Origin of the sequence: Streptomyces calvus, assembly GCF_006782915.1 — a bacterium.
Taxonomy (GTDB): domain Bacteria; phylum Actinomycetota; class Actinomycetes; order Streptomycetales; family Streptomycetaceae; genus Streptomyces; species Streptomyces calvus.
Genome location: NZ_VCNP01000064.1, coordinates 57672 through 105390, shown reverse-complemented (window position 1 = coordinate 105390; position 47719 = coordinate 57672). Strand labels below are relative to the sequence as shown.

Below are 47719 nucleotides of genomic sequence, written 5' to 3'. Positions count from 1 at the left end.
TGCGGATGTGGGCCGTCGACGGCACCTGGGAGCGGGTGTTCACCGCCCTGGTCGCCCAGGCCGACGCGGACGAGGACCTGGACTGGGCCGTCTCGGTGGACTCCACGATCGTGCGGGCTCACCAGCATGCGGCGGGGGCCCGCAAAAAGGGGCCCCGGCCGGCGAGCCGGGTGACCATGCCATCGGCCGATCCCGCGGCGGACTGACCACGAACATCCACCTCGTGGCCGACGGCCGGTGCCGACCACTCGCGTTCGTTCTCACCGCCGGCCAAGCCGGCGACGCTCCCGCCTTCACGGACGTCATGGCCCGCTCGCGCGTTCCCCGACCTCGTGGACGGCCTCGCACCAGGCCGGACCTGGTCCTGGCCGACAAGGCGTACTCCTCCCGCGAGATCCGTGACCACCTGCGCAAACGCGGCATCCGCGTGGTGATCCCGGAACGGGCCGACCAGCAGGCCAAACGGAAACGGCGCGGACAGGCCGGCGGCAGACCACCGGCCTTCGACCGGGAGGCATACAAGCAACGCAACACCGTCGAACGGTGCATCAACCGCCTCAAGCAGTGGCGCGGCATCGCCACCCGCTACGAGAAGACCGCCACCATCTACTTGGCCGGACTCCACATCGCAGGCATCTTCCTCTGGTCCACCCGATGATCCAAACGAAACCGCCTACAGCGGGCCTCCTCCGCGCGAGCGGAGGTGAGCCGACGACCAGGGCGCTGGCGCTGCACCAAGTACGGCGTGGTGATCCCGCGTACGGCTCACACCTCGACCGCGATAACGACGGCATCGACTGCGACTGGGGCTGACAAAGAAGGGCCCGCCGCGACGGGGGATGCACGGCGGGCCCTCAGCCAGTGTGGCATGAGCTGGCCGTGGGCTGCGGCGGCACCGTGCATCCCGGCCCGCTCCTGTCCCTTCACTACCCTGTCGCCTTTCTACCAGGGCTGGTCTTTGGAGTGCGCAGTGCGTGGCCAAAGGCCCGTGCCGATGAGCAGGGACATCGTTTGGTCGTGGACTGAGCCGGTCGTCGGGTTTGTCGCCGTGCTCGTATGCGGCTGCTCGGCGCCCGGCACCTACGACTGCTGTCCTGGACCGCATCCGCCGCTGGCGCGCCGGGGAGGCGGCCGTTTCAGGGAGGAACGGGCAACTGGGGCGTCCGGTGGTTCTTCGCGTCCGGAGGCCCGTCATGTACGTGAGGTCAATGAGCACGGTCCAGGGACCGGTGCTCATTGACCTCACGTACATGAGTTCTAGCCTGGCAACGCTACTCAGGTCGCGCGACGCAGCGGAACGACGACGTCCTCGCCCGTGCTCTTCTCGCTCAGCCGGTAGTAGCTGATGTGCGCGAGCCGCTCACTCTCTTCGAGCCATCCAGCTTCGACAACCTGGCGCCGGGTACGGGAGAAGACGGTAGGCGACATCCCGACGAGCTTGGCGAGGTTGGCGCCGGTCTCAATGACGGCACCAGCACGGTCGGTAGGGTGCATCGCATAGAGCATGACGACCAAGCGCTGATTGGCGGTCATGCCGGCCGTGCGGTGCAGGACGTCCAGGAGCTTGCGCTTGTCGTCGTTGTTCACTGGACCTCCCACAGCGAAGGGGTCGTGTTGTCAAAACCAGGGATATCCGGCGGGTTGCATGTCTTGATCGCTTCCCGCTGCTCGATGCCGGTCCCGTGGAAAGCGATGTACGGGCTGATGCGATAGAGCCTGTAGTTGCCGATACGCCCACGCTCAATCAGGATGCGCCGTTTGAGCAGCTTCCGGTTGATCTTACCGACGGCATCAGCAGTCATCCCGACCTTCTTGGCAATGTCCGCGCCGGTCGCCCGCAGGGGCGCCATGCCCTGGGGAGAGACTCCGATCCACCACAACACCATGTACTTCTGGCTCGGGGTGAATTCCTTGCTCTCGGTGATCGCTTCGACTCTGGCCTTGTCCACCTGGATGTGCTCGCCCGAGAAGGCGTAGGGCGCATATGGGATGGCCTCGCCAGTGTCGGCATCGACCAGTCTGCGTACTGCTGCCAACAGGCCCTCCCTGACCGGACATTGCCTCAACGTCGATGAGCGGCGACCCTCAGGGCCGACTCGATGAACTTAACGTACATGAGCGCGGAGTCCATGAAGTCCGCTTCCAGGGCGTGTCTCTCCACCCGACATCGATCTGCACCCAAGGCCGTCCCGTCCAGAAGCAGCGCCTACTCATGTACGTAGCGTCAATCTGATCAGGTCCTACAGTCGTGGTCACGGTTCCTGAAGCATGGGCACAACGGCTCCCAGAACTGCTCGTCCCGCCCTCAGGAACCGGGTGCACGATGCTCAGGACCGGCTGCCAGATCGGCAGAACCGTGTGCGGAAGGGTGTTTCCGCAGGTCAGGTCGCCCTTTCTTTGCGCGCCCTCTCTTACAGCAACACAAGCTCTTACCTGCGGGGGCACCTCCCACACTCCGTGCTACATCAAGCGGTCGCGCGAGCTACCTCGCAGCACCGCCCCACGAAGCGTTCACAGCGGCACCCACCTACGACCTGGCGACGAAAAACCTGGCTCCCCTCCCCCATCCTCAGCCGACGAAAGCACGCCACGACGCGCCCGCGGTCGGTAAATCACCCGCCACGTATGCCTCCATCAGCCCACGCTGGCCCCAGCCACGCAATTCATTGACAACCCCCACGAGCCGCAGTCGCGCACGCCCTTGAGGCCCCCGTCGGTGCACCGGAGGCCCCCAGGGCCGAGGATGCACCGACACGTAGGCGCGGAGAGCGGTCCCAGGAGGTTCGTGGGCCGTTTCTGTCGGTGAGCACCTCGAAGAACTTTCGGGGGTGCGAGCTGAAGTTGCTGGTCACAGGGCTGGTGTGCGCGGGCATCGCCATGCTCGCGCTGGTCGCCAGCAGGTGGCGTTGTCGAGGATCGTCGGTCATCGGGCGAATGCGAGGTTCATGAGGACAAGCAAGGCTCCGGCCAAGGCGGTCGCCCAGGCAGGGTTGGTGTGAACCTTGTCGAGGACGCGCCAGTTCTAGGGGTGGCAAAGCCGTGCTCGACGGGCGTCCAAACGGGGGATCATGGCGCGGGGGCAGAGGCTCTGAGACATCTCAGGGGGCTACCAAGTCAAGCGTCGCCTCGGTAATCGGCTTGCGAACCATAAGGCGAACCCGTCGCACCCTTACGATCCCGGCTCGTCAAGAAGGCCCTGTTCTCGTATTGCTACGGCGATCGGACATGTAGCGCTGCGTGACCGTCGTGGAGTTCGTTTCCCGTCGCCGGTCGTCTCGTTGAGCTGAACGAGTGACGTCGGCGGGGGGCGGGGCGGGTGCGGCAAGACTGGGAGCCGGAGGACCTGATCGAGGTCTGGACGCTGCTCGAAGACGACATGAAGCGGGTGCGGAACAAATCGGGGGCGACTCGGCTCGGGTTCGCGCTGCTGCTGAAGTTCTTCGAGGTGGAGGCCCGGTTTCCGGAGGCGGCCCGGGAGGTCCCGGCCGCCGCGGTGGAGTACGTGGCCCAGCAGGTGAAGGTCCCCGCGGCCGCATGGGCCGACTACGGCTGGCAGGGCAAGGCGATCCAGCGACACCGGGCGGAGATCCGGGCGGCGTACGGGTTCCGGGCGAACACCGAGGAGGACCAGGACCGGTTGGCTGCATGGCTGGCGACCGAGCTGTGCCCGGTGGAGCTGTCCCGTGACCGGCTCGCCGCCGCGGTGGTGGCGCGGTGCCGAAACGACCACATCGAACCGCCGGCGCCGGGGCAGGTGCGGCGGTTGGTCGGCAAGGCGGTCAAGGACTTCGAGAAGCGGTTTTGCCGCAGCACGCTGGACCGGCTCAGCCACGCGACCCGCTCACGCCTGGAAGACCTGGTCGCAGGCGATGACGGCGGCCAGGACGCGGCGGCGAACGGCGGCGCCGTGGCGGGCGGTGGGCGCTCGCACTTCGCCGAGCTGAAGACGGATCCGGGCGCCCCGGGCCTGGAGAGCTTGCTGGCCGAGGTGAACAAGCTGGAGCGAGTGCGGCGCCTGGAGCTGCCCGCGGACCTGTTCGCGGACGTGTCGGAGAAGCTGGTCGATGCCTGGCGGGCGCGGGCATCGAAGGAGTACCCGGCGAACCTGGAGCGGATGAAGCCGCCGCGGCGCCTGACGCTGCTGTCCACGCTGTGCCATGTGCGGCAGACGGAGATCACTGACTCGCTGGTGGACCTGTTCATCCAGCTCGTGCTGAAGATCAACACACGGGCGGAGCGGCGGGTCGACAAGGAGCTGGGGGCGGAGCTGAAGAAGGTCCGCGGCAAGGAGGCGATGCTGTTGCGGGTCGCGGAGGCGGCGTTGTCGGAGCCGTCCGGCATCGTGCGGCGGGTGATCTTCCCGGTGGTCGGCGGGGAGAAGACGCTCAAGGCGCTGGCGGCGGAGGCCGCGGCGAACGAGGCCCGCTACAAGGCGCGGGTGCGTACGGTGCTGCGGTCGTCGTACTCGGCGCACTGGCGGCGGATGCTCGCGCCGCTGCTGAAGGCGTTGGAGCTGAAGTGCAACAACACCGCCTACCGGCCGGTGATGGACGCGATCGACCTGCTCAAGCGGTATCTGGAGCAGCCGCTCAAGGAGGGCGCGTTCTTCGACGCGGCGGAGACGGTGCCGCTCGACGACGTGGTGCCCGAGCAGTGGCGGGCGGCTGTCGTCGACGACAAGGGCCGTGTTGAGCGGATCCCGTACGAGCTGTGCGTGCTGGTGGCGCTGCGCGACGCGTTGCGGCGGCGGGAGATCTGGGTGGTCGGCGCGAACCGGTGGCGAAACCCGGAGGACGACCTGCCGGCTGACTTCGAGGACAACCGGGACGTGCACTACGCCGCGCTCGGTCAGCCGCAGGACGCCGGGGAGTTCATCGCCGCGCTGCAGGGCAGGCTGCGCACGTCGCTGGACCGCTTCGAGCAGGCTCTGGCGGAGGGCACGACGGGTGGGGTGGCGATCGTCAAGAAGCACGGCGAGCCGTGGATTCGGGTTTCCCCGCGCGGCAAGCAGGACGAGCCGGAGTCCCTGGTCGTCATCAAGGCGGAGATCGAGCGTCGGTGGGGCACCATCGACCTGCTGGACATCCTGAAGTACGCCGAGTTCGACACGGACTTCATCGCCGAGTTCACCTCGGTGGCCACCCGCGAGAACCTGTCCAGGGACGTGCTGCGGCGCCGCCTGCTGCTCGTGCTGTTCGGACTGGGCACCAACATGGGCATCAAGCGGGTCGCGGTGACCGGCAAGCACGGCGAGTCCGAGGCGACGCTGCGGCGGGTGCGGCACCTGTTCGTCAACCGTGCCAACATGCGCGCCGCGCTGGTGAAGCTGGTCAACGCCACCTTCGCCGCCCGGGACGAGATGTGGTGGGGCACCGGCACCGCGTGCGCGTCCGACAGCCGCAAGTTCGGCGCCTGGTCCTCGAACCTGATGACCGAGTGGCACCAGCGCTACCGCGGCCCCGGCGTGATGATCTACTGGCACGTCGAGCGGAAGTCGGTGTGCATCTACTCCCAGCTCAAGAGCTGTTCGGCCTCCGAGGTCGCCTCGATGATCGAGGGCGTGCTGCGGCACTGCACCGACATGGACGTCGACCGGCAGTACACCGACACCCACGGCGCATCGATCGTCGGGTTCGCCTTCGCGCACATGCTGGACTTCAAGCTGATGCCCCGGCTGAAGAACATCGGCTCCGCGCGGCTGTACCGGCCGGCGGCCGGAGAGGACGACGCCTGGCCGCACCTGGCGCCGGTGCTGTCCACCAAGACGATCAACTGGGATCTGATCCGCCAGCAGTACGACCAGATCGTGAAGTACACCACCGCCCTGCGCCTGGGCACCGCCGAGGCCGAGCAGGTCCTGCGCCGCTTCACCCGCGGCGGCCCCAAGCACCCCACCTACCAGGCGATCGAGGAACTCGGGCGGGCCGTACGGACGGCGTTCGTGTGCGACTACCTCGCCGACGTCGAGCTGCGCCAGGAGATTAACGAAGGGCTCCAGGTGGTGGAGAACTGGAACAGCGCGAACAAGGACCTCTTCTACGGCAAGGACGGCGACCTGGCCGGACAGGACAAAGAATCCCAGGAGGTGTCCATGCTCGCCCTCCACCTCCTCCAGTCCGCCCTCGTGCATGTCAACACGCTGCTGATGCAGCAGATCCTCGCCGACGAGAAGTGGGCCGACACCCTCACCGACGCCGACCGGCGGGCCCTGTCCCCGCTGTTTTGGACCCATGTCAATCCGTACGGCCGGTTCGAGTTGGACATGAACAGCCGCCTCGACCTGGACCTCACCCGGAACGCAACGGTCCCCGGACCACGCACGCCCGGCGAGACGGCCGTTACCCCGGCGTGAACGGGCTACCTCAGCCGACGTCGTGGATGGAGGCACATCGCACAGGCCCTGGTCTTCAATACAGTGGTGGACCAGGCTGTGCTGCCGGGACGAGATTGTGAGGTCAAGTGTCTGAGCGTCGTGTTCGTTTAAGGGTTCGCCAGGTGGGGCCGCGCCCGCCTCTGCCCCAGCTCTCTGGTGCAGATCCCACCCACGGAGACTCATCCCCGACTTCTGGTCCAGACACCGCCCGAGAACCCACCAGGCTCCAGCGGCTTGTCAGGGGGTATCGCAGGTCTGATGTGGCCAAGCACACCGCGGTTCTCGCCGCGGTCGTAGCTGCGGCAAGCCTTGCGATCACAGCGTGGGGAACGTACAAGGCTGCTCAGGTCGCAGACGATCAGCTTGCCCAGTCACGTGAGAACAACGAAAACGACGAGCGCGCACAAGCCTCCCGCATCTCGATGTGGACCGAAGGCAACCAGCCGACGCGTATCGTCCTTGCCAACCGCTCCCTGGATCCCGCATGGGCCTCCATATACTTCGATGACCCGACCTTGCCCATGGGCCTCTCCCAGCCGGCCGGGGTCCTCCCGCCTTGCAGTCGCCTAGACGTTCCCGTTGCGAAGCTCTACGTGGATCCAGAAAACATCCAGGGTTCCGGGCTGAGGCTCGCATTTGTGGACGCCAACGGAAGAGCTTGGACCCGCGCCGCAGGGGGAGGACTGCGAGGACCGGAATGGCCGAACAGCGTGAGCGTCACCACCAAAGACAAAACCACCATGTGGGCGACCGAAAAAGACGTAGAGGTCAAGACGCTCTCTGAATGCGGCCAAGCAGCTAACCCGAACCAGTAGTCCCAGCTCGGACACCCAAAAGCAAGTCACTCACCGGTAGGTTCCGGGGCTCAACTTTTGCGGCGGGCGGCGGGGTCGCGTTCGGCGACGTGTCGGGCGACTGCGTCGACGCCGGGGCGGGCGTACCGCTCCAGGGAGCGGACGGAGGCGTGGCGGGAGCGGGCCAGCAGCATCGGGGTGGAGGTGCCGTCCTCAGCGTCGTGGGTCAGGGCGCTGTGGCGGAGCCGGTGCAGGGTCCAGCCGTCCAGATCCTCGACGTCCTCGGGCGCGGCGAGGGGGTTGGCCAGCAGCCGGGTGGCTTCCTCGAAGATCTCCTCGGCCCGGCGGTAGGACAGGCGGGCCCGGCCTGTCTCGGGGCAGACGTCCGCCGCCGGTGTGCGGGCCGGGGCCTTGCGGTCGGTGAGGAACAGCGGGCCGCGGGTGCGGCGGGCGATGAGGCGGGGCAGGAGCTGGGCGGTGCCGGACTGCCAGTGAATCCACTCCGTCGCACCGCCCTTGGCAGTGATCTTCCCGCGCTTGTCCTGCGGGTAGAGGTCCTCGACGTTCAGGCGCAGCGTCTCGTCCGCGCGGGCGGCGGACTCGTAGAGCATCTTCCAGCAGGTCTTCTCCCGCAGGGAGACGTCCAGCCGCCACAGGGCGGCAATCTGGTTCTCCGCCAGGGCCCTGGTGCGGTCCGGCGGCGCCGGGCGGCGCTCGATGCCGATCGTGGGATCACCGTCGATCCAGCCCTGGCGCTGCCACCAACCAATCGCCTTACGCGCGATGGACAGCTCCCGGTTGACGGTGTCGGCGTCCATCGCGTCCGCCCGCGCCGCCGCCAGCTCGGCGAGCACCTCCGGCAGCGCCGGGTCGTCAATCGCGGTGACGGGGGAGACGGGCGGCTTCGCGCCGCGGCGGGCCGGGCCGACCGGCGCCGGTTCGCCCGCGAACATCCAGCCCCACGTCGTCAGCGAGATCCGGTAGATCCGCGCGGAGGACTTCGCGATGCCTGCGCCGGTGAGGTACCGCTCGACGGCCGCAGTGAACGTCGCCGGCGGGGCGGACAGAGGCACCACCCGGGAGCGCGGCAGCCGGAGTGCGCCCCCGCCCCCGAGTTCGGTAACCGGTTCGATCGTCATGCCCGCCCCCACCCTTCCAGTGCTGCCGCAGTAAATGCGTACACCTCGCAGCGGCGGCCGGAACCGTCCGCCGCAGGTCGCGGAGATCACCATAAGGGCTCTGCCGCAGTAAATCCGGCATTTACTGCGGCATCACCCGGCCAACCACCAGGGTGGCAGAAGCCCGATAGGCCGCCTCAAAGCGAAACAGCCGCTACCGCCGACCCCCGCGTCCGGCCCGCCCCCGAGCGTCACCCTGCGCTACATGTCCGTCTGCCGTAGCTATACGAGAACAGGGCCTTGGAACTGGACAACGACGGGAGTGACAGCATCTGGGCCCTCGCCTTCACTCCGGACGGACGCAGGCTCGTGGCCGGTGAATGGGACGGCGACGTCTCCCTCTGGGACATCAGCGGCGGGAAGAAGGAGGCGACCTTCGCAGGGCTGACGGACTCGGTGGTCGACGTAACGGTCTCCCCGGACGGGCTCCATGTCGCCGCCTCCGGCCACGAGGACGTCGTGGCTGTCTGGGACCTCACCTCACACCGGCTGCTCACCACCCTGGTGGGTCATCAGGGCTTTGTCTGGGGAGCCGAGTACTCGCCCGACGGCCGTACCCTCGCGACCGGCGGTGACGACCGGGTCGTCCGGCTGTGGACACCCACCGGCACGCTTGGGCTGCTTGAGCGCGGCGAGCCCTGGCTGGATGCGGAACTCTCCCCGGACGGCAGTCATCTGGGCCTCGCCGGACAGGACGGCTCCGCACGCATCCTCGACCTGCGCACGGGCACGGCACGCCGCCTGCGGGGAACGGGCGATGGAAACACATCCGTGCACGCGGTCGCTTTCAGTGACGACGGAAGCCGGTTCGCCGCCGCCGACGAGAGTGGCCGCGTCCTCGTCTGGCGCACCGACGACCCGCTGCGTCCGCCCGGGCTTCCCATCGCGCAGTGGCGGGCGCACAAACGTACCGTCAGGTCGCTCGACTTCCGCCCCGGGCACCGCCACATCCTGGCCACTGGCAGCGATGACCACACGGCCGGGCTCTGGAACCTGGCCGACAGCGGAGCGGACAGGCCGACCCGACTCCACGTCCTCAGCGGTCACTCCGACGGCGTGCAGGATGTCGCCTTCCTGGGCGAGGACACCGTCATCACGGCAGGTCTCGACAGCGCGGCCAACGTCTGGGACTTCACCGACGCCCGTCTGCAGCGCAGGCTCACCCACGGCGCGCCGGTTCTCGACGTGGCCGCGGGTCGCAAGGGCCTACTGGCCACAGCCAGCTGGGACGACACGGTGAGGCTCTGGGATCGCGGGCCGGAGAGCCGCCCGCGCGTCCTCGCCAGCCATACCGGCGGCGTCTTCACCGCAGCCTTCAACCGGTCCGGCACCCGGCTCGCCACCGCGGGCCAGGACAACACCGTCCGCGTCTGGGACACCTCCGACGGGCGGCTCCTCCACACCCTCGAGGGGCACCGCCGCACCGTCCGCTCCGTCGCCTTCATGGGGGAGGACGGGCCGATCGTGTCCGTTTCCGAGGACGGCACGATCCGCCGGTGGAGCCTTGACGCGCAGCAGGTTCTCCGCCAGGTCTGCCGGGTCGTCGGGCACCTCGGCGAGAACCGGTGGAGGCAGCAGCTCCCTCAGGTTCCCTACGAGCCGGGCTGCAGGTGACCTGGGCCGACGGCCCGTCACCCGCATGCGCATCGTGCGAGGTCAGCGGGGGTTTCCCGGCCGCCCTGGCGCAAGAGGAAACCGCGGAACCCTGGATCCCGCCCACCGCTGGTGCCGAGACTCAAGTTGCGCCGAAAGCCGCGGGAACCCCCGGCCACCCCGGCGTGACCACCTGTCCTTCAACGCCTTGCCGGTCGCCTTCGGCAGCGAGGGACGAACATCTCAGAAGGAGCGAACCTCATGACCAATTCCACCACCGTGCCCGTGTCCGGGAACACCCGTATCGTCGCGCTCGCTCTCAGCGCTCTGCTCGCCGGCGGCCTCGCCGTGTCCCAGGCCCAGGCCGCACCCGCCGAGCCCGCCATTGCGACGGCGGCGGCAACCGGGGAGAAGTCCGCCGCATCCGCGTCGTCCCTGGCCCTCACGCGCCAGCAGATCGTCGCCAGGGCCGAGCACGCACTCAAGACGCCCACCAAGTACAGGACGGCGAAGAACGGCCCCATCAAGCTGAGCACCCCGAAGGGCAACAACAACTACCTCGGCGGCCACAACCTCAACGTCTACAACAACTACAACGGCCAGTCCTGGTGCGGGCACTTCGCCGCCGCGATGTGGGGCAAGCAGGGCGTCCCGGCGAAGTACGAGGCCTCCCAGCGGTGGCGTACCCACATGGGCAACCGGTTCCACCCCTACCGGGTCAACAGGCTTCCGCAGCCCGGCGACGTCCTGGTGTGGACCAATACCTCCAACAACGCCTTCGGTCACGTGGGTGTGGTCGTCTCCGTGAAGGGCCGGTCCGTCACCACCATCGAGGGCAACGCCGGTGCGGGCACCGACAGTGTCACCCGCCAGACCTACTCCTGGGACGACAAGCGCGCCACCGGCGGCGGCCCCTACCTGCCCAGCAAGAAGTTCGCCGGATTCGCCTCCGCGCGGTAGCCGGCTCAACACCACCGGCCCAGGCCCCGCCTGCCCACGACCGGCCGCCCGACCGGACTGTTCGACCACCACAAGATCTTCAGGCGGGGCTGCTCGTCCGAAGCGCCCCCGCCTTCCCACCCACGTCGCCGGCACCCTGCGGCGTCCGGCGCCCGTTCCACCCAGGAGCAGCAACCATGCAGACGAAGTACCTCGCCCCGAACCGCGCCTTCCTCTCCGCTCTCGCCGCGGCCGCCGTCCTCGGCGGTCCGCTCGCGGCCACCGCGGACGCCGCTCCCGCGCCTGCCAAGTACCAGACCCACGCCCAGGCGGCGGCCGTGCTGAAGCAGGCCAACATCAGCTGGTCGTCCAGCGGTGGCTGCTCCAACCGGGGGAACAGCCGCTGCACCTCGTTCACGAAGATCAACAAGGCGACGATCGCCGGCCTCGTGGCGTTCAAGAAGGCCAGCAGGTGCGCCGTCCGTGTCACCGGCGGCACCGAGCGCGGTCACGCCTCGGGCACCTACAGCCACTACAACGGCTACAAGGCCGACATCGCGCTCAACAGCTGCGTCAACAACTACATCACCAGCCGCTTCAAGCACTCTGGCAAGCGGAGCGACGGCGCCACCCTGTACAAGTCCCCGGCCGGCAACGTCTACGCTCGCGAGGGCAACCACTGGGACATCACCTACTACAACAGCCGCTCCTGAGCGACAGGACCGCGCCCGGTGTAACTGGGTCCACCGCCTGCAGGCGGTGGACCCAGTTACACCGGCGTCCCAAAAGCTCGGCTGCACCAGAGCCTCGCAAGTCGCAGGGCGAAGGACTGGTGTGATCGGCTCTCGCGGTGCTCCTGCTGGTCGCGGGTGGGAGTCTCCGGGGAAAATCACCCTAGGGTCTCCCCCCGAGCGGTCCGCTCTGCGTACTGCCTCTGTGATCGCTCGCCATCTAACAATGACGCAGAATGCGCTAGCGTCCATGCTGCCCGCAAGAACCTGGGTGAGCCTTCCAACTCACGTTGATGTGTGGAGAGGTTCGAACACTGCGGAGTCGTAGGAGGGGGCCTTGAGGTTGCAGGACGAGGAGACGCCGTCGGTGGTAGGGGAGTACCGGATCGAACGCCGGATCGGTGCGGGCGGCATGGGAGTCGTCTATCTGGCGGTGTCGCCGTCCGGCCGGCAGGTCGCTCTTAAGGTCATCCGCTGGGAGTTTGCACACGACATCGATTACCTCGCCCGGTTCCGGCACGAGATCGAGGCCGCGAGACAGGTCAGCGGGGCCTTCACTGCTTCGGTGGTGGGCGCCGATGCTGATGCTGAGCCTCCCTGGATGGCGACGCAGTACTTCGATTCCCCGACGCTTTCAGAGCGTGTGCGCGAGAGCGGTGTGCTTGAGGAAGACGCCGTGTGGCGGCTGGGCAGGGGTCTCGCAGAGGCCCTGCGTGACATCCACCGGGCTGGTCTGGTGCACCGCGATCTGAAGCCGAGCAATGTGCTGCTGACCGAGGACGGCCCTCGGGTCATTGACTTTGGTATCGCCCGTGTGCTGAGGGCGGAACCGCTGACGCGGACCGGCAAGATCCTTGGCACTGTGTCCTTCATGGCGCCGGAACAGGTGAGCACGCCGCGCGAGGTAGGGACGGCGGCCGACGTGTTCGCACTGGGCGGAGTCCTGACGTACGCAGCGACGGGCCAGGGGCCGTTCGACGGTGACACGGGCGCCCCGCCCATCGCGGTTGCGATGAAGATCGTGCAGGACGATCCGGACCTTGCCGAAGTCCCGTCGGCCCTGCGTTCCGTCATCGAGAAGTGCTTACGCAAGGACCCCAGTAGCCGGCCCTCCCCCACTGAACTGCTTGCTCTGCTCAACGAGAAGGAGGTGGATTGCGCGGAGAGGCCCAAGGAGACGACGGCACCTGAAGGGATCGCGAACGGTCCCCGGCCCCGGCCCCGGGCACGCATCTATCTGGCCGCCGTGGCTGCGATCGGGGTCGCGGTGGCGGTGTCGATGGCGCAGGTGGGTACTGCGGGAGGGGATCGTGACGATGCCGAAGGTTCCGCATCGCCCTCGGCTAAGGCCTCGTCAACACGGGCTGCTTCCGTCGACGAACCGGTGGCAGCCCTGCGACCGAAGGGGTGGGCGCTGTGGGAAAAGAAGCCGACCACCAGCACAGAGCACCTCGCGCATGACATCCCCGCTTGCGCCGGTAGCGGGGATGTTCTCGTGTGCACCGAAGCCGGTGTGGTTGCCGAGCGGATCGACGTCGCCTCCGGACGGGTCAGATGGAGTAAGCGGCACACTGACGAGTCGTCGCAGCCGGGCTTGGTCGTGGGGTTCGTGGGAGACACGGTTCTTGTCCAGGACGTGGACGAGGAACAGCTCGTGGGCTTCGACGTGAATACCGGTGACCGCCTGTGGTCAGCCCAGGCGTCGGGGCCCCCGACTTTCACCCTACAGAAATCCACGGTCACGACGACTCACCATCATGTGGACGGGGTTCGGATCGACCGCAGGGACGCACGGACGGGAAAGCTGATTGGATCCAGGACCTTTCCCGCTGGCGAGTATTACGACCTCTTCGACGGCGGGGACAACGTGCTCCATCTGCTGCGGTATGGGGAGGAGGGCTTCATCACGTCCGTCGCTGTCCTCCACGCCGCCACGTTGCAGACGACGAAGGTACTCGCCACATTCGACGAGGACCCCGGCACCCCGGTCGCAGCCGATGGTGACACATTGTCATTGCTCCTCGACGGCAAGAGCGTCACCCGCATCACCAATGCAGACGGAAACGTGGAACGCCTACCTCTGCGGGACGCCTTCGTGGGCACCGCCCGTGTGCAGGGCGACATGTTGTACCTCAGCCGGACAGATGGCATGTTGGCCGCGTATGACCTACGGACGGGCCTGCGAAAGTGGACCATGGAGACGACGGGCGAGTCCCCCGCACGTCCCGTGTTCTCTGATGGTCGTCTGTACAGTCTGGTCGGGGACGGACGGATTATCTGTGTCGACGCAGCAACCGGAAAGACCGTGTGGCGGAGCGCGGCACGACGCGACCCGAACTTGAGCGTCGCGGATCTCACTCGCAGGCGGACGGAGCCCGTGGTGCTGGACGGCAGGGTGTACGCGGGTTCCACCACGGGATCCATCTTCGCGATTGCTCCGCCCACAGCGTGAACGTCGGTGCGGAGACAAGCGCTCCATCAGATTGATGCCGTTGTCAGCGGCGTGCACGGGACGTTCCGACATCGCCAAGCGCGGGTCGCCGAAATGGCCAACTGACGCACCCTGCCACATGGGGCTCGCGGGCTGTTCAGGATGCGGCTCTGCTACAGCTCGAACTCAAGGTGCTCGATGTCTGTGAACCGGACCGCTTCCAGGCTGCCGGCGCGGCGGCCGCCGTCCTGGAAGTACACCTCCTTGAGCCCTTCGGCCACGATCTGTTGCAGTTGCTGGTCGCTGGCACCGTGCTCCTGGGCCTCGAAGAGGCGAGCGGCGTAGCGGGGCGGCAGGGCGACGGTCAGGTGCCGGACGCGGTCCTCATCTGTCGACCCGATCGGTGCGGTGTACCCCATGCGGGCCTGGGTGTCGATGACGATGCCGCCGGTGGTGGCCGCGTTCCGCCGGGCCTTGGCTCTGACCTGCGGCTGCCACCGCTTCTTCACCTCGCGCTCCAGGCGCGCGGCGAGGTTGGGGCGGGGCTTCTTGATCTGGTCCTTGACGTACCGCTCGACGGTGCGCTGGGAGACCCGCAGCATCTGGGCGACCGCCTTCGTGCCCTTGAGCTGCTTGACCAGGTACCGCATCTGCGCTCCGGCCGACTTCGGCGCCGGGCGGGTGAACGCCCTCTGCACGGCGGCGTCCAGGCCGTCCTCGAACAGGCTCATCGTGGCCTACTCCTACTCTCCGTTGTCGACGTCGGTGACGGTGCCGTCTTTGATGTACCGGGCGAGGTTGAGTTCCGGGGCGTTGAACCGCTCGCGGACTTCCTCGCCCCACAGGACGCTCTGGGTGCCCTCGTGCTTGACCAGGCCGGGGTTGATGCCGAGCTTGAAGCCGCCGGGCAGCGGCTTGCCCTCCCGGTAGGGCAGGAAATCCAGCGGCGAGGGCCCGTTGGCCGCGTAGACGACGCAGTCGGACAGGATCGCCACCGGGTACTGGCCGGTGAACGCCGCATGCTTGACGATCTTGCGGTGCAGGTTGATCCGGGTGCGGGAGATGACAGCCGCGCGGATGTCCGGCCGCCACGTCGGCCGGGACAGTGCCCGCCACGGCTCGCCGGGCCGCCAGCCCTCCCCGCGCGGGCGCTCGCGCAGCTTACCCAGACCGCCCTTCACCGTCGCCTTGACCGCGGAGACGACGATCGCCAGCTCCGGGTCGCGTTCCGTGCAGCCGTCCATCGCCGCCAGGAACGCCTCCGGCGTCATGTCGGCGTGCACCCCTAGGTCGGCCATCGTGGCCAGGTAGGCGTCCCGGAGCCGGTTGTACCAGCCGTCCAGGTAGCGGCCGTGCTCGCGCCGCACCCACGCCTCGATCGGCCGCACCTCGTAGCCCAGCTCCACCGCGTACGCCACGGTCGGCGTCGCGTACCAGGCCGGGCCCTCGGGCCGCTCCCCCTTCGGCGTGAACGGAGACGGCAGCAGGCTGCCGTCCAGCTCCACCCACTCCTTGCCGACCTTCACGCGGGACAGGTCCACGTGGGACAGGTCGACCAGCCACGAGCCGGGCAGCTTCGGGTCGAACGCGGGAGCCTTGACGTGCGTCGCCTTACCAAGGCCGACGTTCAGACCGTTAGCGCCGGCGGCGAAGGCCATGTTGACGTCGATGCCGACCAGGTGCCGCAGGGTGCACTCCGCGTCGGTCATCGGCCGTGCCCAGTCGAAGGCCTCCTCGAACAGCTTCTCCGCAGGGCCGCGCCCGTGGAAGCGGGGCAGGTCCTTGAGGACGGGGTGGTCGTCGGGGACCTCGCACGGGGGCCAGTTCATCGGGTCGATGGCGTCCTTGCCCAGGCTGCCGGGGTTGTGCTCGGAGTGCCGCTTGCCGTCGGCGTCGGGCTCGGAGGCCCGGGTCGGCGGGTGCAGGGCAGTCATTAGCTCCAGGCCGGTCACGGCGGTGGAGCCGCGCGGCGTCATCACCCGGGAGGCGTACACGCCCAGGACGCGGGCGAGCTCCGCCGGCGGGAGCTGCCCGGCCTCGCCCCAGTGCCGGGTGTCCAGCGCGTTCCAAGAGGGGATGCACAGCTGCACACAGGCCCGCTCCGAACCGGTGGCGGGGCGGTAGATCCGCGCCCACGGGCCGAGGCCCCTCTTCGTCAGCTTCCAGTCCGCGCGCGCGAGCTGCTTGATGACCTTGTGGCCCTCCGGGATCCGCCCGGCGTGCTTCTCCTCCTCCGTGAGCGTGACGGGCAGGCCGTAGCGCTCCAGGGCGGCCTCGGTGAGCACGAGCAGCAGGTCGGCGTCCTTGCCCGGCCCCGACAACTTCGGCTGCCCGAGCTTCGCCTCCTTGAGCGTCCAGTCCACCAGGGACGGGAGGCTCTTGGCGGGCACGTCCAGGACCAAGCCGCCGGTGCAGTACGCCAGCACCTCCCCGTCCTCCACGTTGACGACCGCCAGCGGCCCGTTCTCGAACCGCGGGTCGGGGCCGCCCGCCGGGGTACCGGCGGGGGCCGCCTTCTTCGCACCCGGGCGGCGCGACGTCGGCCAGGTTCCGGTGGTGCGCGCCGGACGGGGCGCGGCCGCCGGGGCAGCGGCAACGGGAGCAGGGGCAGGGGTCTGGGTGTTCTCGGCTGCACTCATGGCCGCAGCCTCGGACGCCTCCCCTGTGGACAGAGTCCGCGCTCCCGCCGGGTCGGCGAAGCCCGCCGGGCGGGGCGCGCCGGGAGTGGGGTAGAGGGAGCTGACGATCTCTTCGATCGCAGCGTCCGGCACCTCTGGCATTTCGCCTGCCGGGTCGGGCGCGCCGGTGAACGTGGCGGGCACCGGGGCAGCCGGCTCTTGCGGCGTTGCAGGTGCCGGGTAGAGCTCCGCGAGCTGCCGCAGCAGCCGGGCGTACGCCTCACGCTCCGGGCCGCGCGGCTCGGTCGGCTTCTTGACCGACTCCCATCCGGACACCGTGGCCCGGCGCACCTTCAGCGCAGCGGCGACTTCGTCCAGCGTCAGGCCGTGCGCGACCCGCAGCCGCTTGCGCTCCTCCGCTGGCGGCAGCGGCGAGCGGGACGCGACCAGTGCGTCGACCGCGTCGAACAACTCGGACATGGAACACCTCCTGACCGACATCTACCCCAAGAACCGTACGCATGGCGAACATTAACCGTACGAATCGCGTACGAATCGCGTACGAACGGCGTGCGGAAGCGGTACGGATGGTCCTGGCCAGGGAAGGGCTGGAACCCGTCGCGTCCCCCCGGGCCCCGGTGGGGAGATATGGGCGGTCGCATGCTCGGAGTAATCAGGGGGTCACGTGGGGTGGAAAGACGCGTTCGGCGACGCCATGAAGGAACTGGAGGCGATACGACAGCAACTCGCACGTCTCGATCGCCTCGATGACCCGACGGTCGGGCTGACCGCACTGCACGGTGACGTCACGCAGAGCCGCCTGAAGATCCTGGAACAGCTCCAGGCGGGCGTCACCGGATTGCGTGAGGAGAACCGGGAGGTCCGCCGCCGGCAGGACCGGATGATCAGCGACCTGAACGAGACGCGAGGGGAGCTCCGGCAGCTCCTGGACCTTGTCGACGTTCTGCGTCCCTTCGCGCCGCCCGAAGGGGCAGGTGACACGTCCGGCGAGGGCACGCAGACCCATCCCGAGGGGACTGCGCAGCCGCCCGAACCCGAGGCCAGCTACGGCTCGTCCGCCGACGCCGAAGGTCATCCGTCCGTCTCAACCGACACCGACTCCCAGGGGGGAACCATGGAGAACACTGGGCACCGGCCGCAGCCCGAGTCCGGCGCGGACCAGGACCTCGCGCTGAAGAGTGCCATCGAGGCCGCCTACCAGGGCACCGGCACCTCCGCCGGCCAGCCCTCTGCTGCCACGCCGCAGGCCGCCGGCGCGGAGGATCCGCGGGTCGCACATGGCGTTCTGCTGCTGAAGGCCGCCGGTGTGGCCTCCGCCGAACTGATCGCGCACCGCGACACCTGGGAGTGGCTCGCCGCCCTGGCCGTCGACCACAGCCACTTCCGCACCCCGCCCTCGGTGGAGGACATCAAGGAGGGCCGCGTCCAGACGGTCCTGTCTGGACGCTCCCTCATCGCCCTGCTCATCGAGCTGTGGAACACCCGCTCCACCGCCACCCCGCTGCAGGGCGACTGGGCACTGGCCATGACGACCTACAACCGCATCGCGGCCGAACTCACCGGCGTCACCGGACAAGGCGAGACCATCCGCATCGTCCTGGACGACGGTCTCCCCCACGAGGCCGGCGACTGACCGGCATCTCACCGAGAAGCAGACGACGGCCGCCCAGGTCGGTCCGGGCGGCCGTCGTCACGGGCTGGAAAGCGCGAGGGCCGCACGGTCAAACCGTGCGGCCCTCGACTGACGTCTGAACCCTGGGGGTATGGCCTGCCTTCTTTCGAGGGCTACCAGGGACAATTCCAGGGTCTTCGTCGCCCAGTGTACCTACGATTTCCCCACCATGCACAGCACGCCGCCCACCAGCATCGAGCCGCCCGACGACAAGGCCGTCATCGAGCTGATCAGCCCCGACCGGCTGAACCCCTACCTGGCCGCCTGCGCTGGTGACTCCACCGCCGCGCTCGCGCTGTACCGGTGGAACAGCGACCTCGCCGCGGCGTTCTTCGAACCGCTCGGGCACCTGGAGATCATGCTGCGCAACGCGCTGGACGCACGGCTCGTTGCCCGCCAGCAGCGCCGGGGCTGGACCACCGAGTGGTACATCGACAGGCAGGTCCCCCTCAGCGGCAAGGCCCGCGGCGACATCGCCCAGGCCCAAGAGCGCGCTGGGCGGGGCGGTGCTGCGACCACGCCGCGCGGGAAGGTCATCGCAGAGCTGAGCTTCGGCTTCTGGCGCTTCCTGCTGGCCCGCCAGTACAAGACCAACCTGTGGCCCGACCTCGCGGGCGCCTTCCCCTACGCCCCCAACCGTGCCCTGACCACGGTGGAAGACCCGGTCAAACGGCTGCACAAGTTCCGCAACCGCATCGCTCACCACGAGGGGATCTGGCACCTGGCCCTCGAAGCCCGCCGGGACGACATCCAGACCGTGCTCGGCTTCATAGCGCCGGCCGCCGCAACGTGGGTCGCCGACGCCTCCCGCATCGACGACGTCCTCGCCCGCCGCCCCTGACGCCTCGAGTTCACGCGGTCCTGCCCAGCGTCGTCGGCTGCGGGACCGCGGCCGCCGTCCCGGCCTCCCGCGCCGCGCGCTCCGCACGGGCCCGGCGCAGGGCTGCGGCGTGGGAGACGTCGGCCTGGCGGCGGCGCTCGATGCGGGCCTGCTCGATCGGGGCCGGCTGGTCATCGGCCACCGGCTCCGGCTCCGGGAAGGCCCGGAGGCTGAGCGCCCGCATCGCCGCGGTCTGCCGCTCCACCGCCTCCGCGATCGAGGGGTCGATACGGCTGGGAGGCGCGACGGCCTGGTGCGCGGCGAGGGCCTGGTGGAAGCCCGGCGAGGCCATCTCGCGCGTCTTCATCGGGGCCGGAGGAGCGTCCGGGGCGGTGACCGGAGTCGGTGCGGCGGGCCGGGAGCCCGGGGCGGCGCCGACGGCCAGGACCCGGACACTGCGCACGGCGTCGGTGCCGGCCGACTCGTTGGCCGCGGCGACGATCCGGGCGCTGATCAGGCGGAGCTGGGTGGCGTAGGCCGGGGAGTCGGGGCGCAGGTCCAGCTGGCCGATCTCCGGGTGGAAGGCGACGGCCTGGACGTGGGTGGGCAGCTGCGGGGCGATGGCGGCCGCGATATCGGGCCAGCGGTCCAGGACGGTGCCGCCGACGGCCGGGACGTCCCAGGCCCGGTCGGCCATCAGGCCCTGGAGTACGGCGGCGAACCCGGCCGGCTCCCGGCCGTCGCGCTGCACGACCCGGGTCCGGCGGCGGCGCGGGGCGCGGGCCTCGCTCTCGCCGCGCTTCCTGGCGGCCTCGCGAGCGGCGTGCAGCGCGACCCGGGCGAGGTCGACGCCGGACAGCTCCGGGCCGTCGGCGGCGGGCTGCTCGATGGGGGTGGTCGTCTCGGTCATCTCGGCCTCCTACCGGCGTCCGTACGTCATCAGCGAGCTGCGGGCGCCGCTCGCCAGCTGCAGAGCGCGGCGCACCAGGTCGGCGCCGTAAAGCTGCTCCGCGGTCTCGCGGCCCATGGCGTCGACCGCCACGGTGATCAGCGAGGTGTCGCCGACCATCAGCCGCTGCCGGGCTTCCGCGCGGGCCTCGGCCACCACGTTGTCCTCGAGGCCGTCCACGCCGGACACCTCGGGCAGGGCCTCCGTGTCGGGCGCGGCAGCCTGGGGCTTGGGCCGGAACGAGGCGGCGAACGCCTCGTTGACCTGCCGCTGGACGGCGCGGCTGGTCGGGGCGTCCCAGTCGCCCTCGTAGCGCTCGGTGCGGGCGCGGACCTGCTGGATGCGGTGGCGGCGGGCGGCTTCCTGGGCACCGCGCCACTGCTCGACGGCGTCGGCCCGCTTGGCGGGGGTGTCCAGGACCGTCTCCGCACCGGCCAGCAGCACGGCGAGCAGACCCGAGCCACGGCGGACCCGGGCCGCCTCGCCGCGAAGGTGCAGCCAGCCCTTCACGTCGGTCACGGTCCATCCGGCATCAGCCACGCCCCGGGCCACCCAGGCGATCCGGGCCACAGAGCAGCCGCGCAGCCAGTCCAGCTCCTGGGTGAGCTCACGGGCCAGCTGGAAGCGGCGCCCGACGACGTTCAGCTTCCGGCGACCGCCGGCCTTCGCCTTGGACTTCTTCGGGGTGGGGGACTTGGCATCCCCGCTTGCGAGCTTGCTCTCAGGGGGGAAGGAAGTACCACCCGCAGAAGAAACAGTTGAGGTACCGACCTGCATTGGGGTGCAACGGGCCTCATCCGAAACAGCCGTCACAACCCCCTGCTCAGCACCCTTCCGGGCACCCCTCGCCGGGGCCTTCGACGACGTCTTCGAGCGCGGCTTGCGCACCTTCCGCGACGCCTTCTTCGCCAGCTTCGCCATCAGCTCCCGGCCGGACTCCGCGATCCCGGACGCCGCCCGCGTGTACGCCGGAGCGTCCTCGTCCCGCTGCACCGTGCGGATGCCGAGCGCGACGTCGAACTCCACCGGGATCATGCGCGCGAACTCGCTGGCCTGCGCCGGGCCGCCGGACACTCGCGTCCCCTTGACGATCCACGCGAGCAGCCCGGCCTCCCGCAGCATGCCCAGGTGGTACTCCACCGACCGCTCGGACAGGCCGGTGCGCCGCACCAGGTACTCGATCCCCGGACGGCACGGAAAGAGCTGCGCGAGCTCCTGGGCGACGCGCACGGTCGTCGCCCCGAAGGAACGCGGGCCGTGCGACCGGTGCCGCCGCGGCTTGTAGAGCCCGGACCCGGCGACCCAGTGGACCGCCTGCATCCACGAGTAGCCGTCGCCCGCGACCCGGCCCGACGACGTCGACAGCCACTGCGACGCCTCCGGCACGAACAGCACGGCGACCGCGTCGGCGTCGTCGGCCGCCGGTCGCGGAGCGGGCACCATCACGGCGGCCGGCGCCGCCACGGCGCTCACCGGCCCGCCCGGACGAACGAGAAAGAGATCATCCGGGCAGCCTTGCGCAGGCCGCCTGTGGACAGAGTTCGCGGAGCCGCGAGGACCCCGGTCCCTCCCGCCTGGCGGGCAGAAACTTCCGATCCCGTCCCGCCCCACGGGACGCAGCCCCAGAGCACCGCGGCGGCCGGCACCGCCAGGAGGACAGGGGTCCCCCTCTCGGAATAGGTGCGCCGAACCGGGGCCGGTGTGACACTCCAACCCCAAGAATCTTCGTGATTAATGCCGTGAAAAGGGCAAACAGGGGCAGCCGATCCCGTCACACGGGAAGCGTCGGAGGCTCGAATCAGGCCAAATCGGACACGGTCGAGCTGACAGGGGACACCGATCTCGTGCACTATGGCGGGGACACCAACCTTCATATGGATCGCCCCGACCGCGACCAGGCCCCTGCCAAGGGACCCGACCACGGCCGAGCGCTCTGTACGGACGGAGCCCCGAGCGCCGACGGCCTGCCAAAGCCGCCGGAACCCGGGGTGACGCTGGTGGCTCAACAGAGGCCCCCTGCCAAAGGGGCTCCTGGAGAGCCGGGGTGGCCCGCTTGCCAAAGCGGACCGGGTGGAACAAACCGCCTGCCAGGGCGGGGTTTTGCAGAGAAAACAGATCCAGCTCGATGAGCTGGAGCCCAGGACCGGCGCCAACCGGGGACTGGGCGGCCGACCTGTTGGTCGGCGAGACGGGCCGCGCGGGGCCAAGTGGATTGCACTCCACCTATCGGCGCGCGCGGCCGATGGCCGCTAGGTCATGGCCGACCCCCTCGAACACGAGAGCGGAGTCGGCGCATACCCAAATGCGGACCCGATGGCGTGATCGCATAGGTGAAACGGCACAGATACGCGTGCAGTTCCGCAGACGCGGGTAGTCTTCATCCCGCGATCACCTCCCATCAGGTGTCGCCCAAACGAGGCTTCGCCCCGTTCGAGAGCCCTGGGACCCTGCACGGTCCTGGGGCTTTCGCCGTTTCCAGTGATCCACAACCTAGCCCCATAACCGGACACAACCGTGGGACGAATTCGAGCAACGTCTGAGGCGCTCCCGGTCACTGGCCACCCCGCAGTTCGCGGAGGTGAGCGATGAACGCCTGGGCCTCGCTGGCATGGGCGTAGTGAGACTGAAGGGCTTGCCCGAGGTCGGCGGCCACCATCGCGAGCGACGGCAGGGACTTCCGGTCGCCGGCCAGGGCCTTCTCCCCGTACGCGAGCGCGGTGTCGAGGTCGCCTTCACGGGCCGCGACGACGCCGAGGGTGACCCGGGCCTCCGCGTTCCGCATGGGCGAGCGCTCCGTGCCGTCGAAGTCGGTCCCGGCCCGGATCACCTGGTTCGCGAGCTGCTCCGCGAGGCGGTTCTCCCCCACCCGGCGCAGGGCGTCCATCCGGTAGAAGTCGTACTTGCCCGGGTCGACGACGAAGTGGTCCTCGATGTTCTCCGGGTACGGCAGGCGCTCCAGGAGCTGACGCCCCTTGTCCAACGCCACCTCGGTCTGCGACCGGTCCCCCAGCCGCGCCCACGCCTTGGCCTGCTGCGCGTACAACTGCGCGGCCACGCTCTCGTTCGGCGCCACGGCGATGCCGGCCTCGGCGGCCGCGATGACGCCGCGGTAGTCGCCCCGGGTGAGAGAGAACCAGGCGCGCATCTCGTGCGCCCAGCCCTGCACGCTCAGCTCCCCAGCTTCCTGACCGAGCATCAGCGCGGCCTGCCGGGTCGCCTCCGCGTCGCGCGGGCGCCCGGAGTCGTACTCGACACAGCCCACCAGGAGCGCCAGCTTCCCGGCCAGGGCGACGATCTCGCGGTGCTGCGCCAGGCTGACCCGCTGGTGCTGGAGGCCGACGACCCGGGCGAGCCACGCCTTGCCCTCCATGAGTAGCTGGTCCGCAGGCATGTACGCGTACTCGCAGCACAAGCGGTCCGCCGTGATCCGTAGCGCGTCCAGCGTGGCGGAGTCGACGTCCGACGCACGCAGCCGCGCGATGATGTCCACGGTGTCCATGCCGCTGACCTGCAAGATTTCAGCGCGCCCGTCACGTCGGCCGCGCTCAGGGAAGAACGCGCCGGTGGTCGTGCCGAACACGGCGGCAATGGCGGATCGGTACTTCACGGGCTGCGCGTCGCCGGCCTCCCACCTCTTCCACTGCCTCAACAGGTCCTGCTCGCTCACGACCTGGTCCTCCGGGAGCCGGACCATCAGCGCGCGCACCGCGTCGGTCTGCGACCAGTCCCGAGCCGCGCGCTCCTCCACCATCCGGCGAGCCCAGTCAGGACGCTCGTCAACCATCGCGCTCCCCTTCCCCGTACGGTCCAGCGGCGCAGCCTGCGCCCCGACAGGGTGATGCCCGCGGAGCGGAAGCCGGCCCTTCTGCGGCCGAGCATGGCACGGCCCCTTGATCGCGCGGAGGTGACAAGTGGCGGTGACATTCCGAATGTCACCGGCGGATGTCACTTTCCGCAGCCGCAGGACCCGAGCACGGTCATGGTCATCAAGTGCCGGGAGCTGCGGGTGGGAGGTAGGAGTCAATGCGGGCCGCCATCCGCCGAACGTGCACGGTGGAGCTCCGTCAGCACGTGCTCCGGGTCGCCGTCGTACACGATGTGCTGCTCCTCCTTGGTCGGCGGACAGAAACGGCCTGCATGCCGAAGCAGATCCTCCTCGCTGAACTCGATGCTGTTCGGGTCGACCAGCGATTGCTCGTTGCGCTTCCGGATCCGGTCCCAGCGCACCTCGTGCGGTACAGGCAGGTAGATGAGAACGGGCTCGCCGCCGGCCTCCATCACGGTCGCTGTCCACTGGGCTCTCTCTTCGGGAGTCCAGAAGCCGTGGTCGATCACGGTGTCGTGTCCAGCCGCCAGAAGTTCCCGGAGCTCAAGGGCGATGTCCTTGAGTACGGGCGCTTCCCTGACCCGGAACTGCCCGCGGGGAAAGTCCCTGCCGTAGTGGCCGTAGCGCCGGAACATCTCCTCGTCAGGGCAGAGGCGTCGGAACCCGGCAGCCTCCAGGGCGCGGGCGAGGGTCGTCTTGCCAGCACCCTGCAGACCGGTCATGAGGATCCCGCGAGGCGCGGGACCGGGTCGGCCGGACAAAGCGGCGGAGATGCGCGTGATTTCGGATCGTCCTTCCAGCGTGAGGGTGTCGGTGCGCTCCGCTCGAAGGAGCTGACCGAGGCGGCCTTCGAGGCAGGCGACGAGCGTGTCGTCAAGGACGGCGGCGTTGCGGGTGGTCACCGCTGGACCTCCGACGTCGTGCGCCGGGTACGGCCCGGAGCCCCCAGGTCCACGCCGTACTCCAGCAGCTCGCCGTCGGCGTCCAGGAAGCGCGCGGTCAACACGAGGATCGCCGCGACGGTGCCGGCCTCCAGCTCCAGGAGCTCGAGGTCGTGCTTAGTGGCGATGCGCGCCGTCTCCTCGTCAACGCGTTTCACGACCTGGCGCCCCGTGGCCCGAGCGATCAGGTCCAAGGAGAGGCCGCCCTTGAGTCGCTCGCTTTGGGCCAGCTCGGGTACGGCCTGGGCGAATTCCGCCGGGATCCAGGACGTCGAGTGGGAGACGATGCCATGACCATCCCGGTAAACGCGGCTGCGACGAATCACATCGTCACCAGGCGAAATGCCCAGCGCGTGAGCGACGTCCTCCGGTGCCGCGACTATCCCGGCGGTGTGGCCGGACGACTTCTCGCCCACGCCCCACGAGGACTGAGTCCTGCTGCTGCGGTCATGGCGTTCGGAGCCGGAAGCCAGCGAGATCGGGCGCGCCATGACCTCGGTGCCGACGCCGGGGATGCCCCGCACGAGCTTCTCTTCGCGCAGCACCCTCATCGCCCGGTCGGCGGTGGCCGTGCTGACGTCCCACTCCGTGGCCAGCGCCTTGATGCTGGGCAGGAGATCGCCGGGCGACAGCTCCCCGGAGCTGATCAGGTCGCGGTAGTGGCCCGCGATGCGCGCGTACGGCGGCCGGTTGTCGGCTCGGGGTGGCCCGGACATCTGCCTTCGCCTCCTTCGATTTGCATCTGATTGCCTCACTATACCGCTTGACACAAGCGGGCATCTGATGCAACCTGATGTATGTAAGACGTCGGTGATCCTCCGGGAGCACCGAGTGAGCACCACAGCAAGACCGCAGTAGTCGTCCGCCTTCGGGTGGCCGGGGTCGAGAGCTCCACCAAACTCCCCCGGGCCTAACAGCGCGACCACTGCGCGCACGTCACAGCGCTGTGCGCTGTCTGTCCTGCGGGGCGCCGGCCTCGTGCCGCGCGGCCTGGAGGGCGGAGAGAGCACCGCGACGCGCCCCCTGCCACTTCGCTCGTGAGGAGTTCCCATGTCGGCTTCCACCCTTGAGCGCACCGCCCGACCCCGTAAGAGCCGGACCCGCTCCCGGAGCGTCAACGGCCGCCCGGCGCTCGTCATCTCCACCCTCCTGCCTCACCAGTACGACCTGCGCCCGGCCTCCGCGTCGCTGATCTGCCCCGACTGCAAGACATGGGTTCCGATCACCGGCATCCAGGCCAAGCAGCAGAAGCTCGTCCCGCACGACACCGGCCGTGCATGGAAGGACGCGGCGGTCCGCTGTCAGGGCAGCAACCGCCTGGTGCGCGTCGACGTCGCGTTCGAGGTGTGGCAGAAGCGCCTGGAGGACGGGGCCGCGGAGACCGCCGCCCGCCGTCGGACCACCGTGCGGCGCAAGCCGAAGGTCGAGTCGGCCCCGGCCGTCAGCCAGATCGCCGCCCGGCGGCAGGCGCCGGCGGAGAAGCAGCGCGCCGCCGGCCGTCCGCTGTGGCTGCTGCGCAAGGAGCAGTGGGCGTCGGCCGAGCAAGCGGTTCGCGACGCCGACACCCTCCGTGCGCAGCTGCCCGACGGTGACGCGCCGCTGGGCGCGCCGCCGGTGCCGCTGAAGACGCTTCACCCGCAGCGCCGCGTCAGCTGACCTGCTTCAGACGATCGACCACGGCCCCGGCCGCCCCGAAAACAGGGGGCGGCCGGGGCCGTGGCTGCTCGTACGGCAGCGACTCCCCAATTGGGGAGTGAACGCGACAGCCCCGAGGAGTAGGGCCCTCGAGGCTGTCCAGGACCTGACTGGAGGACCTGATGCAGCACAGCATCGCACGGAACGAGGGCGACTCGGACCCGATCATGGACGAGGCCCTGCGCCGCGTCCGGCAGGGGAAGTGATCGGGATGGACTGGCGCCACAACGCGGTCTGCCGCGAAGAAGACCCCGAGCTGTTCTTCCCCATCGGCAACACCGGCCCGGCCCTCCTGCAGATCGAGGAGGCCAAGGCGGTCTGCCGCCGCTGCCCGGTCATGGAGCAGTGCCTCCAGTGGGCGCTGGAATCCGGGCAGAACGAGGGCGTCTGGGGCGGCCTGTCCGAGGACGAACGCCGCGCGATGAAGCGCCGCGCCGCCCGCAACCGGGCCCGGAACGCGCAGAGCTGACCCGCCGTACGGGACGGCATCTGAAGTTCCAGCCCGCAGCACGCTGTTCCACCAGGGCGGTCGCCCGCCGTACGGGCGGCCGGTCTTTCGCACGCCTCCAGCCCGGGAGAGCCTCGGGCGTTGCTTCCCCGCGAGGAGAGCTCATGCGACGCAGCACTCACCCCGACACCACGACGACCGCCACCGCCAGCACGGCCCGGCGGCTGCCCACGTCGCTGTGCACGCACACGCCGCCGTGCCCGACGGCCGACAGCTCGGACAGGGAGGCCGCGCACACGGTGGCCGCCCACCCGGAGCAGGGCTGGAGCCTGCTGTGCAACGGCGTCCTGCTGTTCGAGGACACCGGGGAGCTGCTCCCCGACGGCAAGGTCGTCGCCCCTCACCGGCCCCTCACGGTCGTGGCCTGACTGACGGCTGCCTGATCCGCCCGCACCGACCACCGCGAACGCCGGCGGCCGGGTCGGGCGGTGACGGGGAGCCGGACAGCCCGGTCCGTACGAACGACGAGGAGCACCCGATGACCTCCTTCTCCACCCAGGCCGCCACGACGTCGACCAACTTCGCGGTCGACGACTACGTGCTGTACCGCGACCCGGGCATGTTCTGGCGCGGCGAGGCGGGCAACACGTTCGTCTGCCGCGTCGCCCACGTCGAGCGGTACACCAGCGGCAAGCTCCGCTACCTGCTCGCCCCGGTGACCGGCGGCCTGATCCGCGACGTCCAGGGCGACTACATGCGGCTGCTGCCGCCGATCGACGCGATGCGCGACATCGACACCGCATCGCTGAACAGCGAGGGCGCCGCCGACACCATGACGTCGGCCGCGATGGCCTGGCTCACCCAGCAGCACACGACGGCCAACCGCCGTCCGGAGCTGCCGCCGCAGTCCTGACCCCGTACGCAAGACGGCCTCCGGGTCCTCGGCATTCGAGTTGCCGAGGCCCCGGAGGCCTGGTCACGACCCTACCGACCGCCGCAGATCCACGGTGCCCCTTCCACGGAGGCGCCCGAGATTAGAGAGGACACCCCCGTGGCCCCCAAGACCACTTCGCGCCGCAGCAGGCGCCAGCCCGCGGGTAAGGCCCGGACCGGGCGGGCCAAGGCGTCACCGCCGGCCGTCGTGCCCGCCCAGGCGGAAGCCCTCGCGACCGAATCCCCGGCGCAGGAGCCCGAGTCCCCCGCCGTACCGGTGATCCTCCCCGAGGCCGACCCGGTCCTGGCCGACGCGCACGACCGTGCCGCTGACCTCCGGGACCAGGCCGCCACCCACGCCGCCGGCCTCCTGGACGCTGCCCGCGCCGAGGCCGCCACCATCGTCGAGGACGCCAGCGTCGAGCGGGCCCGCGTCCTGGCCGACGCAGAAGAGGCCGCCGACCAGGCGCGTACGGACGCGGAGGCGAAGGCCGAGCGGCTGATTGCCGACGCGCGCGGTGAGGCAGACGCCCTCATGACGGCGGCGAACGGCAAGGCCGACCAGGTGCTGGCCGCCGCGGAGGAAGACGCCGACCGGGTGCGTACGGAGGCTGCGAAGACCGCGGCCGCCGACGCGGAGCAGGTCCGCGCGGACGCGGAGGCGAAGGCCGAGCAACTGCTCGCCGACGCCCGCCGCGAGGCCGACCAGGTCCTGGCCGCCGCTCGCCGCCAGGCGGAGGAGGTCATCACTACGGCGACCACCGAAGCCGACCGGGTCCGCGCCGACGGCGAGCGGGCAGCCGCGAAGGTCCTCGGCGACGCGGAGGCGAAGCGCACCGAGCTGCTCGCCGAGGCGGAGCGCACCGCAGCGGAGATCCGCACCCGCGCCACGAAGGACTCCGAGCAGGTCCTGGAGCGGGCCCGCAGCGAGGCCGACCGGATGCGTGAGAGCGCGGATGACCAGGCCGCGCAGGTGCGGGCGGGCGCTGAGAAGGCTGCTATCGGCCTTCGGCAGGACGCCGAACGTGCCCTGGCCGAAGCCCGCGCCTCCGCCGAGGAGTTGCGGGCCGCCGCCGAATGGGATGCTGTCCGGCTGCGCGAGCAGGCGGAGAAGGAAGCGGAGACAGCCCGGGAAGCGGCGGTCAAGGCCGCCGCCGACCAGGCCGCCGCCGCGCAGGCCCGCGCTGAGGGCGAGCGCATCCTCACCGAGGCGACGCAGCGCACCGTGCAGCGGGCCCGTCACCGGCAGATCCGGACCGAGTCGCGCGCCGCGCGCCGCAAGGCACGGGCCGATGCTCGACCTGAAGGTGGTGTGCCGCCGCTGTCCGGGCAGGAACTGGTGCTGGTCGTCGCGATCGTCCTCGCGGCTGCCGTCGTCTCTACCCTCGGGCTGCTCTCCTCCTACACCGCGCTGGAGACCAAGGCGGCCGGGTGGGGCTGGGAGTGGCCGTGGCTGCTGCCGGTCGGCATCGACGTCGCCATCCCCGCGTTCACCGGCGCCAACCTGGTCCTGATCCGCATGGGCATGGAGCTGCGCTGGATCCGCTGGGTGCCCCGGGCGCTGACGGCGGTGACCGTCTACCTCAACTGGAACGCCTCGGACAGCACCTCGGGGCGTCTGGGGCACGCGGCCCTCACCCTGCTGTGGGTCGTCTTCTCGGAGATCGCCTCCCACGTGTACGCGACGCGGATTGGCGCGGTCACCGGCAAGAAGCGGATGGAGACGGTGCGGCGCTCGCGCTGGATCCTCGCTCCGATCCCCACCGCCCGGCTTCGCCGCCGGATGATCCTGTGGGAGATCACCTCCTACGACGAGGCGCTCACCCGCCTCCAGCAGGAGACCTGGCTGCGAGCGCGGCTGCGCGAGGAGCACGGCCTGCTGTGGCGGTGGAAGGCTCCGCTGGAGCAGCGGATGACGCTCAAGCTCGGCTCCGCGCCCGCCGCGCTCGCCGACACGCTCACCCCCGACGACGCTCACACCATCGAGCGCGTCGAAGAGAGCGGCGACGCTCACGACGCTCACCCGGAGATGAGCGCGCTCACCTCCGGGGACGCCGACGGTGAGCGTGAGCGTCCGGCGCTCACCCGGGGCGCTCGCGCCAGTGAGCGCCCCGATGGCGACGACGACGCTCACCGAGCGGATGGCCATCGCACGCGCAGCGAGACGGACGCGCTCACCGAGCGCCGCCACGACCGCATCCGTCTCCTCTACACCGAGCTCGGGCGTCGCCCTCAGTGGACGGAGATCCGCGACGCGCTCACCGAAGCGGGCCTGTCCGACGAACCCGTCTCCCGCCCGACCGCCCAGCGCCTTCGTCAGCAGGTCGAGGAGAGCGCCCAGGACGCTCTCGTGGGCGCGAAGGTGAGCGCCCCGGCGAGCGCCTGAGCGTCCCCGCCCCGGCACAGCACCTGCCGCTCATGGTCGCCCCCGGCCCCGCACGCCCACGCTCCCGAGCGTGAGCGCGGGGCCGGTGACGGCCACGGCCGGCAGGCCACTTCACCCGCACCCGCGCCCCGAGCACGGATGCGGCGGGCCAGGCCCGCACCTAACCACCAGCCCGCGCACCAGCGGATCGCACCGAGGAGAAAACGCTGATGACGACCGACGACAAGCCGTCACGCAAGGGCGTGTGGACGCCCGACCTGCTCGCCGAAGGCCCCGAGAAGCGGCGTGTGTTCATCGAGCAGCGCAGGCAGTACCTCGCACCGCTGCTCGCGGAGATGAAGGCGCTGGCCGGAGAGCTGGACGCGGACATCGCCGAGCGTCCGGCCCTGTACGGCGACCTGCCGTGGTCCCGCTACCTGCGGGCGCGCAAGACGATGAAGCCCTTCACCGAGGCCGTCGCCGACCTGGAGAGCTTCATCGAGCACCTGACCCAGTACGCCGCCCGGTACAAGGCCAACTACGAGGAACTGCCGGAGCAGCGGGCCGAGAAGCAGGCCCACAAGGAGCGGGTCGCGGAGCTGAAGGCGGGCAAGGCGCAGCCGCAGATCGAGGCCCCGCCGGCCCGGGAAGCGGAATCCGCCGTCGACCCGTCGCCGTTCTTCTCGCACCTGAAGAAGACGGGCTGATGCCGGGGAAGGACCCCGCTCGCTCGAAGCGGCTCCAGGCGGAGCTGTGGGCCCCTCGGATCAACGCTGCCGAGGGGCACCGGGCGCGCGTCATCGTCCTGATCGACATGGCGCGTGCCCGGCTTTCCGAGGACGACCCGATGTGGGAGCCGCTGGCCAAGCAGCTCGGCCAGTACCTCGAGAAGGCCCTCGAGGAGCGGTGACTCTACGCGTTCAACAATCAACGCCGAATCCAGAGAATCCGGCGGACCGGCTGTCGCCACACGCGCGCGTGACGCGCGCGCTTACGCGAGGAATCTGGTTACGTCAAGTAGTCAACAGGAGATAGGCCGATGGCCGACGACGACCGGGGCGCGGATGTCCTGACGCTCCCGACTTTCAACCTGTCGCCGCCCGGATCGACTCCGGACGACGACGATGTCCCGGGCCTGCCGGAGCCGCCGAGCACGGCTCCGCCGCCCGACTTCTCGCTGCCCTTCCACGTGCCCGACGGCGAGGAAGACGGCAGCGACCACGACCCCGACAACGTGGCCGGGGAGATGATCGCCAACGCCGTAAGCGGAACCGGGACGCCGGCCCGTGCGACGGCCTCGATGGCGATGGTCACGATGGCGGCGATCGCTGTCGCGGCGATGCGCGGCACGTGGTCCATGGCGGCCTACCTCAAGGCGCGCCGTGAGCACCACGACGCCGTCGCCGACAAGGCGCGCGAGGCGGCCGACAAGCAGAAGGTCGCCAACGCGGAGAAGGGCGCGAAGAACCGTGTGCAGCCGGGTCCGGAGTTCGGGCGTGGCGCGGCGAAGGGCGGCGGCCGGGGTGCCGGCGGCGGGTCCGGGTCGGGCTCGGGCGGCGGTGGCCGCGGAACCTTCGGGCAGAAGGGCGCAGCCAAGGGCTCGACTGGCAACGCCTCAGCCGGGGCTGGCGGGCGCGGCACGGGAGCGAAGGGTCCGAAGGGATCGGGTTCCGCCAACGGTTCGGTCGGCGGCCGGCGCGGGTCCAACAACTCCGGCTCGTCCGGCTCGGGTTCTACGAGCCCTGGAAGCAAGGGTTCGAAGGGGTCGACCGGGTCGTCCGACAGGTCCGGCTCCCGGGGATCGGGCGGCAGCTCGTCGAAGAAGCCGGGCACGCTTGGGCAGATGGCGCTGAACCGCCAGAAGCGCAAGGCCGATGAGGCGAAGGCTCAGCGGCAGGCGGCGGCCGATGAGCGCAAGGCCGATCTCGCCGACCGGGCCGCAGCACGCAAGCAGGCCGAGAAGGACGCGGACGCCCGCCGCCAGCGGAAGGCCGAGCGGCGGAAGGCGAAGCTCGAACGCGCGAAGGCCGGCGGCTCGGACAAGGGCTCCAAGAAGGACGACAAGGCGAAGGCGGGCAAGGACGACGCCGAGAAGGTCGACCTCAAGAAGAAGCCCAAGGCCGACGACAAGGGCGACGGCGACGGCACGTCGACCACGCCGAAGACGTCCACGAGCGGTACGGCGAAGAGGCGGAAGGCGCGCTGGAGGAAGCGCCCGTGGAAGCGCCGCAGCGCCCGCAGGAAGCCCGGAGACGGCGCTCCTGGGGGGAAGCAGCGTCGCACCAGTCGTACGGGCCGCAGCGGCCCGTCTGAGAGCGTCGGGAGTATGCCCGGCGGCGACGGCGAGTGGCTCAAGCCCCCGCCCGGCTGGGACGTCTCCTACTCCGTGACGATCGAGCGCGAGCCGGCGCGGAGCAGGCCCTCCGTGCGGCGCCCGGCAGAGATCGGGACCGGGCAGAAGGGCCTGCCCGCCGGTAAGGGTGGTGAGGTCACGCCGACGCGCACCGAACCGAAAGAGAGCCCCATCGTGATGGGAACCGCAGCAGCGGTCGGTGAGATCGGCGACACCCAGTTCGTCGACGCCGACCTGACCGTGTACGACCTGATCGACTCCGACGAGGAGATGGGCGAGCAGATCCTCGCCGGGGTCGACCACATGCGGCTCGTCGCCTCCAAGTGCGACGGGCTCAAGAACGGCCTGGAGAACCTCTACGCCACCTGCGTGGAGAAGAAGGTCCCCGGCGTCCTGGTCAAGTGGTGCATCCGCTTGATGGAACGTGCCGGGAGCGTGCAGGACAAGGCCGAAGCGCTCGCCGAGTCCCTGCCGCGCGCGTCCGAGGCGATCCTCACCGCGCGGGACACCGCGATCGAGGCCGACAAGCGCCGCGCCGACGCGGTGAAGGACGCGGGCCACGTCGCTCCGGCCGCGCGCGAGTACCACGACCGAAGCGGGGTGTGAGCATGAGCGAATCGGAAGCCATCGAGCCCACGAGCGTGCAGACGGGCGCGGAGGTCGCCGCGTCCGGCGGCCCGGACCTTCCGGCCCCGGCGGGCGAGCACAACGACGCGCCGGCCGACGGCGGTGAGCTCGCCCCGGTCAGCAGCGGGCGGATCGTCGACGTCATCGCCGACGCGCTGACGTTCACGCTCGTCATCGCGCGCCTGGCGGTCGCCGCGGTCGCGATGCGGATGCTGTCGCAGGCCGTGAAGGGCGCCTACTCGTACGTCGAAGGCTGCGCGAAGCAGGTCGACCACCTGGCCGACGTCGCCGCGAGCCTCGCCGTCGACGACACGGTCACCTCCTCGCACCACGACGCCGCGGGCGTCATGCGGGAGTCCCTGGCCCTGGCCGACGCGCTGTCCGCCGAGGCGGCCGAGATGTCGACCGAGTTCGACAACGCGGCCCGCGACCACGAAGCCGACTACGGCACCGTCAACGAGGCGATGCAGTCCGGCCCGTACGACGTCGCCGAACGCGAGTGGTACAGCAACCGCTGACCCAACCCTCCCTCCCCTGCCGAAGGCGCCGACCCGCTCACCGGGTCGGCGCCTTCACCTATCCCCTGGAAAGGAGCGCCGCCGATGCTGCGCGCGTACTTCGGATCCGCCATCGACACCGCCCAGCGCGCGGGCTCCGCCCTCGCCCTGGGTGTCGGCCGGATCGCCACCATCGCGGGCGCGGGCGCGGCCGGCGCCGGGCTGTTCATCGACCAGCCGACCGTTCCGGCGCTCGTCACGACGGTCGCCCTCGGCGTCGGGGGCGCGTTCCTGTCCCCGCGCCTGGTCACCTCGCACCCGCAGAAGCGGCCGATCGCGACGTTCCTGTACCTGACGCCGCACGGGTTCCTGTCCTCGATCCTGATCGCCGAACTCGTCGCGACGAGCACCCAGGCACGGCTGATCGAGGGCGGCGCCGTGCTGCTGTGGACGGCCGGCGTGTGGTGGCTGCGCCCGGCGGCCCTCGGCAAACGCGTCGCGAAGTGGAACATCGACCCCGAGCCCGAGGTCGCCGAGGAGACCGACGGCGGCGAGGAGCCCTCGGCCGAGGTCGCGGTCGCCGAGGACCTGCCCGACGACCCCGCCGCCCGCTGGTGGGCGATCCACGCGGCGAAGGACGGCGGCGTCGCCCCCGACACGACGATCATCGGCATCGAGCGGATCGAGGACGGCCGTCGCGTCGCCGTGGCGCTCGGCTCGAAGACACCGGGCGAGCCCGTGCCGGAGATCAAACTGCGCCGCCTGTCCGCGCTGATGAACCTGCCGGTCTCGCTGCTGGAGGTCCAGGACATCCCCGGCTACGGCGCGGGCGTCGCGATGCTGCTGATCGGGCCGAAGCCCGAGGCGTCCATCGCCGACGAGGACGTGTGGGCCGAGATCAGCCGCACCGCGCTGCCCGGCGTGCAGCTGGTGGAGGTCAACGAGTACGACCTGTCGAAGGAGCTGAACCCGTGACGTCGCCGGCGACTCTCGCGAAGAAACACGTCGAAGAGAAGAAGGTGATGCGCGAGTACATCCTGCGCACCCGCCCCGGCGGGGTGAAGGGTGTCGACCACGACGCGCTGTGCGACCTCCTGGAGGTCGACGACCCCAGCCGCGTCATCTTCGAGCAGGGCCGCGGCCGCGAGGCCGTCGTCCGGGTCTTCCCCGTGAACCCGCTCGCCACCATGCGGGCGATCACGCTCGAAGACCTGACGATGGATGAGAACGGCTGCATCCGGATCGGCTCGTACTACGACGGCGAGCCGCTGCGGATGCGGGTGCACGACCCCGAGACCGGCAACGCCCAGCGCATCATCATCTTCGGCACGACCGGCGCCGGAAAATCCAGGGCCTTGCAGGCGTTCCTGATCGCCTGCAAGCGGGCCGGCATCGTCGTGCACCTCGCCGACCTCAAGGGCGGCCAGTCCGTCCCCGAGGCCCAGGGCAACGTCGCCACCCACGTGACGGAGCTGAAGGAAGCGATGGGCCTGCTGCGGGCCGCCGTCGCGAAGGCGGAAGCCCGGTTCAAGAAGTACGCCAAGCTGGGCCGGTCCGGCTTCCTCATCAACGACCCCGACCCGCTCGAGTACGTCGTCATCGACGAGGCGAACCGCCTGCTGGAGAAGGGCAGCCCGTTTCGGGCCGAGGCCGCCAAACTCATCAAGGAGATCGGCCGGACCGGGCGCAGCGTCGGCATCGGCATCGTCCTGGCCGCCCAGGCCGGACACCTCGACGAGCTCGGCGGCAGCGACACGCTGAGGGCCATGCTCAAGGAGGGCGAGGTCATCCTGCTTCGCTGGTCGTCGCAGATGATGCAGGCCCTGGTCTCCGACGGCCTGCTGCCCTCCGGGGAGAACCTCCAGCCGATCCTCAAGGAGATCGGCCGCGTCCGGCGCATCCGGCGCTGGGACGACCGCAAGGACGCCGGCGGCACGAAGGTCAACAGCCAGGGCATGTGCTACCACCTGACCTCGCACCGGCCGTCCTCGATGGCGCGCTTCTTCCTGGTCGGCTCGCTCAAGCCCCACAAGGGACACGACCCCGCGATCCGCGCCCTGTACGGCAGCGAGCCCCCGCCCGGCGAGCCGCTCCGGCTCATCTTCCCGCCGCCGAAGGAGGGCAAGGCAGGCTCGGGCGGCGCCGATCCGGATGACGCGGGCCTGGAGTACGCCGAGGGTGACGAGCCCGAGCTGGAGGCGATGCCGGCGATGCCGAAGACCAATGCCCAGCGCATCCTCGCAGCCCTCGAGGACGGCCCCCTGTCCGAGGCCGACCTGTTCGATGCGCTCGGCAACGACGGCGGCAAGGACGTCAAGCCCGGGTCCATCCGCACCACGATCAGCAACCTGCGCCGTGAGGGGCAGCTCGCCCCCAAGGACGCATCCGGGCTGATCAGCCTCCCCCAATGAGCACCGGCCCCGGACAGCAAGCGTCCGGGGCCTACCTGCGATCCCTGAAGGAGTCTTCTCGCCGTGGCCCTGACCGTCTCCCTGGTCGTCCTCGCCGGAATCGCCGTGCTGGTCCTGCTGCGTACCGGCTACCTGCGGATCTGGCCCGCGCTCGCCGCCGTGCTGTTCGGCTTCACCCTCGCCTCCACCGGCATCGCCCCCGCCATCAGCGGCGCGATCAGCAGCGTCGCCGGATGGATCAGCCAGCTCGGATAAGCCCACCCCGCTCCCCCACCCTCGCGCCCTCCCCGCCGCCCGGCAGGGAGGGCGCCCTCGTCCCGAACGGAGAACACCGTGGACTTCCACCCCACCGCCGGCCGCCCGATGTCCGACTCCGAGGCCGCCGCCGAAGCCAGGCGGATCATCGAGACCGAGTTCCGCACCCAGCAGCCGGTCCGCCAGTTCGAGACGTCGTTCCGCGACGACTCCCCGCTGCCCCGCTACGGCGACACCCCGCCCGTGAAGCAGGACGACCGCCGGATCGTGCCCGCCTGGGCGGCCGGGATCGCTGTCGCCTCCATCGGCGTCGGCGCCGGGGTCACCGGCATCGGCTGCGGCGCCTGGCTCGTGCTCCAGGGCCTGGCCTCCGTCACGCTCGCCGGGGTGCTCATGGCGACCCTGCCGTTCGCGGGCATCGCGATGGTCGCCACCGCGATCGGCGGCGCGATCAGCAAGGCGCGGTCCGCCGTCACGAAGACCGTGTACGAGGGCCCGGTCACCCAGCACACCGAGATCCACAACAACAGCAGCACGCGCGGCATGTTCTTCGCCCGCACCCGCAACGACATCCACCGCTGACCTCGGGCGCCCTGCGTCGTACTCGAACACCGCTCGCACCGGGACGGAGTCGAGTACGGGGCAGGCCGCCCGCAGCAGCGTGCGCCGTCCGTCGCCCCTCGAAGGAGAAGCCGACCGTGACCGACCACAACGACCGCTCCCAGATCCCCGGCCAGCGCCAGCAGTCGCCGGCCGACGGTACCCAGCTCCGCAACCTCCTCCCCGCCCAGTTCACGCCGCAGCTCGGCGAACCCGACGAGCAGCAGACACGGCTGACCGCCCTGCGCGAGTGGTGGGACGACGCCTGGAACGACGGCGGCGTGCTGCACGACCGCTGGGAGGACCTGCGCCGCGCGCCGGAACTCGGCTGGCACGCCATGGCGAACTGGGTGAAGGCGGCGCTCGGGCTCGCCGGGGTGTGCGCCGTCCTCATCCTGCTGGACGGCGCGACCGACGTCCTGGCCGACGCGCTGCGCCGTTTGCTGACCGCCGTGCCCCGCGTTCAGGTCGGCGCCGACACCTCCACCGGCGTCTTCGCCGTGGTCGACCAGCCGATCCGCACATACATCGCAGCCCACTCCGCCGCGCTGCCGATCAGCGCCTCCACCGTCTACACCCTCTGGCAACTGGTCGGCATCTTCGGCCTGGTCGGCGGCTTCTTCCGCAGCAGCGGCGCCCGCCTCACCTGGACCGCATGGGGCGCGGCCAGCATCGCCATGGTCTGGGACGCCGCTCCCGACGAAGGCCGCACGATCGCCACCGGGCTCGCCGTCCTCGCCTGGACCGCCGCCTCCACCCTCGCGCTGCGCGGACTGACCCTGCGCCCGGCGTTCTTCACCCACATCCACAACGCCGGTCACCAGAACGAGCCGCACATCCACCTCCCCTCCCCCGCCGCCCCGTCGGCAGGCGACACCCCCAACAACGTGCATCCGCTGCAGAAGCGCTGATCCGGTCGCTCCGCCTGGCCCTCGCCCGCCCCGCATTCGGGGTTGGCGAGGACCGGACAGGCCGCCCGGCCGCACGCCTCACCCCTTCCGCCCCGTCGACGGTCCCCCGCCGGCGGGCGTAGCACTGCCCGCCATCAACCCTGTTGGAGGACACCCGTGCTCATCCCCCGCCCGCGCCGCCGTATCGGGCGCCCCCGGCCGCAGCGCCCCGGCCCCCGCTACCCGCAGCGCCCCGACCGGCTGCCCGGCGCCTGGAGCAGGTGATGGACGGCCAGGACGAGGACCTGGTCGACATCGACCCGCACGACCCCGGCGACGGCACGCTGCCGGTCTTCCGGTGGCGCCAGGCCGGCCCCGGGCTCGCGACCCGCCGCCAGTTACGGGACATGGGCATGCGCCCCGGCGGCCAGGAGCCCGTCGCCCGGATCGAATGCCGTGGCGGCAAGCGCTTCGCGTGGCTGTACCGGATCGACCTGGCGAAGCCCAAGCGGCCGATGACGCTCGCGAAGGAGGCCGCGCTCGACAAGGCGATGGCCAAGCGCCAGACCTGCGGCACCTGCGGCCGGCGCTACTACCACTGCATCCCCTTGAAGACCTTGGGGTCCTGCCTGGAGTGCTACGACGGCACGCCTGCTGACCCCACCTCCTACATCGCTCCCCCGGCCAAGCACCTGCTGGCCGCCTGATCCGAGAGGACACCAATCCATGACCGACACCACCGACACCACCGACGAGGCGATTCGCTACACCGCCGACGTCGTCCTGCTCGCCGCCGGCCACGTGCTGCTGATCGAGCGCGGTTGGGACCCGTACGAGGGCTGCTGGGCGCTGCCCGGCGGTCATGTGGACGCCGGAGAAACGAGCGTTGTCGCCGCCGCGCGCGAGCTCGAGGAAGAGGCCGGTATCGCTGTTCCGGTCGCGGACCTGCGGCAGGTGGGCGCCTTCGACGCCCCCGGCCGCGACCCGCGCGGCCGGTACGTCAGCGTCGCCTACACGGCCACCCTGCCCGCGCCCGTTCCGCCGACGGCAGGAGACGACGCCACCGCCGCCCGCTGGTGGCCCCTGGACGCGCTCCCCGACCTCGCGTTCGACCACGCCGACATCCTCGCCGCCGCCGCAGCCCTGACGTGACCACCCGCCGCCTGCGCGTCGCCCTGCTGCTGGCCACCGCCGTTCCGCTCACTGCGGCGACGGCCGCCGCCGCGCTCAGGGCCGGCCACCTCAAGTTCTACGTCGACCGGCACCGCATCGAGCTGACGCCTCAGCCCCGCCGCTCCTGCCCCGACTGCCGGGGCGACGGCGGCTGGTGGGTCGACGGCGCGAACCCGGAGATGGGGGCGTGCGGCTGCTGGGCGAACCGGCCCACCTGGCGCATCCGGCTCCTGCCCGTCCCGGCCTGGCCGGACGAGCCCTCGTTCTGAACGACCCGACCCCGGCCGGTGCGGCCGGGGTCGGTCCTCGGGCGGCCGCGCATCGGCAAAGGGCCGGCCGCCCGCTCCTTCACCCTTCGAGATCAGGAGAAATCCAGCATGACGCATCGCCCCGCCGTCTTCGCCGCCCTGCTCGGACTGACCCGTGCCGGGAGCGCCCTCGGTGACTACTGGGTTAACGCGGCGAAGGTCGTGTCCACCTTCCCCGGTGTCTCGGTTCCCAGCACGAAGTTGATGTTCAGGGCGAACTGCGGGCCCGGGCAGTGGTGTCGCGGTCGTCGCGAGTCGACGTACCGCACCGAAGTTCACCCTTGCCGGTGGCAGTTGGCTGATCGTTGGTGCTTGATGAACCCCACCCGTGACGCGGAAGCGAGCCACCGTGTCTCCTATGCGCGGTGCGGCAGGCGTAGCGTGAAGATCGCTCCCGATTCGGCTTGATTGGCGGCCTGTATGTCACCGCCCATCAAGTGCGCATTTTCTTGGGCGATCGACAGCCCCAGTCCGCTGCCCTCGGACCGGGGACGGCGACTGTCCGCCTTGAAGAAGCGATCGAAGACGTAAGGCAGGGCCTCCTTGGGGACACCACTGCCGCTGTCCCTCACCTCGATGAGGAACTCCGTTCGCCGTGGCAGGACACCTACCGTTACGGGTGAGCCACCGTGCTTGAGTGCGTTGCCGATCAGGTTGGCCAGGATGACGTCCAGACGCCTTGGGTCGAGGCGTACGCGGAGGGAGTGCGGCGCGTCCAGCGTGACAGCTGCCGCCCATTCGCGGGCATCAAGGCAGGCGGCCACCTGCTCGACGACATCCACCACTTCGGTGACGAGCCGTGCAGTACCCGCGTCAAACCTCGTCACTTCCATCAGGGTCTCGACCAAGTCGTTCAACCGTCGGGTCTCGGTGATGATCAGCCGTACTGCCGGCTCGATCATTGGATCGAGCCGGCCGGTTTCCTCCTCCAACACCTCTGTCACGGCGGTGAGTGCGGTTAGCGGAGTGCGCAGTTCGTGAGACATGTCGGCCACGAACCGCCTCATGACCGATTCGGGGGAGTCCAGAGCAGTATCTGTTCGTGGCTGGTAGGCGGGATTGGGTATGAATGGCACTGTGCCCAGAGAGTTGCGGTCCCGGCACTGCGGCTCCGGTCGTTCGGCCGCGCGCAAAGACGAGCGCATTCCTTCGTAGATCTCGTTGAGGGTGAGCGATTCGCTGGCCCCGGGCACGCCTTGGTGCAGCAGACTTACAAGCTCTCCGGTAAAGGCTGTGTAGAGCTCGCCGGGCGGGGCGAGGGCGAGCGCGTTCTCCGCGGCCGCGGCGAGCAGATACGTCCCGTCGATCTCGGCCAGGCCAAGCCCTTCGGACATCGCACCAAGGACGCGGCCGCTGTAGCAGCAGTCCAGAACCACAATGCGTCGCACTGCTCGGCTCGTCTCGAAGGGGCGTCTGATCCACTGGTAGGGCACCGCCGAGTCGTAGACCTCTTGCGCGTGGCTGTCGTACAGGGCCAAGTACAGCTCACCAGTGCCCGGGTCGATCAACCCGTGGCCGGCGTAGTAGAAGATCAGCGTGTCAGTTGCCTCCTGGGCGGCCCGCTTGACTGCCTGCGATACCAAGCGAGGCTCACGCGGGTCGGTCACGATGCTGCAGTGGGCGGTGTCCAGACCCCACACTTCCTCGGAAGTGAACTTGTCCCGCAGCGCCGCCACGTTGGCAGAGACAGCCGGTAAGTCGGCCAACTGAGCGAAGCGGCTGGAGCCCACCAGCACGACTCTGGACCGATCAGGGTCGGGCAACCCTGTCACGATCGGCCGCGCTCCTCCGGCCGTGCACCAAAGAGGCTGCGCAGCAGCCGCTCGGCCTCGTCCGCTGGCATGTCGTTGATCGTCACACGCCTACCGTCGGGCTGCTCCACGGTCACCGACGGGGCGCCCGCTCCGCGCGTACTGCGCCACTGAACGATCGACACAGCCAGTGAAGCGGCACTGAAACCGGACCCGATGACGAGCGAGACGACATCGAGCAATGGCCCCATCCCGCCGACGGGCGCCTGAGCTGCCGCATCCCACCGCACATCAGCGCATCGTCGTGCCTGGGAATCGGCGAGCAGCCACGCGTGGAGCGAGCGAAGCTCTGCCTCCGTTGTCGTAACTGCCCCTACGGAAAGCCTTAACCGCACTGAGTCCTCCTTTCTCGAACGAGGCCCTGATAACGCAGATTCCAATTTAAGGCCGAGGCCATGCAGATTGAGAAGGGATTCCGTCCCGGGCGGAGTCGCCTGGCGCGCTGGTGTCACATCAGTGGCGGGCGAGGGGGACGACGCTCGTGGCGTCGTCCCCCAACCCGTGGTTGCGAGCCGGGAAGGCATGCGTACCAGCGAACGTACTCAGCTCGCGCCGGAGCCGTTCGAGTTCGTCGTCCTTGGCCTCCAGGACCGACAGCAGGAGCCGGTGACGCTCCTTGAGGACAGTGAACTCGGTGTTGGTACAGGCGAGTTTGCCGGTGAGCCGCTGGTTGAGCTCACGCAGTCGGGCGATCCGGGCTTCCTTCGGATCGGGCTGCTGACCCGCCGCCCTGGCGGCCGCCCGCCGCTGTTCGAACTCGTCCTTGAGGTGGCTCCAGGTTCGATAGAGAGACGCGCGGGAGATCCCGGCCTCGCGAGCGAGCGTCTTGGCGTCGCAGGCGCCGCCAGGTGGAATCTGCCCGGACAGCAGCCGGTCGATGGCCGCGCGGATGCGCCTCTCGATCTGGTCGCGCTGTTCCTGGCTGAGTGCCATGTCATCCGGCCTTTCCGGCTGCCTTGTCGATTTCTTCGAGGACGCGCATGGACCGCTCGTGATCGGCCCGGAGACGCTCCTTCTCTCCGGCCGGGATGCGGGGACTGGCCAGCAGGACGGCGCCGTTGTCGGCCGTGGTCTGCCAGACGGGACGGTGAACGAGGTGATGGGTGGCCTGGGGACAGCGGGAGCTGTCACACAGCCCGGTCAGCGGAGCCACCGCAGCCTTGGCGCCAGTGAGCTTGAGACACAGCGCCTTCGCCGGGTCCTCGAACCAGCAGTAGTTCGCCGCGGACATGTGCAGCACCGACGCCTTCTTCTTCAGCAGCAGCTCGATCTGCCGGTCGGTGACCACCTTCGCCGGCCCCGGCTCGTGGTCGGCCAGTTCGGTCTCGACAGCGCGGAAAGCGGCCAGCAGAGCGTCGGCTCCCGGGCCGGCGGGCAGCTGCCCCTGCTCGAACTGGCGGTATGCCTCGACGGTCCGCTTGAGTTTTTCCTTCGCCTCCTCCTTCTTCCATTCGTGGTGGAAGACGGCCTGGGCGCCACCCGGTCGGCCGGCGTATCCCTCGCTAGTGGCCACCTGCAGGTGCTTGAAGTGGACCTTGGTGGCCAGCAAGCCGCCGGGGCGGGCGGCCATCTCGACAGACAGCGTCCGCCGCAGGCGCCGTGGATGCACCGGCTCGTCGGGAATCGGCTCCAGGCCAACGCGGAGTCCGGCCGGAGAGGCCACCCACTGCCGCAGCCAGGTTATGGCCCCGTTGGACTCGAAGCCGGGGAACTGCCCGAACAACGGCTGTCCGGGGCGGGCATCGGTGAGCTGTTCGGCCAGGGCGATCACGCGGGTCACTTCCTCGACGACGACCCACTCGTCGACCTCGCCGCCCCATCGGCGGGCTTTGATGACCTTGCTGACCAATCGGTGCCGGGCCAGGCCCGTGCCATAGACATCGTCCGTGCGGCGGCAGCCGACCGTCAGCTCCATCAGTTCGCTGGACCGCATCCCGGTTAGCGCGGAGGTGGCGACCTTGCAGGCGTGACCGGCGACCCGGATCAGGGCATCGGCGGACCTGTGCGACAGGGGCAACGACCACGGGATCATCTCGCCCGTGTCCGCGCGTGGGGCCTCGGCGGCGTTGCGACACCACACGTACTCGGTGCCGACCTCGGCAACCGCCTCTTCCAGCAGCGGCCGGGCCTGGACCAGGAGGGCCTTGCCGATATCACGGTGTCCGGTCGGCCGCAGCAGATGCTGGAAGTTGACGTCCAGCAACGGGTCCCGGGGGTTCCACCCGCACCGGCGGCGCTTGGTCACCTGCGCGTCTTCAAGCCGTGGCAGCGGCTGGCCGGTTCGCAGATACGCGTCGACGAGCGAGGCGAGCCGGTCGGCGTCCCGCAGATTCCGGGACCACTCGACTCTCTGCCGGGCGTCACGCTCGGCATGCAACGCGGTCCGCAAGTCCACGACGTGCGGCCCGAGCACGTCGACCAGGTGCAAGCACGCCGTCAGCAGCGGACGCAGGACGTGGTCGCCCAAGGGCGCGGTCTTGATCACCACCTGGGGCCGGGACGGTGCCCCAGTGACGACGCGGGGCGATCGCTTGCCCCAGGGCCGGAACCCGGGCCGATGCCGGTCGGCGGACAGCAGCTCGCCGTAGTCGGTGATGTCCTGCATGGTCGACACCACCGTCCGCAGCGAGGAGCCGGTCTTGTCCCGCAGGGCTGTGCCGGTCTCCTTGTCCCGGACGACGCCGTACTCGTGCAGGAACGCCTCGCAGTGGTCCTGGGTGACCGCGGCAAGCGTGGTGATCCGGCGCTCGTGCAACCAGTTCAGCCAGAAGGTGAGGTGATAGATCCGGGCATAGACAGTGCGAGGGTGCCGCGGAATCCGGCGGGCGTGTGGCAAGGCGAGGACGCGCTCGTCCTGAGTCGCGATCCAGGCCAGGGCGAGTTCCTTGGCGACCACGCGCCAGGGCGGGTAGGCGATGCGGTCGAACGGCCAGTTCTTCTCCGTCACCCTCATCTGGACTGGTGCATCGGCCCAGCCGACGAGAGACCACACAGCGTCCTCGAAGCGCGGCCGCGGGTAGCCCTCCCGCCACGCGAGGCGGGCGGTAGCGGCGATGTCGGCTCCGGCGAACACCGACCGGCCCGCAGGCTCGGCGGAGACAGAAAGCAGGCTCACGACGTCGTCTCCTCGGCTCGCAACGGCAACTCGGCGTCCCCGTCACCGACATCGAGCTGTGCCGCCGCGATAGCGGCCTTCTCGAAACGCGGCAGGATGTCCGCCGACAGGCGGCGGGCGTAGGGGGCGAAGACAGCAGCGAACTGGTCGCGCGGCATCTGGCGGAACTGCCGCGCGAAGAACGCCTTCAGCCGCAGCAGATTCGGCAGGTGACGCGGGGCGAACAGCGCCAGCGGGCAGAGCAGGCAGACCCAGGGCCGGGCCGGACACGGCTTGCCCTTCGGTCCGTGCAGTCCGGCGAAATGGTCGACGCAGGCCCCGCTGAACACGTCCCGCTGGCCCGACAGCAACTCGGCCAAGGCCCCCTCGGCGAGACCGAGTCGGTGTACTTCCTCCGGCAGGCCCGCGGCGCTGGCCGCCTCGTCGACGACCAGCGGCGCACTCGCGCGCCGCAGGAGGTCGCCCTGCGCGTCCCTGGCGATCTCCTCGACCACCGCCTTCTGCGCAGGGGTCGCAGCTGACAGGTAGTGATCGCCCTCGACCTGCGGCGAGTGGTTGGGATCGATCGTCGCCCGCAGGGACCACTGCCGCTGACCGCGCTGCGCGATGAAGGTCGTCCGCAGCCGCCGGCGGTCGATGCGCAACAGTCCGCCGTCATCCCCTCGCAGGTCGTGGGATCTGACCCACCCGCGCATCATGTACTCCTCGAAAGCCGCGCGGGCTGGCCTGCCCTGCCGTGTCACCAGCCACACGTGCTCAGCCAGTTCGTCCGGGACATGGCCGCGCAGCAGGGCGCTGTGCTGCAGCCACTGCTCCAGCAGCCGCGACGCCCGCGGCGACAGCACCAGGCTCTCCTGCCCCGTGCGGCCCTTGGTGTAGGACAGCAGCGTCGCCTGCTTGCCAATCCAGCGGATCCCGGGAATCTCCAAGCCGGTCAACCCGTCCGGGACGACGCCGGTCCAGGCCGCCAGCAGCAGGACGTAGGGAACCGCCTCCTTGTGGGACGGGAACAGCGCTGCCCGGATCCGCTCGATGCCCCGATGCCTCTTGGTGAATACGTTCGGTGTGATGCCGAGATGAGCGGCGACCTCCGTCCGCGTCACCGGCCCAGTCCGCAGCATGAGCCAGGCACCGTTCGCCTCGCTCCAGCCGCCGATTGCTGGATCCTGTCCGCTCTCGGCGAGCGTGACCATGGCCCGGTGTTCTTCCGCGAGGCGCCGTACCTCTCTCTTGCAGAGGTCGATCAGGCGGTTCCACTCGGCCGGGGCGTAGGGCGGCAGCGGCTCCCCCACGACTGGGCGGGTGTAGTTGGTGCCGAACACCATCTGCCGCACCGGTTCGGCCAGCACCTGATGCCGGGTATCGAAGGCGCGCAGGAGCGTGCGGGTGCGGTATTCGACCAGGTAGTGCGACCGTAGCCAGAACGCCCCGAGCGCGGCTCTGGTCAGCTCGGCCGCAGATCCCTCGAAGCCGTCCTCGGCCAGTTCGCGGACCATCCGGCGCAGCGTGTAGGCGAAGGCGTTCACCGTGGTCCGCTTGCCGAGCGGTCCGTGCGGATGGACCGAGGCGGCAAGGCCCTCGGTCAGGTCGGCCGCCAGCTGCAGGTTGGGCAGGTCACCGATCTCGATGACAGCCGTCGTCTCGCCGGGCAGGGACAGCTTCAGCGCCAGCGGATCGCGCAGGACTTCGGCCGGCATCAGAACGCCTCCGCGAACTCGGCGTCGGCCTCGGCGAGCGCGGCCGCACGGATGACTCCGCGGGTCCTTTCCCAGGCCGCGCGGTAGATCCGGTGGACATCCAGGCGCTTGAGGTAGACCTCCGTGGTAACCACGCTGGAGTGCCCCAGCAGATCCCGCAGGATCAGCAGCGGATCGGCTTTCAACAGGTAGAACGCGAGCCCGGACGAATCTCCGGTCGCCGCGGCGAGCTGAGCGGCCTGCCGGTAGTGGCCCTCCACCAGCCTCTCCAGGGTGGCCATGGCGAAGGTGTGCCGGCACCGGTGCGGCGCGACATCGGGGAACCGCGGCTCGAAGCGCTCACGGATCCGGCGGGCCGTGCGACGAAACAGTGTCCCCCAGTCCACGAAGGGCCGCCCTTCGTAGCTCAGCGCCAGCAGCAGCGAACCGCCTTCCGGGCCGACCAGCCGCAGCCGTTCCTCCGGCCGAAGTGCCGACCAGCGTGTGCACCGGCCGTTGACCCTGCCGCCGTAGAAGTCCGCTTCCTCCACGACCAGCGGCCTCCTCGGCCGCCACGGCCCTTGCGACATCTCCCGGTCCAGGGCGATGTAGGAGTGCACCGCCGCCAGCGAGGCGTAGTCGATCCACGTCGTGCGGAACTTCCGTCCCTTGGCCCCCAGCTCAGGGACCGCCCACGGGATCGGCACCTCGGTCGGCTCGGCGGGCAGCGGCGGCACCTCATGGACCAGCAGGTGGGTGAACTCCCGGCTCCGCATCCCGGTGCCCAGCACCAGAGCGCCTATCGCCGCGTTCCGGCCCGGGAACCGGCCGCGGAACGTCGCGTCCTCCAGCCCGTCCGGGCCCAGCCCGGCCAGACCGTAGCGGAACAGGCCGGCGAAGTCCGACTCCAGGTACTGCACCTTCACATGCGGCTTCGGCCGCCGCATCAGGGCCCGGTTCCGCCGGGTCTCCACCAGCCGGCCCTGCTCCATCCGCTTGCCGGTGGCCACCGTGAACGGCACCGCCGCTGCCAGCCCCTCGTTCTCGGCCCAGTCGTAGAACCGGCTCAGCGCGGTGACCTGCAGCTCCCACGACGAGGACTCCAGCCGCTCGTCCAACGGTCCCGACAGACGACGGTCCGCGTACGTGCCGAGCGCGGCCACCAGCTCCTGCCGCGTACCGAACACCGGGACACGGTGCCGCCGCAGATGCATCAGCCAGTCCCGGGCAGCCAGCGCGTACGCCCGCCATGAGTTCGGCGACGGCGCCCCGCTCGACGGCAGCGTACGAAGCCAGGCGTTCACCGCTCGCGTCGCCCGCGGGCCGCCCTCGTCCTCGAACAGGAAGTCGTCGTCGTACAGCACCGGCATCCGCTCGGGGATCAACGGCTCGCCACTGAGCCCCCAGGACTGCCAGCCCTCGGCAGAGAAGTAGTGCACCAACACGGGTCGGGACGGTAGGCCCGCGACACGACCCTCATCAACTGCTAACCCCACGACCGAATAACGGGAGCTGAGGAATGTGAGACACGCCCAGAAAGCAGCAACAATCTGGGTGCAGAACGACTTTTGCGCCCGGGTGAAGGGCGCCTCCGACGACCACCCGGTCACCTACGAGGACCCGGTCACCGAGAAGAAGACGGTCCACGGCACGGCCGACGGCCGCAAGGCGTGCCT

43 protein-coding genes and 1 pseudogene (1 of these 44 running past the window's edge) are annotated in these 47719 nt (G+C 70.0%); 28 read left to right on the top strand and 16 right to left on the bottom strand.

Translation table 11 applies throughout. The features are described from left to right. Positions 1-658: pseudogene (locus FGW31_RS34790) on the top strand (IS5 family transposase); the annotation flags it as partial. Further along, on the top strand, positions 655-813 hold the full coding sequence (locus FGW31_RS36335; protein ID WP_233452638.1) for an excalibur calcium-binding domain-containing protein: 159 nt from the start codon (positions 655-657) through the stop codon (positions 811-813). The pseudogene FGW31_RS34790 and the gene FGW31_RS36335, both read left to right, overlap by 4 nt. Positions 814-1275: 462 nt before the next feature. Here FGW31_RS36335 and FGW31_RS34780 read toward each other — a convergent pair whose 3' ends face one another. Beyond that, complete coding sequence (locus tag FGW31_RS34780) at positions 1276-1587, bottom strand: replication initiation protein, RepL2 (RefSeq protein ID WP_142197592.1); 312 nt, start codon at positions 1585-1587, stop codon at positions 1276-1278. Next, positions 1584-2036 (bottom strand): MarR family transcriptional regulator, encoded by a 453-nt coding sequence (locus FGW31_RS34775; RefSeq protein WP_142197591.1) that lies wholly within the window; start codon positions 2034-2036, stop codon positions 1584-1586. Before FGW31_RS34775 ends, FGW31_RS34780 begins: the two co-directional genes overlap by 4 nt. 1280 nt (positions 2037-3316) lie before the next feature. Here FGW31_RS34775 and FGW31_RS34765 point away from each other — a divergent pair. Both FGW31_RS34765 and FGW31_RS34760 read left to right on the top strand, forming a co-directional pair. Then, complete coding sequence (locus FGW31_RS34765) at positions 3317-6352, top strand: Tn3 family transposase (protein ID WP_142197590.1); 3036 nt, start codon at positions 3317-3319, stop codon at positions 6350-6352. Between the two features lie 281 nt (positions 6353-6633). Further along, positions 6634-7188 carry a hypothetical protein gene (locus tag FGW31_RS34760; protein ID WP_142197589.1) on the top strand — a complete coding sequence of 185 codons (555 nt, stop codon included), beginning with the start codon at positions 6634-6636 and terminating at the stop codon, positions 7186-7188. Between the two features lie 50 nt (positions 7189-7238). On the opposite strand, the gene FGW31_RS35885 is transcribed toward FGW31_RS34760, so the two are convergent. Further along, on the bottom strand, positions 7239-8306 hold the full coding sequence (locus FGW31_RS35885; protein ID WP_233452637.1) for a tyrosine-type recombinase/integrase: 1068 nt from the start codon (positions 8304-8306) through the stop codon (positions 7239-7241). 279 nt (positions 8307-8585) lie between these two features. On the opposite strand from FGW31_RS35885, the gene FGW31_RS34750 reads away from it, so the two are divergent. From FGW31_RS34750 to FGW31_RS34735, 4 genes are all read left to right on the top strand, one after another. After that, a complete protein-coding gene (locus FGW31_RS34750; protein ID WP_142197588.1) occupies positions 8586-9959 on the top strand; it encodes a WD40 repeat domain-containing protein in 1374 nt (457 codons plus the stop codon). A 240-nt stretch (positions 9960-10199) separates the two neighbouring features. Continuing rightward, on the top strand, positions 10200-10898 hold the full coding sequence (locus FGW31_RS34745; protein ID WP_142197587.1) for a CHAP domain-containing protein: 699 nt from the start codon (positions 10200-10202) through the stop codon (positions 10896-10898). A gap of 176 nt (positions 10899-11074) precedes the next feature. After that, positions 11075-11590, top strand: a complete 516-nt coding sequence (locus tag FGW31_RS34740) for a hypothetical protein (RefSeq protein ID WP_142197586.1) — start codon at positions 11075-11077, stop codon at positions 11588-11590. 355 nt (positions 11591-11945) lie between these two features. After that, complete coding sequence (locus FGW31_RS34735; protein ID WP_233452636.1) at positions 11946-14060, top strand: protein kinase domain-containing protein; 2115 nt, start codon at positions 11946-11948, stop codon at positions 14058-14060. Positions 14061-14212: 152 nt separating this feature from the next. Here the strand turns inward: FGW31_RS34735 and tpg are convergent, their stop codons facing one another. Both tpg and tap read right to left on the bottom strand, forming a co-directional pair. Next, the gene (gene tpg / locus FGW31_RS34730) at positions 14213-14770 is read right to left on the bottom strand and encodes a telomere-protecting terminal protein Tpg (RefSeq protein WP_142197585.1); all 558 of its coding nucleotides are present in this window, start codon (positions 14768-14770) and stop codon (positions 14213-14215) included. 12 nt (positions 14771-14782) lie between these two features. Continuing rightward, positions 14783-17137, bottom strand: a complete 2355-nt coding sequence (gene tap, locus FGW31_RS34725; protein WP_142197584.1) for a telomere-associated protein Tap — start codon at positions 17135-17137, stop codon at positions 14783-14785. 205 nt (positions 17138-17342) lie between these two features. Here tap and FGW31_RS34720 point away from each other — a divergent pair, with 205 nt between their 5' ends. Beyond that, positions 17343-18311, top strand: coding sequence for a hypothetical protein (locus FGW31_RS34720; protein WP_233452635.1), 969 nt, complete (start codon positions 17343-17345; stop codon positions 18309-18311). Between the two features lie 208 nt (positions 18312-18519). Further along, the gene (locus tag FGW31_RS34715) at positions 18520-19191 is read left to right on the top strand and encodes an Abi family protein (RefSeq protein WP_142197583.1); all 672 of its coding nucleotides are present in this window, start codon (positions 18520-18522) and stop codon (positions 19189-19191) included. 10 nt (positions 19192-19201) lie between these two features. Here the strand turns inward: FGW31_RS34715 and FGW31_RS34710 are convergent, their stop codons facing one another. The 5 genes from FGW31_RS34710 to FGW31_RS34690 form a co-directional block, all read right to left on the bottom strand. Next, complete coding sequence (locus FGW31_RS34710) at positions 19202-20080, bottom strand: DciA family protein (RefSeq protein WP_142197582.1); 879 nt, start codon at positions 20078-20080, stop codon at positions 19202-19204. 9 nt (positions 20081-20089) lie between these two features. Beyond that, entirely contained in the window at positions 20090-21562 is a 1473-nt protein-coding gene (locus FGW31_RS34705) for a transcriptional regulator (RefSeq protein ID WP_142197601.1), read from the bottom strand. Positions 21563-22670: 1108 nt separating this feature from the next. After that, positions 22671-23903 carry a tetratricopeptide repeat protein gene (locus FGW31_RS34700; protein ID WP_142197581.1) on the bottom strand — a complete coding sequence of 411 codons (1233 nt, stop codon included), beginning with the start codon at positions 23901-23903 and terminating at the stop codon, positions 22671-22673. Between the two features lie 236 nt (positions 23904-24139). Further along, positions 24140-24847, bottom strand: coding sequence for an AAA family ATPase (locus tag FGW31_RS34695; protein ID WP_142197580.1), 708 nt, complete (start codon positions 24845-24847; stop codon positions 24140-24142). Continuing rightward, positions 24844-25602: a GntR family transcriptional regulator gene (locus FGW31_RS34690; protein ID WP_142197579.1), complete on the bottom strand. Its 759-nt coding sequence runs from the start codon at positions 25600-25602 to the stop codon at positions 24844-24846. The genes FGW31_RS34695 and FGW31_RS34690 overlap by 4 nt, the downstream gene beginning before the upstream one ends. Before the next feature lie 334 nt (positions 25603-25936). Here FGW31_RS34690 and FGW31_RS34685 point away from each other — a divergent pair, with 334 nt between their 5' ends. From FGW31_RS34685 to FGW31_RS34605, 17 genes are all read left to right on the top strand, one after another. Beyond that, complete coding sequence (locus tag FGW31_RS34685) at positions 25937-26542, top strand: hypothetical protein (protein ID WP_142197578.1); 606 nt, start codon at positions 25937-25939, stop codon at positions 26540-26542. A 250-nt stretch (positions 26543-26792) separates the two neighbouring features. Further along, positions 26793-27050, top strand: coding sequence for a WhiB family transcriptional regulator (locus tag FGW31_RS34680; RefSeq protein WP_142197577.1), 258 nt, complete (start codon positions 26793-26795; stop codon positions 27048-27050). A gap of 215 nt (positions 27051-27265) precedes the next feature. Further along, positions 27266-27457 carry a DUF5999 family protein gene (locus tag FGW31_RS34675; RefSeq protein ID WP_308432325.1) on the top strand — a complete coding sequence of 64 codons (192 nt, stop codon included), beginning with the start codon at positions 27266-27268 and terminating at the stop codon, positions 27455-27457. A 110-nt stretch (positions 27458-27567) separates the two neighbouring features. Further along, the gene (locus tag FGW31_RS34670) at positions 27568-27942 is read left to right on the top strand and encodes a hypothetical protein (RefSeq protein WP_142197575.1); all 375 of its coding nucleotides are present in this window, start codon (positions 27568-27570) and stop codon (positions 27940-27942) included. Positions 27943-28080: 138 nt separating this feature from the next. Continuing rightward, positions 28081-30348, top strand: a complete 2268-nt coding sequence (locus FGW31_RS36030; RefSeq protein ID WP_142197574.1) for a DUF2637 domain-containing protein — start codon at positions 28081-28083, stop codon at positions 30346-30348. A gap of 209 nt (positions 30349-30557) precedes the next feature. Next, positions 30558-31034 carry a hypothetical protein gene (locus tag FGW31_RS34660; RefSeq protein WP_142197573.1) on the top strand — a complete coding sequence of 159 codons (477 nt, stop codon included), beginning with the start codon at positions 30558-30560 and terminating at the stop codon, positions 31032-31034. Next, the gene (locus tag FGW31_RS34655; RefSeq protein ID WP_142197572.1) at positions 31034-31237 is read left to right on the top strand and encodes a hypothetical protein; all 204 of its coding nucleotides are present in this window, start codon (positions 31034-31036) and stop codon (positions 31235-31237) included. The genes FGW31_RS34660 and FGW31_RS34655 overlap by 1 nt, the downstream gene beginning before the upstream one ends. A 129-nt stretch (positions 31238-31366) precedes the next feature. Beyond that, on the top strand, positions 31367-33286 hold the full coding sequence (locus FGW31_RS34650) for a hypothetical protein (protein WP_142197571.1): 1920 nt from the start codon (positions 31367-31369) through the stop codon (positions 33284-33286). A gap of 2 nt (positions 33287-33288) precedes the next feature. Beyond that, a complete protein-coding gene (locus FGW31_RS34645) occupies positions 33289-33825 on the top strand; it encodes a hypothetical protein (protein WP_142197570.1) in 537 nt (178 codons plus the stop codon). 84 nt (positions 33826-33909) lie between these two features. After that, the gene (locus FGW31_RS34640) at positions 33910-34779 is read left to right on the top strand and encodes a hypothetical protein (protein WP_142197569.1); all 870 of its coding nucleotides are present in this window, start codon (positions 33910-33912) and stop codon (positions 34777-34779) included. Continuing rightward, entirely contained in the window at positions 34776-36215 is a 1440-nt protein-coding gene (locus tag FGW31_RS34635) for a DNA/RNA helicase domain-containing protein (protein ID WP_233452633.1), read from the top strand. Before FGW31_RS34640 ends, FGW31_RS34635 begins: the two co-directional genes overlap by 4 nt. A 63-nt stretch (positions 36216-36278) precedes the next feature. Next, positions 36279-36470: a hypothetical protein gene (locus tag FGW31_RS34630; protein ID WP_142197568.1), complete on the top strand. Its 192-nt coding sequence runs from the start codon at positions 36279-36281 to the stop codon at positions 36468-36470. A gap of 108 nt (positions 36471-36578) precedes the next feature. Further along, entirely contained in the window at positions 36579-37052 is a 474-nt protein-coding gene (locus tag FGW31_RS34625; protein WP_142197599.1) for a hypothetical protein, read from the top strand. 116 nt (positions 37053-37168) lie between these two features. Next, positions 37169-37981 (top strand): hypothetical protein, encoded by an 813-nt coding sequence (locus FGW31_RS34620; RefSeq protein ID WP_142197567.1) that lies wholly within the window; start codon positions 37169-37171, stop codon positions 37979-37981. A 263-nt stretch (positions 37982-38244) separates the two neighbouring features. Continuing rightward, complete coding sequence (locus FGW31_RS34615) at positions 38245-38667, top strand: RRQRL motif-containing zinc-binding protein (RefSeq protein WP_142197566.1); 423 nt, start codon at positions 38245-38247, stop codon at positions 38665-38667. Positions 38668-38686: 19 nt separating this feature from the next. Next, positions 38687-39112, top strand: coding sequence for an NUDIX domain-containing protein (locus tag FGW31_RS34610; RefSeq protein WP_142197565.1), 426 nt, complete (start codon positions 38687-38689; stop codon positions 39110-39112). Continuing rightward, entirely contained in the window at positions 39109-39402 is a 294-nt protein-coding gene (locus FGW31_RS34605) for a hypothetical protein (protein WP_142197564.1), read from the top strand. The genes FGW31_RS34610 and FGW31_RS34605 overlap by 4 nt, the downstream gene beginning before the upstream one ends. Before the next feature lie 395 nt (positions 39403-39797). On the opposite strand, the gene FGW31_RS36145 is transcribed toward FGW31_RS34605, so the two are convergent. Genes FGW31_RS36145 through FGW31_RS34575 form a run of 6 tightly spaced genes read right to left on the bottom strand, consistent with a single transcriptional unit; the run spans position 39798 to position 47488 of the window. Beyond that, positions 39798-41213, bottom strand: a complete 1416-nt coding sequence (locus FGW31_RS36145; RefSeq protein ID WP_142197562.1) for a sensor histidine kinase — start codon at positions 41211-41213, stop codon at positions 39798-39800. Further along, entirely contained in the window at positions 41210-41776 is a 567-nt protein-coding gene (locus tag FGW31_RS36025; RefSeq protein WP_259396632.1) for an effector-associated constant component EACC1, read from the bottom strand. The genes FGW31_RS36145 and FGW31_RS36025 overlap by 4 nt, the downstream gene beginning before the upstream one ends. Next, positions 41706-42185, bottom strand: coding sequence for a hypothetical protein (locus FGW31_RS34590; protein ID WP_142197561.1), 480 nt, complete (start codon positions 42183-42185; stop codon positions 41706-41708). The genes FGW31_RS36025 and FGW31_RS34590 overlap by 71 nt, the downstream gene beginning before the upstream one ends. 1 nt (position 42186) lies before the next feature. After that, positions 42187-44367 (bottom strand): hypothetical protein, encoded by a 2181-nt coding sequence (locus FGW31_RS34585; RefSeq protein ID WP_142197560.1) that lies wholly within the window; start codon positions 44365-44367, stop codon positions 42187-42189. Further along, positions 44364-46064, bottom strand: a complete 1701-nt coding sequence (locus FGW31_RS34580; RefSeq protein WP_142197559.1) for a hypothetical protein — start codon at positions 46062-46064, stop codon at positions 44364-44366. The genes FGW31_RS34585 and FGW31_RS34580 overlap by 4 nt, the downstream gene beginning before the upstream one ends. Then, on the bottom strand, positions 46064-47488 hold the full coding sequence (locus FGW31_RS34575) for a site-specific integrase (protein ID WP_142197558.1): 1425 nt from the start codon (positions 47486-47488) through the stop codon (positions 46064-46066). Before FGW31_RS34575 ends, FGW31_RS34580 begins: the two co-directional genes overlap by 1 nt. Positions 47489-47597: 109 nt before the next feature. Between FGW31_RS34575 and FGW31_RS34570 the strand changes: the two genes are divergently transcribed. Beyond that, positions 47598-47719 carry the beginning of a hypothetical protein gene (locus tag FGW31_RS34570; RefSeq protein WP_233452632.1) on the top strand. It continues 313 nt past the right edge of the window, so only the first 122 of its 435 coding nucleotides appear in the window; it begins with the start codon at positions 47598-47600; its stop codon lies off the right edge, out of view.

What these genes read in the sequence shown, in the direction of transcription:
- FGW31_RS34700 (WP_142197581.1), bottom strand. Translation starts at nt 23,903, where the DNA reads ATGGTTGACGAGCGTCCTGACTGGGCTCGCCGGATGGTGGAGGAGCGC.
- FGW31_RS34740 (WP_142197586.1), top strand. Translation starts at nt 11,075, where the DNA reads ATGCAGACGAAGTACCTCGCCCCGAACCGCGCCTTCCTCTCCGCTCTC.
- FGW31_RS35885 (WP_233452637.1), bottom strand. Translation starts at nt 8,306, where the DNA reads ATGACGATCGAACCGGTTACCGAACTCGGGGGCGGGGGCGCACTCCGG.
- FGW31_RS34615 (WP_142197566.1), top strand. Translation starts at nt 38,245, where the DNA reads ATGGACGGCCAGGACGAGGACCTGGTCGACATCGACCCGCACGACCCC.
- FGW31_RS34640 (WP_142197569.1), top strand. Translation starts at nt 33,910, where the DNA reads ATGCTGCGCGCGTACTTCGGATCCGCCATCGACACCGCCCAGCGCGCG.
- FGW31_RS36335 (WP_233452638.1), top strand. Translation starts at nt 655, where the DNA reads ATGATCCAAACGAAACCGCCTACAGCGGGCCTCCTCCGCGCGAGCGGA.
- FGW31_RS34655 (WP_142197572.1), top strand. Translation starts at nt 31,034, where the DNA reads ATGCCGGGGAAGGACCCCGCTCGCTCGAAGCGGCTCCAGGCGGAGCTG.
- FGW31_RS34705 (WP_142197601.1), bottom strand. Translation starts at nt 21,562, where the DNA reads ATGGTGCCCGCTCCGCGACCGGCGGCCGACGACGCCGACGCGGTCGCC.
- FGW31_RS34610 (WP_142197565.1), top strand. Translation starts at nt 38,687, where the DNA reads ATGACCGACACCACCGACACCACCGACGAGGCGATTCGCTACACCGCC.
- FGW31_RS34670 (WP_142197575.1), top strand. Translation starts at nt 27,568, where the DNA reads ATGACCTCCTTCTCCACCCAGGCCGCCACGACGTCGACCAACTTCGCG.
- FGW31_RS34680 (WP_142197577.1), top strand. Translation starts at nt 26,793, where the DNA reads ATGGACTGGCGCCACAACGCGGTCTGCCGCGAAGAAGACCCCGAGCTG.
- FGW31_RS34685 (WP_142197578.1), top strand. Translation starts at nt 25,937, where the DNA reads ATGTCGGCTTCCACCCTTGAGCGCACCGCCCGACCCCGTAAGAGCCGG.
- FGW31_RS36025 (WP_259396632.1), bottom strand. Translation starts at nt 41,776, where the DNA reads ATGCCTTCCCGGCTCGCAACCACGGGTTGGGGGACGACGCCACGAGCG.
- FGW31_RS34690 (WP_142197579.1), bottom strand. Translation starts at nt 25,602, where the DNA reads ATGTCCGGGCCACCCCGAGCCGACAACCGGCCGCCGTACGCGCGCATC.
- FGW31_RS34660 (WP_142197573.1), top strand. Translation starts at nt 30,558, where the DNA reads ATGACGACCGACGACAAGCCGTCACGCAAGGGCGTGTGGACGCCCGAC.
- FGW31_RS34710 (WP_142197582.1), bottom strand. Translation starts at nt 20,080, where the DNA reads ATGACCGAGACGACCACCCCCATCGAGCAGCCCGCCGCCGACGGCCCG.
- FGW31_RS34715 (WP_142197583.1), top strand. Translation starts at nt 18,520, where the DNA reads ATGCACAGCACGCCGCCCACCAGCATCGAGCCGCCCGACGACAAGGCC.
- FGW31_RS34745 (WP_142197587.1), top strand. Translation starts at nt 10,200, where the DNA reads ATGACCAATTCCACCACCGTGCCCGTGTCCGGGAACACCCGTATCGTC.
- tpg (WP_142197585.1), bottom strand. Translation starts at nt 14,770, where the DNA reads ATGAGCCTGTTCGAGGACGGCCTGGACGCCGCCGTGCAGAGGGCGTTC.
- FGW31_RS34580 (WP_142197559.1), bottom strand. Translation starts at nt 46,064, where the DNA reads ATGCCGGCCGAAGTCCTGCGCGATCCGCTGGCGCTGAAGCTGTCCCTG.
- FGW31_RS34645 (WP_142197570.1), top strand. Translation starts at nt 33,289, where the DNA reads ATGAGCGAATCGGAAGCCATCGAGCCCACGAGCGTGCAGACGGGCGCG.
- FGW31_RS34625 (WP_142197599.1), top strand. Translation starts at nt 36,579, where the DNA reads ATGTCCGACTCCGAGGCCGCCGCCGAAGCCAGGCGGATCATCGAGACC.
- FGW31_RS34650 (WP_142197571.1), top strand. Translation starts at nt 31,367, where the DNA reads ATGGCCGACGACGACCGGGGCGCGGATGTCCTGACGCTCCCGACTTTC.
- FGW31_RS34590 (WP_142197561.1), bottom strand. Translation starts at nt 42,185, where the DNA reads ATGGCACTCAGCCAGGAACAGCGCGACCAGATCGAGAGGCGCATCCGC.
- tap (WP_142197584.1), bottom strand. Translation starts at nt 17,137, where the DNA reads ATGTCCGAGTTGTTCGACGCGGTCGACGCACTGGTCGCGTCCCGCTCG.